Source organism: Nevskia sp. (genome assembly GCF_023266035.1).
In the GTDB taxonomy this organism is placed as follows: Bacteria; Pseudomonadota; Gammaproteobacteria; order Nevskiales; family Nevskiaceae; genus Nevskia.
Map to the genome: position 1 here is coordinate 1 of NZ_JAHFRY010000015.1, position 44881 is coordinate 44881.

Sequence of the window (44881 nt, forward strand, 5' to 3'; positions counted from 1 at the left end):
CCGCCTCCAGCCCGTAGTCGGCCACGCTGAAGATCGGCGCCTCCGGGTCCTTGTTGATCGCCACGATCACCTTGGAGTCCTTCATCCCCGCCAGGTGCTGGATGGCGCCCGAGATGCCGACGGCGATGTACAGCTGCGGCGCGACGATCTTGCCGGTCTGGCCCACTTGCAGGTCGTTGGGGGCGTAGCCCGCGTCCACCGCCGCCCGGCTGGCGCCAATGGCCGCGCCCAGCTTGTCGGCCAGCGGGGTCATGACTTCGTCGAACTTTTCCTTGCTCCCCAGCGCCCGGCCGCCCGAGACGATGATCTTGGCGGCGGTGAGTTCGGGGCGGTCGCTCTTGGCGATTTCGCTGCCCACGAAGCTGCTCTTGCCGGCGTCTGCTGCTGCTGCGGTGGTTTCGACGGCGGCCGAGCCTCCGGTGGCGGCGGCGGCGTCGAAGCCGGTGGTGCGCACGGTGATGACTTTGGTGGCGTCGCTGCTTTGCACGGTGGCGATGGCATTGCCGGCGTAGATGGGGCGTTCGAAGGTGTCGGCGCTCACCACCTTGGTGATGTCGCTGATCTGGGCGACGTCGAGCTTGGCGGCCACGCGGGGGGCCACGTTCTTGCCGCCGGCCGTGGCCGGGAACAGGATGTGGCTGTAGTTGCCGGCGATGGCCAGCACCTGGGCGGCCACGTTCTCGGCCAGGCCGTGGGCCAAGCCTGCGGCGTCGGCGTGGATGACCTTGGCGACACCGGCGATCTGGGCGGCGGCTTGTGCGGCAGCGCCGACATTGTGGCCGGCCACCAGCACGTGCACGTCGCCACCGCAAGCGGCTGCAGCCGTCACGGTGTTCAGGGTTGCGCCCTTGATGGATGCGTTGTCGTGTTCAGCAATAACGAGTACCGACATTTAGATCACCTTCGCTTCGTTCTTGAGTTTTTCGACCAGGGCGGCCACGTCAGCCACCTTCACGCCGGCGCCGCGCTTGGCGGGTTCGGTCACCTTCAGGGTCTTCAGGCGCGGGGCGACTTGAACGCCGAGGTCTTCGGGCTTGATGGTGTCCAGCGGCTTTTTCTTGGCCTTCATGATGTTGGGCAAGGTGACGTAGCGCGGTTCGTTCAGACGCAGGTCGGCGGTGATGACCGCGGGCAGCGTGAGGCTAAGGGTTTCCAGGCCGCCGTCCACTTCGCGGGTCACGGCTGCCTTGTCGCCGGCGAGCTCGACCTTGGAGGCGAAGGTGGCTTGCGGTAGACCGGCCAGCGCCGCCAGCATCTGGCCGGTCTGGTTGCAGTCGTCGTCGATGGCCTGCTTGCCCAGGATCACGAGGCCGGGCTGTTCCTTGTCGATCAGGGCCTTGAGCAGCTTAGCCACGGCCAGCGGCTGCAGTTCTTCATTGGTCTCGACTAGGATGCCGCGGTCGGCACCGATGGCCATGGCGGTGCGCAGCGTCTCCTGGCATTGAGACACGCCGCACGAGACGGCGACGATCTCCGTTGCCGCGCCTTTCTCCCTGAGCCGCACAGCCTCTTCGACGGCAATCTCGTCGAAGGGGTTCATGCTCATCTTGACATTGGCGATGTCCACGCCGCTGCCATCGCTCTTGACGCGGACCTTGACGTTGTAGTCAACCACCCGCTTGACGGGAACCAGGATTTTCATGGGAGGGTTTCCTTTCAGGATCATTCAGAGTTGATCGTCCGCCAGGGCCAGCGTGCTGGCGGCGCCGCCCGTGACGATGTCGCGCAGCATCGGCGCCTGCACCAGGACATGCGCCGCGTAATGGCTGGCTGTGGCGCGCTTGGTACCGAGAAAGCCCGCATCGCCCGCGCCCGCCGCGAGTTGCGCGGTAGCGGCTTCGGCCATGCGCGCCGACAGCCAGCCGCCGATCACGGTGCCCGCCAGCCGCAGGAAGGGCACGGCGCCCGCCGCGCACTGCGCGGGTTGACCGTCGTGGGCCAGCAGCCAGTCGACCGCTTCGTCCAGCGCCTGGGCAGCGGCTGCCAACGCGCGGCCGATCTGCGCCAGCACTGCATCGGGCGATTCGACCAACCGGCGCGCATCGCCGTCGATGCGGCCCAGCAGCGCCTTCAGCGTGCGCCCGCCCTCGCGTGCCAGCTTGCGGCCGATCAGGTCGTTGGCCTGGATGCCCGTGGTGCCTTCGTAGATGGTCGTGATGCGCGCGTCGCGCATGTGCTGGGAGGCGCCGGTTTCCTCGACGTAGCCCATGCCGCCATGCACCTGCACGCCGTCGGACGTGATGCCCTGCGCGCTGTCGGTACACCAGCCTTTGACCACCGGTATCAGCAGGCCGACCAGGGCCTGCGCCTGCGCGCGCTCCTGCGCATCGGCGTGGCCCGCGGCGCGGTCCATCTGACCGGCGCAGAAGTAGGCCAGCGCGCGCATGGCCTCGGTGCGGGCCTTCATGTCCATCAGCATGCGCCGCACGTCCGGGTGGCCTGCGATGGCGGTGCTGCCGCTGATCAGCGGCTTGCCCTGCACCCGCTCCAGCGCATAGGCGCGTGCGCGCTGGTAGGCGCGCTCGGAAATGCCCACGCCTTCCAGGCCAACGTTCAGCCGCGCGTGGTTCATCATGGTGAACATGCAGGCCAGCCCCTGGTGCGGCTCGCCGACCAGGTAGCCGATAGCGCCGCCGCTGTCGCCAAAACTCATCGACGCCGTGGGGCTGCCGTGGATGCCCATCTTGTGCTCAATCGACGTGCAGGCCAAGTCGTTGCGTTCGCCCAGGGTGCCATCGTCGTTGACCAGGTACTTCGGGCAAAGGAACAGCGAGATGCCTTTCACCCCCGGTGGCGCATCGGGTAGGCGCGCCAGCACCAGGTGCACGATGTTCTCGGCCATGTCGTGCTCGCCCCAGGTGATGAAGATCTTGTTGCCGCTGACGCGGTAGTGGTCGCCCTCGTGTACGGCACGGCTGCGCAGCGCGGCCAGGTCAGAGCCGGCCTGGGGCTCGGTGAGGTTCATGGTGCCCGTCCAGCGGCCCTCGACCATGGGTGCCAGGAAGCGGCGCTGGAGTGCGTCGCTGCCATGGTGCGCAATGGCCTCCACCGCGCCCAGCGTGAGCATCTGGCACAGGCTGAACGCGAGGTTGGACGACTTCCACATCTCCAGCACGGCGGTGGAGACCAGCGTGGGCAGGCCCTGGCCGCCCCATTCGGTGGCAGCGGGCATGCCGTTCCAGCCGTTCTCGCAGAAGCTGGCCCAGGCTTCGCGAAAGCCGTCGGCGGGCGTGACCCGACCATCGTGCCAGCGCGCGCCCTGCACGTCGCCGGGGCGGTTGAGCGGATCCAGCACGCCAGCGGCGTAATTAGCCGCCTCCTGCAGGATGGCCTCGACCAGGTCGGGCGTGGTTTCTTCATGGTCGGGCTGGGCGCAGATCGCGTCCAGGCCGCCGACCTCTTTCATGGCGAACAGCATTTCGCGCAGGGGGGCTATGTAGACAGACACAGCGAATTTCCTTGATGGCTACGATCAGGCGTTTTGCGGCGTCTGTTGCGACGGGCGCAACTCGCGTGCAGCCTCTTGCGGGCCCACCGACGCCGGGCCGCCATGCCTGATGAACGCCAGAGCGATCGAGCCGATGATTCCGAAAGCCCCGATCACCAGGAAGTTCTGCTCCAGCGGCAGCTCAAGCGCAACGATCTGGCCGATTAGCAGCGGCGCCACGATCGCGCCCAGGCGCCCCACGCCGGAGGCCATGCCGATGCCGGTCGAGCGGATGGACATCGGGTAAAACTGCCCGCAGTAGGCATAGGCCACCAATTGCGCGCCGGTGGTGCAGGCGCCGACCGCGCCGATGATCAGATAACGCAGCTCGGTCGAGGTCTGGAACGTCATCAGGTACAGCAGCACGCCGCCCAGCGCATACATCCCCACCAGCACCCACTTGATGTTGAACTTGTCGGCGAGCCACCCGCCTCCCACGGCACCGATGATGGCGCCAACGTTCAGCGCGATCACGAAGCTGAGGGCAGACCCCAGGCTGTAGCCAGCCATAGCCATCAGCTTGGTCAGCCAGCTGCTGAGCGCATAGACCATGAACAGGCCCGAGAAGAAGGCGATCCAGAACAGCACCGTGCTCGGGCCTCGCCCGTCCTGGAACAGCCGGGAGACCGGCGCACCCGCCACGCGGTCGGCGGTGGGCACGACGAACTGGGCGTCCGCCGGGTGCTTGACTCCCGGCTGGAGATTACGGGCCACTTCGGCCAGTTCGCCGTTGCGGCTGCGCGAGATCAGGTAGGTCATTGATTCCGGCACCAGCTTCAGGATGAACGGAATCAGCAGGACCGGCACACCCGCTGCGATGAAAACGACCTGCCAGCCGTACTCGCCGATCAGCTGCTTGCCGAGCACCGCGGCCAGGATGCCGCCCAGTGCGTAGCCCGAAGTCATCAGCGCCGTCATCAGGCTGCGGATCTTCTTGGGCGAGTACTCGACCATCTGTGCCACGATGACCGGCAGCACACCGCCAACCCCCAGGCCCGCGATGAAGCGCACCACGCTGAAGCTGATGGGATCCTTGGTGAATCCGGCGGCCGCGGTGAACACGCTGAACAGCATGACGCCAATGGAGAGGGCCCAGCGCCGACCAATCCGGTCGGACAGCGTGCCCAGAACCATGGCGCCGAACATCATGCCGAACAGGGCCGAACTGGCCATGAAACCGGCAGTCGATGCGTTCACGCCCATCTGCTGCATGATGGACGGCAGGGCGATGCCCATCACGGCGATGTCATAGCCGTCGATGATGAGAATCAACAGGCACCACAGAAGCACCTTGGCATGAAAGCGGTTGAAGCGAGCGTCGTCGGCGAGCTTCTGCATGTCGATTTGGCACACGTGTTTGTCTCCTTTGAGTTAGGCTCTGGATCGTGGGGCGGCGGTCATCGCCGCTCCGCTACATGTCGTCCAGCGCACACAAGGAATCCTAGGTGCCGGTGCTGCGAGCCGCGATGACGAAGCGCCCCGATCGAATGACAAACGGCCCCTTTCTGAGAGCACTGTTCAAGTGCGCCAAGAGGTCAGGCGTCAAGCTGAATATGGTCGCCGCGTGCGGCTGATATTCCAGCACGAAGGGCGCTTCTGCCTGCTGGGAACACCCCGGCAGTGTTGGGTGCCCAGGGGCTCACGCCCCATCGTCGGCGCACGCCTCAACGCCAGACCCTGTACGCCTTCGCCGCCGTCAGCACGCACGATGGCGTGATTGACTCTCTGGTGCTGCCCTGGGCCAACGCTGAGACGATGCAGGTGTTCCTGGCCGAGATGGCGCGACGCCATGCCGTCGAGTTCATCATGATGGTCATGGATCAGGCGGGTTGGCACATCGCGGGTCACTTGGATGTGCCACAGAATATGCGCCTAGAGTTTCTGCCAGCCTTGAGCTGAACCCGGTCGAGCATCTGTGGAAGGTGCCGTGCCAGGATTGGTTTGCCAACACGGTGTTCAAAGAACTGGAGGCCGTACACGACGCGCTGGTGCAAGGACTCATTGCTCTCGAAACACATCAGCAAAGAACCCAGTCAATGACAGGCTTGATTGGGTTACTTCTATATCCTTGAGGGCAAATTAGTGCATCAGGCGAGCCGATAGCGCATTGCGCCGTCTTCGTCTTCTGCAGACACGATTTCCGCACGCTGGTCGAGATAGTTTAGGTGGGCGAGCGTCTCTCCGGTCGCGAGGTTGAGGTGCATTTGCTCCGCAACAATGGACGAACGGTACAGGGCGCGAACCAGGTCGATGACCCTCAGAGGCTGCGCAAGTTGTTGCCTGACGCGGTCGGTGCCTCTGACGGTGCTCGCACGCAGTTGCTCCAACCGTAGGTGCAGGCCATGGAAAGGTTCGTTGTGGGCAGGCAGAATCAGGGCGCTCCCAGGTACGCGTTGCATCAACCGGTCGATGGAATCGAGCCAGCCCTGCAGAGGATTCGCATGCGGCTCGGTGGCGTACACGGAGGTATTGGAACTGATCCTGGGAAGAACCTGATCCCCCGATATCAGCAAATCCAGTTCGCGCGAGTAGAAGCACGCGTGCTCGGGGGAATGTCCTGTGCCGACGATGACTTCCCATTCCTGGTCCCCGATCCGCAACATCTGGCCATCCGTGAGCCGCACAAAGCTGTCAGGCAATGGATGGATCATTTTACCGAAGTCACCGAACCGGGTGCGGTACTCATCCACCTCGGTGTCGCTCCATCCGGCCCTCCGATAGAAGCGAACGCCATCGACTGGCGCTTCCCGCCCCGTATCGGCAAGCATCACCCGACAGCTCAAATACTCGTCTCGTGTCATCCAAAGCGCGCATTCGAAGCGACGTGTCAACCATCCCGCCATGCCCACATGATCCGGGTGCATGTGCGTCGCTATCACACGGGAGATGGGTCGGCCGGCTAGCGGCCCCTGCGGAGCGAGCAAGGCGAGCCACGCGTTCCTGACGTCCACGCTGCGAATGCCCGTGTCCACGACCGCCCAACCAGGACCGTCGCTCAATGCCCAGAGGTTGATGTGATCCAGGGAAAACGGCAGCGGCATGCGCAGCCACAGCACACCAGGCTTGATTTCCGTGGCTTGGCCAGGGAGTGGGAGATCCGAGAACGGATACGAGAGTGCCGGGGCTGCGTGGGTCATGATGCTTGATTACATTCTGGCAGTGCTGCTCCTAATGGCGCAGAGCCATCACTCCTATGCAGTGCGAGCTCAGTTTTAGCTGAGGAAGCTTAGAAGTCAGCCTCAACGGTGGCAATGACGAATGACCTCGATAGGCTGACGGAAAGCGTCTGCTTCCTGGCGCAGCCTGTCGCTGCGCTGCCGTCGGTGCAACTGCCAGGGCTGCAAACAGTCTCTTGAGCGCACGAAAGCCTCGCTCGATGTGGGCCAAGACCCGGCAGCTATGAAGGCGCCGATCTTCTCGGTGGTCGGCTACAGCCTCGTGGCCGTGCCGGAATTGGTCGAATGCCTCTATGTAGGGTGCTGCGGGCTACGCGAGCGGGCGCGGTAGGCTCCCGGCGCGCTGCCGGTCCAGACCTTGAAGGCGCGCTGGAAGGCGGTGCTGTCGGTGAAGCCCAGGTCGGCGGCGATGGCGATGAGCGAGGCTTCGCTGCTGGTTAGGCGCACGATCCCCATGTCGCGCCGCAGTTGGTCCTTCAGTGCCTGGAAGGAAGTGCCCTCGGTGGCCAGGTGCCGCTGCAACGCACTCACCGACATATGCAGGCGCTGCGCGGTGACGGGCAGGTCGGGCCATTCGGGGTTGGCCAGCTGCAGCACCATGCGGACCCGCGCGCTGGCGCTGCGCTCGTTCAGGTGCGGCCCCACCACGTTGCCCGGCGTGGCGCGCAGAAAGGACTGCAGCGCGTCCCGATCGCGCCGCACCGGCAGTTTGAAGGCGTCGGCGTCGAACCAGGCGGCCGTGCGCGGCTGCCCGAAGCACAGCGAACCGGAAAAGATGCGCCCGTAGCTCATCGCATGGAGCGGCAGCGCAAAATTGAAGTCGAATCGCTGCGGCACCAGCCGGCCGCCGTGCAGCCACAGCAACAAGCGCCAGAACACGCGCAGCAGATGTGCATGAAGGAATTCGGCATGTGCGCCCGGGCCGCCGCGCATCTCCAGCGCGAAGCCCCCCAGCGCGCCCTCGGTCACGGGCACCAGCGTCACGTCGTCCTGCAGCAGGGCGAAGGATTCGCTCAGGCGACGCAGGGCGCATGACAACGAATGGGCAGTGAACGCGCTGCGCACCATTAGCGCGAAGCTGCCCGGGCGCATGGGTCGCTCATGTAGGTAGCCCAGGCACTCGTCGTTCAGGCTGTCCTTGACAGCGATAAATAGCGCGTTGAACTGCTCCACGGTTACGCGCGAATCCTTGAGCTCCAGCAGCGATTCGCTGATGCCGGCGCGCCCCAGCACGCCCTTCAGCCATTCTTGCGTGGCCAGCCCCTTGCCGCGCGCGCCGTCCAGCAGGCCATGCACGGCAAAGATAGGAGCGGTGAAGACGGGTTGCAGCATTGCGTGTGATCGAAGGAGCCAACGCCGGTCGCGCGGGCCAAAAGAAGTTATTTGTCAGTTGATTGAGGCAATCCGCTATCGCCCTTGCAGGGGCCAATTATTACGATTGTCGCATCCCCAAAAACACTTCGGCAGTGGCGCTGTGCGGAACGCCCGGTGCGGGGTCAGAAGCCAACATACAAGGAGACATGCCCATGCTGCCACAGCTGTATCGCCACGCCTGGATGGACCACGAGATCGACGCTTTTCGCGAGCAGGTGCGTCGCTACGTTGCCGCCGAATTCACTCCCCGGCTCGACGAATGGCGCCGCCAGGGCTACATCCCGCGCGAGGTCTGGCGTCCGTTCGGCGGGATGAGCTTTCTGCTGCCCGAGATGCCCGAGACCTATGGTGGTGCCGGCGCCAGCCTCGCCTACCAGCTGGTGGTGCAGGACGAACTGGCCAAGGCCGAGATGCCGGTCAATATCGCGGTGCACACCATCGCTTCGCATTACATCCTGGACTTTGGCACCGAAGCGCAAAAGCAGCGCTGGCTGCCCAAGGTGACGAACGGCGAGATGCTGGCCGCAATCGCGATGACCGAGCCGGGCTGCGGCTCGGATCTGAAGGCCATCTCCACCCGGGCCCGGCGCGACGGCGACTACTACGTGATCGACGGCGCCAAGACCTTCATCACCAACGGCTTCACCGGAAACCTGCTGATCGTCGCGGCGCGCACCAGTGGCGCGGGCAGCAAAGGGGTGTCGCTGTTCGTACTGGAGACCGAGAACCTGCCAGGCTTTCGTGTGGGCCGCCTGCTTGAAAAGATCGGCATGCAGGCCTCGGACACGGCGGAGCTCTTCTTCGACAGCGTGCGCGTTCCAGCCGACCAACTGCTGGGGAGCGTTGAAGGCCAAGGCTTTGGGCAACTGATGGGCGCGCTGCCCTACGAGCGCATGGTCATTGCAGTGCCGGCGGCGGCCGTCATCGACCGGGCGTTGGAGCTCACCATCGAATACACGAAGCAGCGCAAGATATTCGGTGCGCCTCTGTTCGACATGCAGACAACGCGCCAAAAGCTGGCCGAGATGGCGACCATCGCGCATGTGGTGCGCAGCTTCGTCAACGACTGTACACAGAGACTGCTGGACGGCACACTCGACAACGAGGCCGCCTACATGGCCAAGTGGTGGTGCACCGAACAGCAGTGCCGCGTGGTGGACGAGTGTCTCCAATTGTTCGGCGGCTACGGCTACATGGCCGAGTATCCGATCGCGCGGATGTATGCCGCTTCGCGAGTGCAGAAGATCTATGGCGGCGCCAACGAGGTCCTGAAAGACCTGGTTTCGAGGAAGTTGTAACATGTTGTACGCGTTGCACACGCTGCAGATGCCGCTGCACGGCGTCCGCGTGGTGGAGTTCGAGGGCATCGGTCCAGGCCCTCTGGCCGCCAGGATGCTGGCCGACATGGGCGCCGAGGTAATCACGCTGACACGGGCCGAGCAGGCTGCTGGGGCGCAGCGTCTGGGTGGAGCAGTGGAGAACCCGCTGCATCGCGGCAAGACGGTCGAGGTCATCGACCTGAAGTCGCCCGGTGGCAAAGTGCGCGCACTGGAGCTGATTGTCCAGGCCGACGCCCTGGTCGAAGGCTTTCGCCCCGGTGTGATGGAACGGCTGGGCTTCGGCCCCACTGAATGCGCGGCGCACAATCCCCGGCTGGTTTACGGCCGGATGACGGGCTGGGGCCAGAGCGGCCCGCTCGCCCAGGCCGCAGGCCACGACCTGAACTACGTCGCGCTGACGGGCCTTCTGTCGCTGTCGGCGCATAGGGGGCAGGCACCCATCGTGCCGCCCTCGGTACTCGGGGATGGGGCCGGGGCGCTGGGCATGGCCTTCGGCGTCGCCTGCGCGCTGGTCGATGCGCGCGCCACCGGCCGCGGCCGGGTCGTGGACGCCGCGATCATTGACATCGTTGCCATGCTGGGCACGCTGGTGCATTGGATTCGCGCCAATGGGCAGATTGACGGCGCGCAGCCGAGCCCGTTTCACGATTCGCCGTTCTATGACGTGTACGCTTGCGCTGACGGCGGCTTCATCAGCCTTGCAGCGGTGGAGCCAGCGTTCCACGCGCTTTTGCTGTCGAAGCTGGGCCTTGCTGACGTGAACCCCGCCGAGCAGTACGACGCGGCGACGTGGCCAGCGCTGAAAGAGCGGATCACAGCCTTTATCCGCAGCCAACCCAGGGCGCACTGGTGCGCGCTGCTCGAAGGCAGCGACGCCTGCTTTGCGCCTGTGCTCAGCCTCGCCGAGGCGGTGCGGCATCCGCATAACGCGGCACGGGGCATTTACCAGATCACCTCCTCCGGCGCCATCGAAGCGGCCCCGGCCCCACGGTTCCAGGCACTCGACACAACTACATAGGAGACAAGCACATGACCGACACCATCCAGCCCACCAAGCCTGTCTGCGGCTGCCCGTCCACTACGGGCAACGAGCGCCAACTGAACACCACAACGCTGATCCGGCACGCTGCGCGCACCCACGGGGACCAGGAGATCGTCTACCGCACACCCGATGGTGGTTGGGATCGCTACACCTATGCTGATTGCTATGCGCGCGTCTGCCGCAGCGCCAATGCACTGCGCGCTCTCGGCGTCGAACCGGGCGACCGGGTCGGCATCCTGGACTGGAACAGCCGACGCCACTTCGAGCTGTACTGGTCCATTCCCGGCCTGGCCGCGGTCATGCTGCAGATGAACTTGCGCCTGGGTGCCGAGGATCTGGGTTACGTGGTCAGCCATAGCGAAGTGTCCTACGTTTGCGTGGACGAAACATTGCTGCCCATTGCCGAATCCATTGCAGCGAATTCGCCCCAGATCAAGGGCTGGATCGTCATGACCGACAAGCCGCTGGACCAGATCAAGACTACGCTGAAACCGCTGCTGCACTACGAAGACCTGCTGGCCGCCGCCGACGCGAAAATTGACTGGCCCGAAATCGACGAAACCTCGGCCTACAGTGCCTGCTACACCACCGGCACCACGGGCAAACCCAAGGGCGTGTACTACTCGCACCGCGGCATCTACCTGCACTCCACGGCCATGGCCACCAATCTGGGCATGACGCTGGATGACTGCGTCATGCTCATCACACCCATGTTCCACGGGCAATGCTGGGGCCTGCCACAGGCCGCCACACTGCTCGCCGACAAGATCGTGCTGCCGGGCCGCTACGTTGCCGAAGACACCAAGCCGCTGGTCGATGCCATGATCGCCGAGGGCGTGACGATTGCCAACGGTGCACCGGCCATCTTCCAGCCCATGCTGCAGTACATCGAGACGATGCAGGTCAAGCCGGACTTCAGCCGCATGCGCATGCTGTCTGGCGCCTCCGAGCCGCCGCTGTCGATGATGATCGGTTTCTACGACCTCACGGGTGCTGAGGTGGTGCACGCCTACGGCGCCACCGAAGCCACGACGCTGGTGACGATGAACCGCCTCAAGTCCACGCTCAAGAAGCGCTTGACCGAGGAAGAGAAGTGGAACCTCAAGCGCAAGCAGGGTCTGGTGCTGACCGGGGTGGATATTCGCATCCTCGATGCCGACGACAAGGACTTGCCGCACGACGGAAAGTCAGCGGGCGAGATTTGCGTGCGCGGCCCCTGGATCACGGCCAGATACCACGACATGCCTGATTCCGCAGACCGTTTCCTGGAAGGCGGCTGGTGGCGCTCGGGCGATGTCGGAACGGTGGACGAGAACGGTTACCTCAAAGTTACCGACCGCATCAAGGACGTGATCAAGAGCGGCGGCGAATGGATTTCTTCCATCGACATGGAAAACCTGCTCATGGGCCACCCCGCCGTGCGCGACGCCGCCGTGGTCGGCGTTCCGCATTCGAAGTGGCAGGAACGGCCGCTGGCCCTGGTGGTGCTCAAGCCCGACCAGCAGGCGACCCAGGAACAACTGAAGGAGTACCTGGGCAGCGCCTTCGCCAAGTGGCAGTGGCCGGATCAGGTCCTGTTCGTCGAAGCCATCCCCAAGACCAGCGTCGGCAAGCTCGACAAGAAGCGCATCCGCGCCGAGCATGCGGGCCGCTACGCCGAGTGAGCCAACCTTTTGAACCAGGAGAACAACATGAATGACCATGAACCCGTCATCGTCGGTGCGCTGCGCACCCCCGTGGGCAAGCGCGGCGGGCGCCTGCAGAAATGGCATCCCGTCGATTTGTTGGGCGAGACGCTGCGCCAACTGGTCGAGCACTCCGGCATCAACCCGGCCGATCTGGACGATGTGATCGTCGGCTGCGTGCTGCAGTGGGACCAGCAGCACGGCAACCTGGGCCGTCATGCCGTATTGGCGGCGGGGCTGCCCGAATCCGTGCCGGCGGTGACGGTCGATCGGCAATGCGGGTCGGGCCAGCAGGCGGTGAGCTTTGCCGTGCATGGCATCCGGGCGGGCGCTTACCAACTGGTCATCGGTGCCGGGGTCGAGTCGATGTCGCAGGCCCCCATGCCGCCGTCGTTCAAGCCCGGCGCGCCGCTGGGCTCGCAATACAGCCCGAGCGAACTGGCGCGCTACCAGGACAACCCGCTGATACCGCAGGGCGCTTCCTCGGAGTTGATGAACAAGCGCTTCGGTCTCACGCGCGAGGCCTTGGATGCCTTCGCCGTGCGTAGCCATCGGCGGGCCACCGAGGCCTCGCAGGCTGGCCGCGTCAGGGATCAACTGGTGCGGCTGACCGAGGATCCGGCTGATCCGGACAGCCCGATCGTCGCCGCCGACGAGGGCGTGCGCGCGGACCCCAACCCCGAGAAGATGGCCACGCTGAAAGCCGTGTTTGCCGCCGACGGCGCCACCACGGCCGCCAACTCATCGCAGATCAGCGACGGTGCCGCCGCGCTGCTGATCGCCAGCCGTGCCTACGCCAAGCAATACGGCCTGAAGCCGCGTGCGCGCTTCGTCAGCACCGCCGTGGCAGCCGCCGACCCGGTGATCCAGTTCACCGCCGTGCTCGACGCCACCCGCAAGGCACTGAAGGAATCGGGTCTGACCCTCGACGATATCGATCTGTTCGAAGTCAACGAGGCCTTCGGCGGCGTGCCGCTGATGTTTCAGCAGGAGTTCGGCATCCTGGACGACCGCCTCAACGTCAACGGCGGCTCGATAGCCATCGGCCATCCGCTGGGCTCTACCGGCGCGCGCATGCTCACTGACCTGCTGTGCGAGCTGGAGCGCCGGGGCGGCCGCTATGGCCTGCAGACGATTTGCGAGGCCTCGGGCACGGCCAACGCCACCATCATCGAGCGGCTTGGATGAGCGGGGCCACCATGAGCGAAGCCAGCGAAGTGCTCGTCAGCCGCGATGGCGCCATCGCCACCTTGACCATCAACCGCCCGCGCGCGAAGAACAGCTTGAACCGCGCGGTATTCGATGGCCTGCGTGCGCAGCTTGTGCAACTGCGCGACGACGATACCGTGCGCGCGGTCATCATCACCGGCGCCGAGGGCGTGTTCTGCGCCGGGGCCGACATCACGGCCTTCGATGCGCTGCGCGCCGAGCCACTGCTGGGCGATCGTGCGGCAGCAGGCGGCCACTTTTGGTCGGAACTGGAGCGCTTCCCCAAGCCCGTCATCGCAGCGGTGGAAAAGCTCGCGCTGGGCGGCGGCACAGAATTAGCGCTGGCCTGCGACATCGCGATCGCTGGCGAGTCTGCCAATTTTGGTGTGCCGGAAGTCAAGCTGGGCGCCATTCCGGGTGCCGGGGGCACGCAGCGCCTGATCCACGCTATCGGTAAGTCCAAGGCCATGGCCCTGTTGCTGACCGGCGATTTCATCGACGCCCGCAAGGCTTGCGATGCAGGCATGGTCGCCGAAGTGACGGCTGATGGCCAGGCCCTGCCGACGGCGTTGGCGATGGCCAACCGGATTGCAGCCAATTCGCCGCTGGCCGTGGCGCTGGCGAAAGATGCGGCACTGGCCAGCTTTGAGACTCCGCTCGCGCAAGGCCTGGAGCATGAGAAGCGCAATTTCCTCGTCGCTTTGCGTTCGGCCGACAACCTGGAAGGGCAAGCGGCATTCCTAGGCAAGCGCACACCCAACTTTACCGGCCAATAACGCCTGTTTCTCACCCATCGAGGAAAAACCATGCAACTGAACTCCGACATCTCTGCCGTCATCACCGGGGGCGCTTCCGGCCTGGGAGCCGCCACGGCCCGGCGTTTGGCCAGCCATGGCGTCAAAGTCGCCATCTTCGACATGAACGAAACCGTCGGCCAGGCGTTGGCTAGCGAACTCGGCGGCGTTTACTGCAATGTGGACGTGATGTCCGAGGAGCAGGTGGACGCCGCCTTCGCCAAGGCCCGCGCGGCCATTGGGCAGGAACGCATTCTGGTCAACTGCGCCGGCACTGCCGATGCCGTCAAGACTGTCAGCCGCGACAAGAAAACCGGCGAAATCCGCCCATGCGCGGCAGATCGTTTCAATCGCATCATTCAGATCAACCTGGTGGGCACCTTCCGCTGCATCGCCAAGTCAGCTGCGGGCATGTTGACGCTCGCGCCGCTGGCCGATGGCGACCGCGGCGCCATCGTCAACACTGCTTCGGCCGCCGCGCAGGACGGCCAGGTCGGCCAGGCCAGCTATGCGGCCAGCAAGGCAGCCATCGTGGGCATGACCCTGCCAATCGCGCGCGACATGATGGACGAAGGGATCCGGATCAACACCATCATGCCGGGGATCTTCGGTACACCGTTGCTGCTGGGTCTGCCGGACAACGTCAAACAGGCGCTGGCGGCCAGCGTGCCCTTCCCCAAGCGTTTAGGCGACCCCGATGAATTCGCGCAGGCCGTCGAGTTTCTCGTTACTTGCGGCTACATGAATGCCGAGTCCATTCGTGTGGATGGTGCCATTCGCATGGCGCCGCGCTGACGCTGACGCTGACGCTGAAATTTTGATCAATCAGGGAACGTCAGCATGCCTGGAAATCCGGTAATTCTCGAAAAGAATGGTGCCGTCGCGACCATAACACTCAACTCGCCAAAAAAATGAATGCGTTGAGCACGTCGGTCGTAAACGTGCTCGCTGGTGTCATTGCAGATGTCGAACGCGATGGCTCGATCCGAGCTTTGCTGCTGCGCGGCGAGGGCCGGATGTTCAGTTGCGGAGGCGACATCGAAGAAATGGTGGCCGCAGGCGATGCGTTGTCTACCTTGGTCGATGACGAACTGAGAGTGGCCGAAAGCATGATTCCTCAATTCGCCAGCCTGCCGTTCCCGGTAGTCTGCGCCGTACAAGGCGCGGTAGCCGGAGGCGGTCTCGGGCTTGCCTTGGCCTTCTGACTACCTGATTGCCGCAAGTGGGACGAAGTTTGTGGCGGCCCATACCGGCCTCGGATACGCGGGGGATTTCGGCATCAGCTGGCTACTTCCACGCGCAGTGGGTGGACGACGCGCACGAGACATGATCTTGACCAATCGCGTAGTCAGTTCGGACGAGGCCTTGGCCTGGGGATTGGTCGAGAAAGTGGTTCCTGGCGAGAGCCTGCTGGGCGAAGCGCGGCGTATGGCGGTGCAATTTTCGGTCGGACCAACGCAAGGTTATGCGGGCGCCAAGCGCCTGCAACTCGCTGCCTTCGAGAGTGATCTGGCGACCTCATTGAGGCTGGAGGCGGCCGAAATGAATCGAGCCTCGAAAACCACAGATTCGCTGGAAGCGGTTCACGCGTTCGTCGCAAAGCGAGTCCCGCAGTTTGCCGGACGCTGAACGGCTGTAGACGCATCCGGTCGGTAGGTGCTCAATCGCTGCTGGCGTCAGGTAACGGATAAACCCTGCTGCCGTCGGATTTGCCAGGATAGGGTGCCACCATGTACCTGCCCAGAAATCAGCATGCCGAGTCGTTGTTCGATGACCGGCGTCCATGGCACCAAGCTGAACCCCATACCATCATCGAGCATGGCAAAGCGGCCACTGGCGAGCATGAGGCTGCGCCGGTAGATGCCGGTCACGCGCTGGCCATCGGCCGCCAGACGGTGTTCCAGCCCGGTTTCGGTGGCAATATCCTTGGCAGCCCGAATCACATCCCGATCGCGTAGTGTCGCCAATAGATTGCGCGCGAGGATTACGCGCTGCCCGCGCCGCTCTGCCAGCCCCTGTTCGGCCAGGAATTCGGCGCGCTGCTGCATCGCCTGGTTGACCTCGCTGCCAAAGCCCAGGTTGCCCAGGCCCGAGCCGCCGCCGATCAACTGCTGGTCGAGCCAGGTGGCTCCGATCACGCGGGCCTGCCGCTCGATGGGCAGGTGCGATTTCAGCTCCACCGCCACGCCGCCCAGGCGCTGCGCATCGTAGCGACGGCCCTGCTCGGGCAGGTCGTCCGGCACCTTCCATAGCCCCTCGGCCACCCGTTCCACGATACCGGCACGGCGCAAGGCTTCCAGCCGGCGGACGTGGGACGCGACCACTTCCTGCGGATCGCGGCCGGGCACGGCCTGACCCTGCGCGATGGCAAGGTGGTGGTCGGTGCGGTACAGGCCATCGCTCGCCAGCGCGGCGATGTTCTTGTCGGCCGCGCGCACGGCGGCCGATCCCTTCACCTCCACCACGGCGCCGGCGGGATAGTTCGCCAGCTCGTCGCGGGCGTTGAGCGCGACGTAGTGGGCCTTGCCGTCCACCCCGTCGATGACCAGATAGCCCCGGTCGCGCAGTTCGTCGGCCAGCCCCTTTGCGGCGACGCGGCCGAGGATGGTTCGGCCGTCGTCGCCCGGCTCGAATACCGCCAGCTCGCGCGGCTCGCCGCGCATGGCCCGCTGCATGGTGCGGATGATGTCGCCGCGCTCGCCCAGGGCGCGCAGCGTTTTTTCCGCGTCGGCATGGACGGCCCAGGTGCCGGGCCGCATCTCGTCGGCCAGGCCCAGGCGCTGCAAGCGTTGCAGCCGGCCGATCAGCAGCAGGCGCTGGCGTTGCAGCCGCGGTTCGTTGAAGCGTTCGATCTGCACCCGGCCGTCGTCACCCAGCTCGCGCTCCAGCATACGATCCAGGCTCGTCCACCGTTCCTGCTCCACTTCGCGGGCCAGGGTGCGCCGGATCTCCTGTTCGGTGCGCGGCCCCAGCCATTCGGTCGCCAGCTCGGCGGCGCGATGCCGAAAGCCATCGGCGATGTAATCGCCCGCGATGATGAGGTCTTTGCCGGTGTCATCGCGCCCGCGCACGATCAGGTGGGTATGCGGGTTGTCGGTGTTCCAGTGATCGACGGCCACCCACTCCAGCCGCGTGCCCAGGTCGGCCTCCATGCGGCCCATCAGGTGCCGCGTGTAGGTGCGCAGGTCTTCCAGCTCGCCCCCTTCCTCGGGCGAGACGATGAAGCGAAAGTGGTGCCGATCATCGGCGCAGCGCTCCTTGAAAGCGTCCAGATCAGCTTTGTCGGTCTGCGGCCCATAGGCCCGACCCGGTTCGCCGTCGCGGCCCACGCCGTCGCGCTCGATGTAGCGCAGGTGCTTGGCGAGCGACTGCGGACTGGCCCGCTGCTGGTTGACCAGCAGTGTCTTGATGGTCACGCGCCGCGACATGGGCGTCAGCTTGGCCCCGGCGAAGCGGGCCGCTGTGTGGCCCCGACCCAGGCGCGAGCCAGGCCGCGGGCCGGTGGTCTTGCCGCCGCCAGCCGATGCCGGGCGGCGCACCGAGGACTTGCCGCTGCTGGCCTTGCCGGTCTGTTGGAGCACCTTGGCGATGAAGCTCTGGCCCCGGTTTTTCGGAGTCTTTGGAGGGTTCGGGCGGATGCGGAAATCGTCGTCGCGGCGGTTGGTCATGACTTCTCTCCCTGAAAGCTGGGGCGTAGTCCGTCGTGCGAAGCACGCGGACAAGCCCGCATTGGCGCGGGCCACGCACCCCCAGCGGCACGGCGGCGAAGCCGTTGCGTGCCGCGCCACCCCCACGTGCAGACTGGCTTTGCGGGCAGGCAGGTGCCGCACCCTTTTGTCTTGCCTTCCGCATTTGCCTCCCGCATCCGCTCCCGGCAATCGCGGCCCGGTGGCGCTGCTGCACCAGCAGCCAGCGCGCCGGCGAACGCGGATACGGCCGCAGGCCGGGCGCGTTCGAGGCAAGACGCCTGCACGTTGGACGGCTGCGCCGGAGACAGCGCGAAGTGCGGTGCGAATGCACCCGCACTGCACGCGCGACGACACGGCGACGACCAGCAGGACGACACGCCCGATGGCACGATGAGATGCATGGCAACGTGCAGCGAATCGACGGCCATCATGGGCGGGATTCCAGCCAGATCGGATGCGCGACGCCGATCACGGCGGATGCGCTGACCGGCCCGAAATACCGGCTGTCGAACGACGCCGGGTTGGTCACGCTCAAGAGGAACAGTTCGCCAGGCCGAAGCTGGCGGCACTGCCGCCAGGAAGGCAGCGGACGGCCCAGCCGGTCGGCGGGCAGCACGGCGGCCACCGGCACGCCGTCGATCCAGACCAGCGCATCAAACACGCACACCGTTTGCGGCGCGACGGCGCCCACGCGCTTGAGCAGCGGCACGCGCGCCGGCAGGTAGCGGCGCTGCGCGGCCAGCGCGGCGGTGTCTGCCGGCAACGTGGTCAAGACGATGCTGCCAACGGACAAAGGCTGGTGCAGCGAGTCGGTACGCTGGTGGAGCGGTTCCACGCGATACCAGCCGACCGCCACGCTGTCGGACGGGTTGTAGATGATGCGCGGCAGCGGATGCACGAAGGACGCCCAGGCCAGCGCAGCGAGGCCGCAGGCAGACAGGCACGCGAGCACGATGCGAGCGCGCAGGCGTGAGCGAGGACGCGGCGCGGTGCCGACAGTCGAAACGGCGGTCATGGCAGCGCCCTCCCGATGAGCCATCCGGCGTGCCGCTCGGCGGTGTATTCGGGCAGCGGCAGGCGCGCAGCGAGCCGGTTGGCGAGCGTGCGCCAGTACGCGGGTGAAGCGGCGGATGGCGCGATCCCCAGCGCCTCGATGGCGTCGATGCGCTCCAGCACGGCGCGCACCTGGTTCTCGCCCTCGGTGTGCAGCAGCAGGCGTGCGCCCGGCTGCACACCGGGGATGCGCTGCGCCGCGTCCAGCGGCGTGCAAGCCTGCATCACCATGAGCTGCCAGCGAACAGTGCCGTAGTCGGTGGACTGCCAGCGAATGCGGCAGAACATGGCATTCGGCATGAATACGGCGAGACTGCGCCAGCGGTCGAGCCGCAGCGTGCGCGCCGGTTCGCCGAAGCGCAGGTAGAGCTTGAAACGGTGCTCCAGGAAGGCCAGCGAAACGCGCGTTAGCGGCGTTGATGTTGGCCCCGTCGCGTGTGCTAGGAGTGGCGGCGACGGTGCAGCCGTGGCCGCGAAGGCAACAGGCGCGGGGGCAGACGAAGCGGATGCGGTCATGGTGTGTTCTCCCTGCGTTGTTCTGGAAACTCGCGCTCCAGCAGGCCGCGCAGCAGTTCGGCCACCGTCACGCCTTGCGTGAACGCCGACACCTTGATGCGCGCCCGCATTGCGGGCGTGATGTCGAGCGTCAGGCGTGCGGTGTAGAGGTCGCCCTTGCCCAGCGCATCGGCGTCGCCCTGGCGAATCCACGCCTCGGCGTGCGGATTCGCGGGCGGACGCGCGCCGATGCCGACGCGCTTTGTCGTGCGCTTGCTGGCGGGGCTGCTCATGTCGGCCACCGCAGCAGTTCGTCCACCAGTGCGGTGATTTCGCGCGCGGCGACGCTGTCCGGCGCCGTCTCGCGTGCCAGCCGGCCAGCAGCCACGCTGTCGGCGAACACGATGCGTTGATGCACTTCCGCGCGCAGCGCAGGAAGCGGCTGCTCGGCCAGCGCGCCGCGTGCTTCGCGTCCGATCACCGTGGTGCTCACGCGCCGGTTGATGACGAAGGCCGCGCGCAGCGCAGGCCGAAACACCTGCGCCTCGCGGATCAGCGCCACCATCTCGGCGCTGGCCCACAGGTCGTAGGGGCTGGGCTGCACCGGGATCAGCACGCGCTCGGCCGCCAGCAGCGAGGAGCGCGCCAAGGCGGCGATGCGCGGCGGCCCGTCGATGACGACGTGATCGGCCCGCCTGGCGAGTTCTGGCGCTTCCTGGTGCAGCGTTTCGCGTGCGAGGCCCACGGCGCTGAACAGCCTTGGCAAACCTTGCTGGCTGCGGCGCTGCGTCCAGTCCAGCGCGGAGCCTTGCGGGTCGGCGTCCAGCAACACGACGTGTTGGCCGCGCATCGCCAGCTCGCCAGCGATGTGGGTAGCCAGCGTGGTTTTGCCGACGCCGCCTTTCTGGTTGAGCAGCGCGACGATCATGGCCTGGCCCTCCCTGTTGGAAAGCCCGGTTGTTGCCGCTGTGCTTCGCGCCGCGTGGCGGTTTTCCACCGAGGTGCGGCGCTTCTACTACCAGTTAGATGTTTTAAGTTAGGGAAGTTAGGGGAGGCCGAAACCCGCGCCGTTATTGGCTTTGCGGCCGATCCGTACTCCTGATAGCACGAGAGTCGTACTCCCGATAGCACGATACCTCGTACTCCTGATAGCACGAGCCCGTCCACAAGCTGCGCACCGTTTATCCCCGTGCCGCGAACGGCACGGGCCGGAAGGTCAGCAGCTCGGCGCTGTTGTCCGGCATCCGCTCGATGCCTAGGACGTAGCCGGGCAGCGACTGCCGCGCGACCAGTGCGCGCAGGTCGTAGGCGAAGTCTGAGAAGCGCGTGGCACTGCCCGATTTCCGATACAGGTGTCGGAAATCGAATTGCCAACCACCCGGCTGTCGCCCGCCGTGTTTGCGCACCAGCCGGTACAGCCATCGCTCGATGCCGCCCGTGAGCCGGAAATACGCTGGGTCGATGGTCAGCACCAGCGCGGCATCCATGACGCCCGCGTAAAACCAGTCCGGCAGGATCAGCTCCAGCCCTAAGGGCGTGCCCTTGGTATCGGCCAGTTCCTTCCATTCGTTGATCCACGAGAAGCGGTGCAGCCGTCTTCCCGTGGTCTCCCGAATGGACGTGGCCACCGTCGTGGATTGCAGGCGATCCAAGGCCGCCTTGAGGCGCTGGTAGTCGCGCAGCGACGTACCGCGCCCAATGAATCGCTGGATCTCGTAGGGCGTGGCCTGCATGAGCCGCGATGGACGCAAGCCCGCGTCGCGCGCCTCCACAATCTGCGAAGCCGCCCAAATGAGCACATCTGCATCCCAAATCGTGGCGATGCCATGCTCCTGCGTTCCCTCCACGCGGATCGTGATGCCGCTGGCGCGGAAGTCGATCGGCGCCACGCGCCGCGACTTCGCCAGCGAGAAGAACGGAAAGGCCATCAAATCCTGGCTGTCGCGCGGCGCCATGTCGCCCGGCAGGGCACGGAACAGGTCGAGCTGTTCGCGCTCTGGCACGAGCCGCTGCCGGGACGGCAGCGCAGGGCTGGACATGGCGAAAGCCACCCGCGCGCCAGCGGTCAGCGCGCACGGCTGTCCGCCGAATGCTGCTCGGCGTACTCGGGATCGGATGTGCTCTCGAAGCTGCGCTCGGAAGCCCAGGCATCGAGATCGGCCACGGCGTACATGACGCGGCGGCCGAATTTGCGGAACTTGGGGCCGCCGCCCAGCACGCGCTGCTTTTCCAGCGTGCGCGGTGACAGTCGCAGGTAGTCGGCGGCTTCGTCGTTGGTGAGATAACGCTGCGGTTGCGCGACAGCGGCCGAGGTGGTTGCGGGAGCGGCGGCAGGCCGCAAGGGAGCAGGACGCATGGTGAGAACCTCCATCGGTTGCAGGGCTCCGGCCACACAGCGCAACCGGATGGAGGCAGTCTCAGAAAATGAAGCTCTCTTGCTCAGGGTCGTTTTGCGTGGCCTTCAAAACGACCCTTCTCAAGCGGCGCAAGCTGTGCTAGGCGGCGATAGCCGCCGCGCATCAGCGCATCGCCGCGCCGCGTCAGGCGGCGCACCTTGGAGCGCAGGCCGCCGTCGCTGTACCAACCGGCTGCGGCATCCACGCCGAACAAGCCTTCGGCCACATCGCGCAAGGACGCACCCGCCAGGGTTGCGTCGAGCGCCTGCAAGGTGTGCAGTTCCAGCAAGGCCGAATGCGATGGCCGGGGCCGAGCATTGGCCAGCGCCGCACCGGGCGCATGGCCGCGTGCAGGTGCGGCAGCACCGCCGTGATGGGCATAGGCGACAGCCATGCCGTCCTCCAGGCCGGGTGCCAGCGCGAAGCGCAGGCAATGGCCAGGGCTGCGCGCGATCAGCACCAGCCGCTTGCCATCGTGGATCAATTGCTTGTGACCAGGGATGCGCCAGAACGCGAAGGCGGTGGCATTCTGCGGTGGGTCGGCATCGGGGTAGAGCTGCACCACGCCGGCATGGCCGGGGAGCCAGGCCGGATGCGCGTCGCGCGCATCCAAGGCTGGGTCTTCCAGCAGGCGTAAGCCCCAGCGATGCGCCGCGTGCTGTGCCGCCTGCGGCCGGCGATGACGGTGCAGCCAGTCGAGCCGGTAGTCGGGATGGCGCCGCAGGTACTCCCAGGCCAGTGCGAGTGCATCGAGCCGCAGAACGTAGAGGTAGGCGGCGGTGGGATACCAGTGCGGGAAATGGTGAGGGCTGACCATGACGAAAGCTCCTGTCGAACAGCAGGAACGTCGCCACGGGCCGATCAAAACGAAGCTATCGCATCCAGATCAAAACCATCATCTGCATCAATTCAAGCATGTAACATGCGGTGTCAAGACTGATTGGCTCCGGTGTATTGCGAATCCCGTCCGAATGCGACGACCGCCCGACCCGACAACGTCATGCGGCACAAAACACCGTGCCCGTACCCGCATAAAAGATCGTGACTGATTGGGTCACACCAGCACGGGTTGAATGCAAGAGTGCGGATTCAGACCGGACAGGTCTGGAATAAGACTGAAATAGTCCCAATACGCCCCGCTTGGCCGCAGTGCGAACGGTTCAATCGAGGATGGAACCATTCTCCTGGGCCAGCCGCAGATATTCCGACAGCGGGCGTGCCGCCTGAAAATACCGATCCCGCATCACGGGCTGCTTGCGTGGCCCGACGATGGATTCCAGATCGGACAGCTTCACGGTGCCCAGCTCGGGCATTCCCAGCCCCAGGTCGATCAGGCCAAAGGCCGTATCGCCATCGGCCGGATCGAGCGCGGCCAGCAGCCAAGTGAGATGCGCGTCCGGCGTGAACAACCGCACCACGGGCAACGGGTCGATGGAGCCGCCAGCGGCGCGATTCTGGCCGTGGGCCAGCAACTGCCTGCGCTCGTCCTCGGTGATGAGTCGGTTCATGGGCAGCCCTTTCTTGGAACAAATCCACCGAAGCGTGAAAGCGTAAAGCCGTATCGGCGGATTTGAGGAAATGCACGGATTCGGTTTTGTGCTTCCGTGAAAAACCGCAAATGCGTATTTCTGTAAAGACGTAGAAGCACGAAAAAGGATTGATTCGGAATGAATGAGTTAAAGATAACGTGGTTTTAATTGTGCTGCGAATTGACGCTTCTGTCTATGCAGAAGCGAACCGTCCAGCGCGGCCGACCGGCCGGCTCCACCACCCATGACGCCGAGCTGGCCCACGCCTTCGGCGCGGCGGTGCGTGCTCTGCGGATGGAGCGCGGCATCGCGCAGGAATCGCTGGCACACCAGGCCGGCATCGAGCGTTCCCACATGGGGAAGATCGAGCGCGGCGAGCACATGCCCACGCTGGCGATCATTTTCAAGATCGCTGGCGCGCTCGAATGCAGCACGGCAGTGCTAATGAGCGAGGCTGAAAGCCAGCTCGCAGCGGCGGCCCCGCCGTAGGCGCTGGCCCGGCCGATCCGGCGCAAGCCGGTTCGGCGGTGTTCAAGGGGCGCCAAGTGCAGCGCGGCGGGGATGGGCCTTGCGCCGATCCCCTGGAGCAAGCGACGCGCGCAGCGCCGCAGGCGCGAAGGCGTGAGGGATTGGCGCCGAATGGCCGTGACGACAAAGACGGCACGGGGCGCAGCCAGCTAAGCCCGGCGGTGCAAGGCACCGACACGCCCGGCCGTTCTTGCAGCCGCAGACTCGCCCCATGCCTCAACAGAAGCGGCCCAACATGGGCCACGCTCCTGCAATGACCAGGCTTCCATGCAGCTCTGCGAAAGCGGCACGGCGCCCCGCCGCGTGGGCGGGGCGCTGGCGGCCATCAGGCCGCCTGGGGCTTGCTGCGCGACCAGATCAGCGTGTGCGTGCCGTCCTCTTCCTCGATCAGCCGGGCATAGACCGTTGCTGGGAACGAAGGATCGTCGAGGGTCACGGACACGTAGGGCCGTTCGGCCTTGCTGACTTTCTTCCACGCCGCGCCGATGTCGAAGCCCGCCGCCTGCACGCGGAAGTCGGGGGCGTGTTCGTTGTCCCCCTTGTCGTTGGGAACCAGCTTGGCCTTGACGTTGAGGGTCAGGGTGCGCAGCGTGCCGGTGAAGCCGTCTTTGTCCGCGGTGAAGGTGCCGATGGTTGCCATGATGAATCTCCTTACGATTGAACAAGGTTCGCGCCCATCGCGTCCTTGTTGTGATCCGACCGGCGGGAGACGGGCTGGCTGCACCGCTTGCGGTCGCAACGCAGTGGAGAACCGGGAGGCGAAAAGAATTTGTCCCGCGAGGAATGCGCGCAGCGCAGGGGGAAATTGTTTTCGCCGGACGGTTGCAGCCATAAAGCCCGAGGCGCAGCCGTGCCACCGCCAGGATTCACAACAAGACAAGGACGCCTTGGGCCGAACCGCTTCGAAAGGAGACAGGGCTGACTCGGCATCCCCGCACGAACGCTGCACTGGCTCGCTCCCAGACGCGGGCCAGGTCAACACCCCAATGACGGGCGAGAACGCCCCGGTCACACCTTGCGGCGCCAGTCTTGAGGCGTGGCATGGAAGCTCCATAGCGATGCCGGGCGGGATGCCCGTGAACCGTCCTTCGTAACGTGATGGGCAGGAACCGTCAGCGTCGGGGACGGCACGCATCCGTACAACCTGCCGCAGCAAGCTCCAGCGTATTCGCCAGTTCCCCGCCCATCGCGGCGGGGGCGCCGGCTTGGCCGATCCGGCGTTGCCGGTTCGGCGGTATTCGACGGGCGTCAAGCACCGCGCGGCAGGGATGAGCCTTGCGCCGATCCTCAGGAGGCAAGCGCAGGCGCGAAGGCGTGAGCAACTGTCTTGAAAGTCAAGCCTCCCAAGCGCGCCCGAAGAGGCGCGCCTCTTCGGGGCATCTGCGTGCCGTGATAATATCGACTTTCGTTATCGTTATTCGATATGAAAGAGCAACCAACACCCCGCGCCATGGAGCACCACGACCTGCTGTCAGGGCTGATCCGCCTGCATGTGCTGCACCACGCGGCCGAGCAGGAGATCTATGGGCAATGGATGATCGACGAGTTAGCCCACCACGGCTACCGCCTGTCTCCTGGAACGCTGTACCCAATGCTGCACAAGATGGAGCGCGACGGATACCTCGTCTCCCGCCAAGAGCGTGAGGGGCGCACCGTGCGCAAGCTCTACACGATTACACCCAAGGGCAATGAAGGCTTGGCGCTGGCCAAGGAACGCATCCGAGAATTCACCGGGGAGGCGATGCACAGATGACAGATTCCACCAACACCTTGCAGCATGAGGCCGCAGCCGCACGTGGCTCACCCGTCGAAGTCTTCGGCGCCTTCCTCAAACTGGGACTGACCTCCTTCGGTGGACCGATCGCGCATCTGGGCTATTTCCGCTCGGAGTTTGTCGAGCGCCGCCGCTGGCTGGACGACCGCAGCTATTCCGATCTGGTCGCCCTGTGCCAGTTCCTGCCAGGGCCGGCCAGCAGCCAGGTGGGCATGGCGCTGGGGCTGGGCCGCGCGGGCTGGTTGGGGCTGCTGGCGGCCTGGGCGGGGTTTACCTTGCCGTCGGCGATTGCGCTGATCCTGTTCGCCTTTGGCATCGCCGAGTACCACGGGCTGGCCCAGTCCGGCTGGATCCATGGGCTCAAGGTGGTAGCCGTGGCCATCGTGGCGCAGGCCGTATGGGGCATGGCCAAGTCGTTGTGTCCTGACCGGCCCCGTGCCGCCCTGGCCATTCTGGCGGCACTGCTGACCATGATCATGCCCTCAGCCGCGGGACAGCTTGCCGCCATCGCGGCGGCGGGATTCCTGGGCTGGTGGAGATTGAAGATCGCGCAACCTGGCGGCGGCCAGGCCCACAGCTACCCGGTTTCGCGCAAGCTGGGCATCGTGGCGCTGCTGCTGTTCGCAGTGCCACTCGTCGGGCTGCCCCTGTGGGCCGCTGCCACGGGCTCGTCCACGGTCGCGCTGCTGGAAGGGGTGTACCGCTCTGGTGCGCTGGTCTTTGGCGGTGGGCACGTCGTGCTGCCGCTGCTGCAGGCCACCGTGGTGCCCAGTGGCATGGTCAGCAACGCTGACTTCCTCGCCGGCTACGGCGCGGCGCAGGCAGTGCCGGGACCGCTGTTCACGTTCTCGGCCTATCTCGGCGCGGTCGCCCACGGGCCGCTGCATGGCTGGATCGGCGGGCTGGCCCTGCTGGGCATCATTTCCTCCCGGCCTTCTTCATGCTGGTCGGCGCGCTGCCGTTCTGGGAAGGGCTACGCCACCGCGCGGGTATCCAGACGGCCATGGCAGGCATCAATGCTGGCGTGGTCGGCATTCTGGTGTCGGCCCTGTACGACCCTATGTGGACCAGCGCCATCCACGGCAAGGCGGATTTTGGGCTGGCGCTGCTTGCGTTCGGGCTACTGACGGTGGGTCGCGTGCCTCCAGCGCTCGTGGTGCTGCTGGCCGGGCTGGCGGGCTGGGTCATGGCGATCGGTATCTGAAGCCAGTCGGCGCAGTGCGCAGGCCGGGCATGGTGACTACCGCCCACCATATAGAAAGTCACGCCGGAGCAGGCTGGTCATTCCATGGCCGCCCGGTTTTGACCATGGCATTCATGATGATCAGCAGCTTGCGCATGCAGGCCACGATGGCAACCTTCTTCGGCTTGCCAGCCGCCAGCAGGCGCTCATAGCAACGCCGTATCACGGCGTTGTGCCGCATGGCAACGATGGCGGCCATGTATAACGCGCTCCTGACCGTAGCCCTCCCGCCGCAAATGATGCGTTTACCGCGAGCCTGGCCTGAGTCCCGGTTCATCGGTGCGACACCTACCAGCGCGCAGATCTGCTTGGCCTTGAGCTGGCCAAGCTCCGGCAGCTCGGAAATCAGCGTCGCAGCCGTCGCCGGGCCAACTCCCTTGACACTCTTGAGCAATGTGGCCAGATCGGACTGGTATTGAGCCAGATGCTCCGCAATCCTTCGATCCAGCGCCTCAAGCTGCGTCGCGAGCATATCCATCAGTTCCGCAATATCTTGCACGACCTCCGGATGCGCCATGTGTTTGCGTTGGCGCTCGCTGACCAGCAAGCGTACCAACTGCCGCCGTCGAAGCACCAGTGCATGCAGGTGTTGTTGTACCTGGTCTGGCATCGGTTTGATGAAGCGATCTCGATCAGGACGCTGGTTCAGCACCTGCGCCAGTTCAGCCAGCATCCTGGCATCCACGCTGTCGGTCTTGACCAATCGCCCCATGGCCTTGGCGAAGTCCCGGGCCTGCCGAGGGTTGATGACAATGACAGCGAATCCCGCAGCTTGTAGAGCGCAAGCACAGGCCAGTTGGTACTGTCCAGTCGCCTCCATCACGATCAGCGAGACCGGATGGTTCTTCAACGCTGCGATCAGCGCTTGGTGCCCAGCACCATCGTTACTGAATATGGCCGTGGACTGCTCGTGCCCGATGGCTACATCCATGGTCTTCTTGGAGATGTCGATACCGACTGCAACTTGATTGGCCATGATCTCCGCGTCCCTTCCTTGCAAATGCGAACGGCGTTCACGCAACTGTTCGGGCTTTCAGAGATCGGGCGCGAGCATGCGCCCAGGACTCACGCACGGGCTCAAGTGGCACCGAGGGATGACGGGCTACATGCTGCGGCCAACCCCGAACCCTGGCAGGTCCGGGCGTGACGGCATTGCCGAACACGCACTTCAAAGATACAAGGGATTGAAGCCGAATGGCCGTAATTCGGCACGAAGCACGGGACGCAGCTCGAAAGCCCGGCGGCGCTTCGCGCCGACACGCCCATGCCATTCAATATGCCCTCAGGAAAAACTAAAGATGCGGCATGAGCCAGAACCACAATGCCACCCCCATCACCAGCCACAGCGCCACGATCATCACTGCCCCGAACCGGCTCCGCGGCTTGGCGCCTTCCGCCAGCATCCATTCATCGGCCTGAATACGGCATTGCGCCAGCACATCGGATGGCAGCAGCTTCACAGTCAACCAGATCAGCACGGGCAACAAGATCACATCGTCCACATAACCCAGCACCGGAATGAAGTCTGGAATCAGGTCAATGGGACTGAGCGCATAGGCCACCACGAACAGCCCCAGCGCCTTGGCATACCAAGGCGTGCCGGGATGCTTGCCGGCAAACCACAGCGTCACGCCATCACGCTTGATCCGCCTGGCCCAAGCCTTCAAGGTGACGCCGATGCTCATGCGGCCCCGCGCTGCACTTCGATCGTGACATGCGACAGTTCGTGAATATGCGCGAGCAGTGCCTTGTAGTGCGCGGGCTCCTGGGGCTCCCGAGCCACCAGTGAGACGATGGCCGCGAAATGCCCTGGCCCCACCTGCCAGACATGCAGATCTGTAACCTCGCTTCCCGTCGGCTCCACGGCCTCCCGAATCTCCTGCCGCACTTCCTCGCCCTCGACTGCCGCATCGAGCAACACGCTGCCGGAGTCCCGGATCAGCCCCCATGACCAGCGGGCAATCACCAGCGCGCCCACCACACCCATGACCGGATCAGCCCACAGCCAGCCGTAGCTGCGGCCGAGCAGCAGCGCGACGATGGCGAATACGGATGTCAGCGCATCGGCCAACACATGGATGTACGCGGCGCGCAGATTGTTGTCGCGGCTCTTGCCTGGCACATGATGGTCGTGATCGTGGTGGTGATGTCCATGATTGTGACCGTGATGCGCATGGTCGTCCTTCAGCAGCCAAGCGCAGACCAGGTTGACGCCCAGGCCCACGACAGCCACGGCGATCGCCTGGTTAAAGTCGATATGGATGGGTTGGGTGAGCCGTACCAGACTTTCCCAAGCGATCAGCAGGGCAATCAAGGCCAGGACGATCGCGCTGGCGAAGCCGGCCAGATCGCCGAGCTTGCCCGTGCCGAAGGTAAAGCGCGGATTGCCCACATGCTGGCGCGCAAAGCGGTAGGCCAGCGCGGTAATCAGCATCGCGCCCGCATGGGTGGACATATGCCATCCATCGGCCACCAGCGCCATGGAGCCGTAGATCGAACCGGCCACGATTTCCACCAGCATCATGCTGGCCGTGAGAGCGATCACCAGCCACACCTTGCGCTCATTGCGCTGGTGGTCGCTGCCGAGAAAGAAATGGTCGTGGCCTGAGGCCGAGGGGGTATAGGTCATTGTCATCGGGGAGTCCCTGTCATCTGGAAAAGGTCGCCGGCGGGCGGCGGGTTTATTTCATGTAGGCTCGGATGACCTCGACCATTTCCTCGCCGCCCTGGCGGCGCTCCTTGTCCGTTTCAACTTCCAGGACGTGCTCGCGCAAATGGTCTTCCATCACCTCGGCGGTCAGGCCATTGACCGCGCCGCGCACTGACGCGATCTGGCGTAGCACTTCCACGCACGCCGCGTCTGATTCCAAAGCGCGCTCGATGCCTTCCAACTGCCCTTTGATGCGGCGAACACGGGCGACCAGCTTGTCTTTCTGGCGAGAGGTATGGGACATGACAGCCGACAATTAATATAGTCTAGGGGGCTATATTATAACAACAGCAAAGACGGCATGAGGCGCAGCCGGAAAACCCGACAGCGCGTTGCCGGGCGTGACGCCCGGCAATTTCAACGCCGCCGCCTGAGTGCCAGCGAAGGCGGCGGCGTTCTGATGGAGCTGTTGGGCCTTCAACACCGGGCGCGGCCACCGCCGCGCCCGGATTGGGCTTTTACCGCGCCCAGGACGGAACGGCCTGGGCGCGGTGCTGATCGCGGTTATTCCTTCGTTTTGATGAGCCACCACACGGCGCGCGGCAAGGCGCGTCCCGTGATGGGGTGAATGTCGGCGAGGTCGGCGCGCGTCGTCCAGCCCGAGGGCGGGAGGTAGCCGCACACGTCGCCATCGCCGCGCCAGCGGCGGGCGCGCACCGTGCCGGGCGCGTAGATCGCCGCCATGCGCGGGCGGCTGGTCGTGGTGCGGGTCATGGGGCGGTTCTCCTTCCAGCGAAGCGCCCCGGTCAAGGCCGGGGCGATTGCCATTGGCGCGGGTCAAGCAGCCAGCGCCTCGGCGGGTTCATCCGCCATTACCTCGGCATCCTCCGGGGCGTCCTGTTCCGGGCCTTCCTCCTGCGCAGCTCCCTGCGAGCCTATGGCCTTGAAGATGGCGGGCATCCAGCCCGTACCATCGGCCAGTCGTTCGGCTTCGCTGGCAATGTCGGCTTTCTTCAGCTTTGCCAACCGGGTGACGTGCTCGGGCGCGTACTCGCCCACGGCTCGCAGAATCACGGCCTTTGGAACATGCCGGAAATACCCCTCGGCAGTCGGCTGCCACCACGCGGCCATGTCCAGCCCCACGGCCTGCGCTAGTTCCGCGCCCGGCTGCTGCACCGTGGCACGCGGCGTCACCACGTCCACCGTCGAAGCCACGCACACGGCCAGCAGCTTGACCAGTTCGCCTTGCTCCATCGCCAGCAGCGCAGCGAACAGTTCGGCGCTGTCCTCGGGCAGCTTCTCGCCCCATGCCTGCTGCGCCTCGTGCAGAGCCACAGCAGCAGGCGATTCCGGCCAGTCCGGGGCCATGCCTTCCAGCCTGTCCTGCACCGTGAGGCGAACCCCCAGCGGCAGATCGTGGCCGTAGTGACTGCCCTGCAAGATGGTTTGCACCATGCCATGCACCAGCGCCGCCAGCGCCACCTGCGGATGCCGGGCGACTTCGGTTTGCAGCGCGGCGGTGCGGTGGGCGCTCAAGCGTTGGGCCAGCCGGTCGGACATGGCTGCGGCCTTGGGTGCTTCGTCGGCATCTTCGCCGTCGTCGTCGCCTTCGATTTCCGCGCCGCTAAAACCTTGGCGCAGCTTCTCCAGCGTGCGCAGCGCCTTGGCCTCGGCTTCGCGCAGCAACCCGCGATGAATGACGGCTTCGCCGTTGCGGTCGATGGTGACGATGGCACCGGCTGCGGCCTTCACGCTCGCGGCATAGTCCAGCAAGCCATCCTCCAATGCCTGCAACTGCTCGCCCAGGCGCTCGCCTTCTTCCTGCAAGGCTTCGGCCTTGTCCTCGTCGTCGGCGTCCATCGCGGCATCAATGGCTTCGGCCACTTCCTGCATCTTGGCCTGCAACTTCTCGATGCGCTGTGCGTCGCGCTTGCCCGGTGCGCGGCGCTCCCTCGGCGCACGCTGAAAGGCGTGCAGGTCGGCATGGGTCACGCCCGGCGTGGCATCCACCCATGCCCAGCCCTCGGTGCGGATTGTGTCGGCAATGCTCGCCAGCTTCTGGCGCACCAGCGTTTCCAGCAGAGCGGCATCGTTGAGGTACACGCCCGCATCGCCTTCCGCGAACAGGTCGCGGCGGATGCCTCCGCCTGCCTGCTCGTAGGTGTCCAACCCGACAAAGCGCACCAGCGGATGCGATGCCCCAATCTCGCGCTCGGTCAGCCGCTCGCGCAAGTTGGACGGGTTGCGCTGCCACTGTGGCGCATCATAGAACGCGGCCTCCTGCGCGGCGTGGTCGTCGGTGATGGACAGCGCCATCAACTGATCCAGCGTCACGGCATCGGCGCGATAGTCGGCCATCAGGCGGGGCGAGACATTCGCCAGCTTCAAGCGGCGCTGCACCACCAGCGGCGTGACGGAGAAATCCGCCGCAATGTCCTCGATGGGCCGGCCCTCGGCCACCAATGCCGCAAACGCTTCAAACTGATCTGCGGGGTGCATGGCTTCGCGCTGCACGTTTTCGGTGAGGCTGGCCGTGCGGGCCGTGCCATCGGCCACCTGCAGGCAAGGCACCTCCCAATCCTTGGCGATGCGGTGTTTCTTCGCCAGCAGCTTGAGGGCTGCAAGGCGTCGGCCACCGGCCACCACCTCGTAATGCTCGCCATCAGCGGCGGGAATCACGATCAGGTTTTGCAGCAGGCCAACGCGCTGGATGCTCGCGGCCAGTTCGGGGATGGACATGCGCGGGGTCTTGCGCACATTGCGGCCCGTGGGGCGCAGCACCAGCCGCGACAGCGGAACCAGAATCATGTGCTTGCTCGGGTCGGCGGCTTGCAGCACGTTCGCTGCGCTGCTGGCTGCGGTGTGGACGGCGCGGGCTTCGGTAGTGGTAACGGCGTTCATGGTGAATCTCCAATAAGTGAAACAAGGAAATGGAGGGGAACCGCCCCTCCGGCGGGGGAACGGTTCAAGCCTTAAGCTGGCGCATACCATCGGCCAGCAGCCACAGGGCACGGTTCAGCCGAATGTCGGAATCAATGCCCTGCACGGGGCGGGTCTGCTGCCTGCGTCCGTTGGTGCTGCGCCCGGACAGGCCGCCTTTGGTGAGGTTTTCTTGAGTGCGGTTGAACACGCTCCACAAGTCCGGGCGGCGGTCGTCGAAGCGGCGCGGCATCAGAATTTGCGATTCGGTGACAGGCGCTGGCTTGTCCGGGTCGTCGTACTTCAACGCCAGCGCAGCACGGGCGAACACCTCCGATTCGCCATCGTCCAAGGTGATGCCGCGCATCAGGTCGCGCGATTCCTTCACCCGCTCGAAGCCGCTCAACACCTCATAAGCGCCTTCGATGACGTGCCCGGCCACGTTGCCTTTGTGGGGTACGCGCACATCGGCCACGGTGTCACCGCACACCAGCCCATTGCTGCACACGAAGCGGAACATTCCGGCCAGCATCTGGTAGCTGCTCGTGCCGTCATGGGAGTTCAGCAGCACGATTTCGTTAGCTTCCGCGCCGTTGATCTGGCTGGCATGGCGCAGGCGCAGCATGTGTTTCGTGTGCTCGCGCTTGCCTTCATCGCGCACGCGGGTCTGCGTCACCATGAAGGGTTGAAACCCCTCTTTGCGCAGTTCGGTCAGCACGGCGGCGGTGGGGATATAGGCGTACCGCTCGGAACGGCTCTCATGCGGTGCATCCGCGAAGATGGACGGGGCCACCCTGCGAATCTGGTCATCGGACAGCGGGTAGCCGCTGCGCAGCGCCGGGGAGTGGGAAGCGAAACGGGTTGCAAGCATGTCGTTCTCCTGAACAAAAAGGCTGTTGAAGAAAACCGCACACCGGATTCCTAGATTCGGAGCCCAGCCTTTCGGCTGTTCGGTGCGGTCGGCACGAGGAACCCGGTTGGCCCTGTTGCCACCGTCCTTCCTGAGTTCATCGCCCGCGACGGTCAGGAGCGCGCGGACGGGGGCCGTCAAGGAGACAAGCGCAGGGTTGGTGCGGCCCGCAGGCGCAGCCGAGGACACGGCCCTGCGCGCCTTGACGGCACACAGCCGCGGGCTACAGTCGCGGTGAAGGTGATGAAGTCAGGGAAGACGGCTGGACATGGCAACGGCCGTCCCTACACACCGACCGCACGGCAAGCGAAGCGCGCAGGCCCGAAGCTGGAAGCCGGGCCGGAGGCGTCAGCCGAGCGGAGCGAGGGAACGATGGAAGCCCGAAGGGGCGAGACGCCGCAGGCGGCTCGATGCGCCACGCGCACGACAGCGCGACCGGCTATCTCCCAGGTGGCCGGGGACGCCCAGCCTTCAAAGTGGAATGAACAACTGGATCAGGATGAGCAAACGCGAGGCATCGTCGATCTGCGGCTGATGTTGTCTGGCCGATCCGGCGCAGCCGGTTCGGCGGTCTTTGAGGGGTGCCAAGCATCGCGCGGCGGGGATAGCCCGCAGGGCTTTCCCCTGGAGGCAAGCGAAGCGCGCAGCGCCCCGTCAGGGGCGCGTAGGCATCATGCCGAGTCGTCAGGACGCAGGCTGGATTCCGCAACCGGCATCCACGGCGATGACGAGTCCAGCAGGTATCGCGCACCGCGCGCGTACAGACCCGACAGCCCGGTGGGCTGGTAGAACCCGGTGACGCGGCGCCGGAACTGTGCGCCGTACTCGTTGGTGTAGATCACCGCGTCGCCGATCTTGAAGCGCAAGGGCTGGCCGTTCTCCGGCGCGAACGGCTTGAGCGCATCGTGCTGCGCCGTGATTTCGATGATGTAGTCGTGATGGCTGCTCATGGCATTGATCTCCTTCGATGGTCGAGAAAGCACAAGGAGCGCCTTGCGGCGCTCCCAAGGCCAGGTCAGACAGCGATCCGCCCGGCCAAGCGCGCATCGCGCGCATAGGCGCTCAACCGCTTCTCGGCGCGGAAAGACAGGTCACGCTCGATCGGCAACCCCAGCCGCCCGCGCACCGCTGCCAGCTCGCCCAGGCTGACCCAGCCGATTTCCGGCATCCCCAGGCCCAGGTCGCAAAGACCAAAGACGTGGTCGTGGTCGTCGGGATCAATCTCGGTCAGCAGCCAGGTCGCGCCCGCATCGGGCGTGAACAGCTTGACTACGGGCGCCGGATCGAAGTCCGGGTTCTCCAAGGATGCGCGGCCGTTGGCCAGCAGCAGCGCACGCTGCTCGTCGGTGATGAATGCGTAGTTCATGCTGAACTCCTGAAAGGATGCCGGGCGGAATTGCCCAGCCCCTGCGGGTCACGGCGCAGCGCAAGCCGTCAAGGGGCACGACGGCCGCAGGCCGCAAGCGCCCATGGCGCGCCGCCCTTTACGGCGCGAACGCCGTGGCACCATGGGGAGACAGCAAGCCGCCACACCCCACCATCCAGCTACACCCGGTCTTGGCAAGCGCAGCGCGCAGGCCCTGGTCAGCAAGTTGGGCCGGAGGTGTCAGCGATGAGAGCCCGCATGGGGCGAAACCCGCAGGGGTTCAATGCGCAGCACGACAGCGTGGCCGGCCATGCTCCAGTGGCCGGGATCGCCCTGCATCTGCGGTGAAACAGAAAAACGCCTTGGGTGACGATGCTGATCACCTTGATCAATTTGCAGGAAGGATGCGACTACGAAACGCGTGCGCGTTCACCGTAGTCGCAGGCTCACATCGTCTGCGGCGCGTTATTTGACCGAGGTCACGACGTAGCCGTCACCCTCTTTCTTGAACCCGACGTGGACTTTCGCGCCCACGGCGAGTTTGTCGTACAGGGCCTTGTCCTTGACGCCAAACGCCATGGTCATCGCGGGCCACCCCAGGCTCTTGACGGGGCCATGCGCAAGGGTGACCTTGCCCTGGACCGCGTCAAATTCCTTCACCACGGCATCGGCCTCATGGGCCGCGGACTTGGCGGTGCCTTTGGCGTCCATGCCTTTCATCATGTCCTGGCACTTCTTGGCATCCATGTCCTTCATGTCCATGCCCTTCATCCCCTTCATGTCCATGCACTCCTGCATGCCCTTACCCTCCATCTTCATGCTGCCCATGTCGCCGGATTGGGCGAAGGTGGCAGCAGAAAACGCCAAGGCGGCGATCAGCGTTGCGGTTGAGACGAGTTTCATGATGGATTTCCTTTTCTGAGCTTTAAAAATGGGGCCGGCCTTCTGGCAGGCCCCGGATGGAACGCGGCCACTGGGAATGGCCAGCGTTGGAGAGTCATGGGCTGGTGCTCACGACCCGGGGTTCGTGCATGCCTTGACCTGGGCCTCGTAACGCGCCTTGCGCATCCGGTTTTCTCCAGGCGTCGTTTGGGCACGCGGGCCGTGATCCAGCGGCAGCACCAGCGGGTCGGTCGGGCAGTTCACCCGCTGACCTGTGGTGCCGTCGACTCGGGTGGTACTGGCCGTTTGCGATGCTGCTGCCGCCTGTTTGGCTGCGCGTGCCTTCTCGATGGCCTGGAAGTCGGGGCCGGCCAGTGCAGGCAGAGAAGCGCCCAGCGCCAGGGCGGCGATGAGGGGGAGCAGTGATTTTTTCATGATGGTTTTCCAAGGTTGGTTGATCCAAAAAGTCCGAGAGGAGCCTCATCGGATCAATCCAGCCACCGGCAGAACGCTAGGCGTACAGGCCATCGCAGTCGACCGCCTCCCGCATCAAAGAACCAGGTCGGCGCCGGCGCCACCGTCGCAAGCGCGAGCCAGGCCACCGGAGCCTGCTCTCGCGCTTCGCCTTCGCCGGTGAATGCGTGAGCCGCTGGTGCCGGTGCGATGGCACAAGCCGGGCATACCTGGCAATCGTCGGCGCTGCTGGGCAACGGGCGCGAGGCCACCATTGCCGTCATCACCGGGCCGGCGTGCTGAATCTCCTGGGCGGAAACGGCAGCGCGTGTCGCTGTGCCCAGCAGCAGCGACAGGCAAAGCACCGCCGCACCCCATGCGCGGCCGCCACCGGAGCGTTCAAGTGGCCGCATGACGACGCCTCCAGAACATCCGCCGCGATGCCTTGCGCTCGCGCGGCCGCCGCATCAACAGGTAGGCCGCGGGAATGACGAACATCGACAGCAACGGGGCCGTGACCATCCCTCCCACCATCGGCGCGGCGATGCGCTGCATCACCTCGGAGCCGGTGCCCGTGCCCCACATGATCGGCAGCAGGCCGGCCAGGATGACGGCCACCGTCATCGCTTTGGGCCGCACGCGCAGCACGGCGCCCTCGCGAATGGCATTCAGCAGATCGGCCTCGCTGGTCGTGCCGCGGCCGACTCGCTCCTGCCAGGCGTTCTTGAGGTACAGCAGCATGATCACGCCGAATTCGGCGGACACGCCAGCCAGTGCGATGAAGCCCACCGCACCCGCGATCGACAGGTTGTAGCCCAGCAGGTACAGCAGCCAGATGCCGCCCACCAGCGCGAATGGGAGCGCAGCCATGATCAGAAGCGCTTCACCGAACGCGCCGAAGGTCAGGTACAGCAACACGAAGATGATGAGCAGCGTGAAGGGCACCACTACCTTGAGCTTGGCGGTGGCCCGCTCCAGGAACTCGAACTGTCCCGACCAGGAGATTGAGTAGCCCGGCGGCAGCTTTACCTGCTTGGCCACGGCCTGCTGCATGTCCTGCACCGCGGAGCGCAGGTCGCGGTCCCGGATGTCGACGTACACCCAGCCCGACAGGCGCGCGTTCTCGCTGCGCAGCATCGGCGGCCCGTCGGCAATGCGGATGTCGGCCACGTCGGACAGCACCAGGCGCTGGCCGCGCTCGGTCACGACGGGCAGGGAGCGCAGTTTTTCCAGCGAATCGCGCATCTCGCGCGGGTAGCGCAGGTTGATCGGGAAGCGCTGCAGGCCTTCCACCGTCTCGCCGATGTTCTCGCCGCCCACGGCGGACGAGACCACCGACTGCACGTCGGCGATGTTCAGGCCGTAGCGGGCCGCATCGTCGCGCCGGATGTTCACATCCACATAGCGCCCACCCGTGAGCCGCTCGGCCAAAGCGCTGCTGACGCCGGGCACGTCCTTGAGCGTGCGTTCGATCTCTGCGGTGATGCGATCGATGGTTGCTAGGTCGGTGCCCGCGACCTTAACCCCCACAGGGCTCTTGATGCCCGTGGCCAGCATGTCGATGCGGTTGCGGATCGGCGGCACCCAGATGTTGGACAGGCCCGGCACCTTGACGATGCGGTCAAGTTCCTCGACCAGCTTGTCGGTCGTCATGCCGGCGCGCCACTGGTCGCGCGGCTTGAACTGGATCGTCGTCTCGAACATCTCCAGCGGAGCGGGGTCGGTGGCGCTCTCCGCGCGGCCGGCCTTGCCGTAGACGCTCGCGACCTCCGGCACCGTCTTGATCAGGCGGTCGGTCTGCTGCAGCAGCTCTCCCGCCTTTCCTGCCGACAGTCCCGGCAGCGCCGAAGGCATGTACAGCAGGTCACCTTCGTCCAGCCGCGGCATGAACTCGCCGCCGATGTGCTGCAGCGGCCACAGGCTGGTGGCCAGCACCACGACCGCCACCACGAGCGTGAGCTTTGGGGCGCGCAGCACCCTGTCGAGCAGCGGCCGGTAGACCGCGATCAACAGGCGATTGAGTGGATTGTTTTTCTCATCGGGGATGCGGCCACGGATCAGGTAGCCCATGAGCACCGGAATCAAGGTCACCGACAGGCCGGCCGCAGCCGCCATGGCGTAGGTCTTGGTGAACGCCAGCGGCGAGAACAGGCGTCCCTCCTGCGCTTCCAGCGTGAACACAGGCACGAAGGACAGCGTGATGATCAGCAGCGAGAAAAACAACGCCGGCCCCACCTCCGCCGCCGAGTCACCGATGACCCGCCACCGGGCCGGCCCTTCGAGCACCTCGCCGGGGTGCTCATGGCTCCAGTGCTCCAGATGCTTGTGGGCGTTCTCGATCATCACCACCGCCGCGTCGACCATCGCACCGATGGCGATCGCGATACCCCCCAGCGACATGATGTTGGCGTTGACGCCCTGGTAGTGCATCACGATGAACGCCGCCAGGATGCCCAGGGGCAGAGAGATGATCGCGACCAGCGCCGAGCGCAGGTGGAACAGGAAGATGAAGCAGACCACCGCGACGACGATGAACTCCTCGATCAGCTTGTGCGTGAGGTTGTCGACCGCGCGTTCGATCAGCCCGGAGCGGTCGTACACCGGCACGATCTCCACGCCCCGCGGCAAGCTGGACGCCAGGCCCTTGAGCTTGTCCTTGACCGCGGCAATGGTCTGCAGCGCGTTCTTGCCTGAGCGCATGACGATCACGCCGCCGACGGCTTCGCCCTCGCCATTGAGTTCGCCGATACCGCGGCGCATCTCCGGACCGATCTGCACCCGGGCCACGTCGCCCAGGCGCACTGATACGCCGGCGGCTGTCGTCATCAGCGGCACCTTCCTAAAATCCTCAAGACTCCCCAGGTAGCCCGAGGCGCGCACCATGTATTCGGCCTCGCCGAGTTCGAGCACCGAGCCGCCGGTCTCCTGGTTCGCGCGCTGGATCGCCTCCACGACCTTGGTGTGCGGGATGCCGTAGGCCGCGAGCTTGTCCGGATCAAGCACGATCTGGTACTGGCGCACCATGCCGCCTACCGAGGCAACCTCGGCCACGTCGGGCACGGTCTTGAGCTCGTACTTGAGGAACCAGTCCTGCAGGGCGCGCAGTTGCGAGATGTCCATCTTGCCGCTGCGGTCGACCAGTGCGTACTCGTAGATCCAGCCCACGCCGGAAGCGTCCGGACCGAGCGAGGCCTTAGCCTGGGCCGGCAACCTCGACTGCACCTGGTTGAGGTATTCGAGGACGCGGGAGCGCGCCCAATATTGGTCGGTCCCGTCCTCGAACAGCACGTAGACGAAGGAGTCGCCAAAGAACGAGTAGCCGCGCACCGCCTTTGCGCCCGGCACCGAGAGCATCGTCGTCGTCAACGGGTACGTGACCTGGTTCTCGACGATGCGCGGCGCCTGGCCCGGATAGGTGGTGCGGATGATGACCTGCACGTCCGACAGGTCGGGCAGCGCGTCCAGCGGCGTTCGCTGTACCGCATAGATGCCCCAGGCGCTGAGTGCCAAGGTGGCCAGCAGCACGAGGAAGCGGTTGGCGATGGACCAGCGGATCAGCTTGGCGATCATGGCTTGCCTCCGGCCGCCATCGGCGTGACGTGCGTGAGCTGCGGCAGGTCGTCCGCGCCCATGAAGAACTCGAAGCGCACGCGATCACCGACCTGCACGTTGCGCGCCGCGCCGTCGGGCGGCAGTTTGAAGTCCATCGTCATCGGGCCCCACTTCATTGTGGGAATGGCGCCGTGCGACAGGGTCAACGCGTCCTTGCCGACGCTGACGACCTTGGCCTCACCGACATGCCGTGGCGCGCTGGCGGCCACCGGGGCCGAAGGCGAAGCTGGGGCAACCACGGCCGGCTCGCTGTTCAAGCGGGCCTCGACACCCTTGAGGCTGGCCTCCGAGTCGATCAGGAACTGCGAGGACACGACGACGCGCTGCCCCGCCGACAGGCCGCGCTTGATCTCGGTCTGGCCACTGTTCTCCAGGCCCGCCTCGACATCGACCGGACGGAAGCGCCCGTTGTCTTCGGCCACGATCACCACCGTGCGTTTGCCGGTCTGGATCACCGCCTCGGTGGGCACGAGCAGCGTCTTGTCGGGCCGCATGTCCACGAAGTTCATCGTGACGAACATCCCCGGTACCAGCCGGCTGCCAGGATTGGCGAGCTCCAGGCGAGCCTTCAGTGTGCGCGTGCTCGGATTCACCTCGGGCAGGATCGCCTGCACCTTGCCATCGAAGCTGCTGCCGGGCGCGGCCGGGCTACGGGCCTGCACCTTGGCGCCCGGGCGCAGCAGCGCGGCCTGGCTCTCGGGCACCTCGGCGTTGGCCCACACGGTGGACAAGCCGTTGATGCGGAACAGCGTCGCGCCCGGCATCACCGTCATGCCTTCACGCGCCAGCAATTCGACCACCACGCCGCCGATGGGCGCGCTCAGCGTGATGCGTGGCTGGGTCTTGCCGCTGCGCTCGACCAGCGCGATCTGGGCATCGTCCATGCCGACCTGGCGCATGCGCTGGCGCGCACCGTCGACCAGCCCACCCAGGTCCGTGCCTTTCATGCGCCGTACTGACAGGAACTCTTCCTGCGCAGCAACCCAGTCCGGGACATAGAGGCTGACCAGCGGTTGCCCCTTGGCGACCGGGTCCAGCGTGGCACGCACGTACAGGTGCTCGACGTACCCGGTGGCACGCGCTTGCACGATCGCCTGGTCACGCTCGTTGAAGGCGATGCTGCCCACCGCCGACACCTGCGGCGACAGCGTGCCTTCGGTCACTTCGGCGGTGCGAACGCCGAGGTTCTGCTGGATGCGCGAGCTGACAGTGACGTTTCCCTTATCTGCATCCCCGTCGGCATAGACCGGCGACATCATCATGTCCATGAAGGGTGACTTGCCCGGCTTGTCGAACTTGTTCGCCGGTACCATGGGATCGTTGTAGTACAGGATCTTCTTGCCATTGGCGGGATCGACGTCGCCGGCCTTGAGGCCGGCCGCGATATGCCGCCGCGTGGCGTCCTCGCCCGACTCATTGGCAGGCGCAGCAACAGCGGGAGTCGCCGCTTGCGGCGATGCCATGCCACTGGGATTCGAAGGCGTGGCCGGCATGTCGGCTCCGTGGCGCATGCCGAGGGTGTAGAGGCCGTAGCCGGCGGCGCCCAGCACGCCGGCGGCGACGAGGGCCATCACGAGGTTTTTGGTTTTCATGGGAGGTCTCTCGGTTGTGCTCAGGGGCGGGGTGCGGCCGTGTCGTGACCAGCCGGCACCAGGTAGTTCAGTTGTGCCCACAGGCGCGCCGCGCCCATTTCCAGGCGCAAGCGTTCGACGCGCGTGTCAATCTCGGCGCGGCGTGCCTCTAGCACCGCGGTCAAGGTGCCCGCGTTGCCGCGGTAGGCGGCGATCGAGGCGCGCGTGCGCTCGGTGGCCAGTGGCAGCAGCGAGCTGTCGTAGCGCGCCAGGCGCTCTCGGTCGCTGCGCCATTCCTGCAGCATCGCCAGTGCCTCGGCCACATGGGCGCGCGTGGCTTCCTCGCGCTCGGCGCGCTTTTGCTCGACACTGGCGAGCTTGGCGGCCAGCTCGCGGTCCTGGCGGTTTTTCTGGTCCCACTGCAGCGGGATCGAAACATTGAGCGAGACCATGTTCGAGTAGGCCGGGCCGCGCTGGCTGTACATCAGCTCGACGCTCACATCGGTCTTCTTGTTGGCTTGCGCGATGTCGGCTTCGGCCTGCGCGACCTCTTCCTGCTTTTGCATCACGGCGATTTCAGGGTGGTGGGCCAACTGGGCTTCCAAATCCTGCGGGCTCAGGCGAACCGTATCCAATGCCGGAACCGAGCCCAGGGGATCGCTTGCGACGGAGCCAATCCAGCGCGCCAGTTGCGTGCGGGCCGTGGCGACCTGGCGCTCGGCCTGCTCGATGCGGTCGTCGATCTGGGCGACCGCCGAACGGGCGGCGAACACATCGGCTTGCGTGCCGCGCCCGCCCCGGTAGGCGGCATCAGCGGCGTCGATCTGCAGGCGCGCTTCGTCGCGCTGGGTCACCAGCATGTCGCGCACACGCTCCTGGAAGAGACGGTCCAGCCAGGCCAAGGCGGTGTCGCGCTGCAGGTTGGCGAGCGCCAGGCTGCGCCCGGCCTCGGCGACTTCGGCCTCGCGCTCGTAGCGCCCGGCACGGGCCTTGAGTTTGTCTTCGCGTGTGAACTCCTGCATCACGCCGATGGAGCGCATGGTCATGAAGTCGCGCGTCGGGCTGAACCGATCCGCGCCGTTGACGGGCAGGTTGTTGATGCCGAGCTTGAGGGTGGGGTCTGGCCGCTGTCCGGCGGCGACCGCCATGTCCCGTGCGGCCGATGCCGTCGCATCCTGGGCCACGAGCGCGCGAGAACGGGTTTGTGCCAGGCGCAGCGCCTGATCCAGCGTCAGGCCGTCGGCGGCATGGGCTGCACCGGCGCCCATGGCGAATGCCGCAACGATGCCGGCAGCAAGCCTGCGCCATGGCACAGCGCCGCCCGGCGTGCGGAAAGAAAAAGAGTCGATGAACATGGGATCTCCAGTTGACGAATGCCATCAGGTCGAATGGAGCTTGGCGGGGGCGAGCGGAAACTCGCGGACACGCGCAAGCGCGACCGATCGGTCTGGTTCAGCCGGCTCAGGCCGGCCGCACCAGCGTCAGGAGATCAAATGCGAAAACAGCAGTGCAGGATGGCGTGCGGCGGAGACGCCGCGACGCGCCGGAATATCACGTCGGCCGAAGGCCAGCCATGCCCGAGAGGCTCGGGTTGCACCGGAAGGGTGTAGAGGGTCGTCAGCAGCGCCGCGGGTACGGTCGGGGCCGACGCATGGTCGGCGCTTTGCTGGCCGAAACGGCAGTGCTCTACGCACAAGTTGGCGGCGTTGTCGTCGATTTGGTCGCAGCTCGCCATGGCGGCCATGTCTGACGTTGCGACCATGTCGGGCGACACGGCCATCGCAGCACCGGCCTCATCACCGGGCATCGCCGCGGCCGACGCATTCAGGGCCATCGTCGGAAGCGACTGCGGCATGCCCGACAGTGCGGGGCAGGCGTAGGCAGCGATGGCCAACTGGCCGAAGACCAGCACACCGAGCATCAGCCGGCAGACGAATCGCCTGAACATGCGCGTCATCGTCATGCGGCCACCCCATCAGTGCGGTGATAGGCTTCAGCGCCCGGCCGCACGGATCTGCGTCGGCCGGCAACGCTTGCCTGCGCAACGAGGCTCGGATCGGCGATGGCCGGATCTAAGTCCTGCTCCCCGGTCAGCGCGGCGATGATCGAACAGGCCGAACCTTCTGGCGCTTTGGCGCAGCAATCGGCCAGATTTTCCAGCGCCGAGGCCATCGACTGCAGGTCGGCCACGCGCTCCCGGATCTCCGCGATGCGTTCGCGGGTGATTTCCCGCACGCGCAGCCGATCACGCTTGGTACTCAAGGACATCAGTTCGGCGATGTCCTCCAGCGAGTACCCCAATGCCTGAGCCCGCTTGATGAAGCGCAGACGACGGACATCGTCCTCCGAATACTGCCGGAAGCCGCCGTCCACGCGATCCGGCGCAGCCAGCAATCCACCGCGCTGGTAATAGCGCACCGCCTCCACGCCAACGCCTGCCGCGTCGGCGAGTTTGCGTATGGTGAATGCATGGGTCGGCATGGGGAAAAGAATGGCTCAGGCGATCGAACGACGAAAAGACTCTATGTCTGTTGTTTGGTACGTAGTTTAGGCGGTCTTGCCGGCGCATGTCAACACAGCCTTCGCCTGCTGCCAGTGCTTGCGCACAGGCGTCTTGCCCTGCGCCATCGATAGATCTGTTTGACTACGCTTCCCGCTGCGCTGCAGAGACCAGCTCGCCAAGGATGCCGCACTCTTTCGCTTGATGTCCTGCGGAGCAGCGGGCGCGCAGCGTCGTCAGTTGCCTTTCCAGTGCTTTCAAGCTGGTCAGGCGGGCACGCACCCTCGCAATCTGCTCGTCGACCAGCCGGTTGATGTCCGCGCAATCCTCATCCGGACGGGATGTGAAGTTCAGGAGCCGCCTGACATCGGCCAGAGGAATGTCCAAGGCCCGGCAGTGGCGGACAAAGGACAGTCCATCGATGTGTTCCGTCCCGTATACCCGGTATCCATTGGTCTGCCGAGCTGGCGGCGGCAACACCCCCGTCCTCTCGTAGAACCGGATCGTGTCGGTGTCCACGCCGGTGGCGTGGCTCAACTCGCCAATTTTCATCGCAGAACACTCACATGTTGTCAGGACATGCATCGTAGCCGCTTGACCTTGGAGCTACTCCAAGGTGTGAAATAGCCCTTGTAAATGAAAGCACAAGGGGAACGGCACCTGTCGCAACGCTGTCGGCGTCTGCGCTTTGGCTCTCCTGCGCGGAGACTGGCAAAGCTGGCCCGTCTCACCACCTGACTCTTGAAGAAGAACGGATCGATCCATGAAAGCAGACACCGAAACCTCCTGCACCACGGCGTGCTGTTCAGCGAGCGCCATGAGCGCAGCGGCGACCGTTGAGCCACTCGTGACCCACTTCGGGATAGCCAACATGGATTGCCCCAGCGAGGAGGCTCAGATTCGCAAGCGCTTGGCGCAGGTCGATGGCGTCCGGGATATGGCTTTCGACTTGACCCGTCGCCGCCTTGAGGTCACACACGAACCAGCTGGACAGAACGCCATCCTGCGCGCGCTGCACGACATCGGCATGCGGGCGGTCGTGGAACCCGCGCCGCAGCAGGTCATCTACTTCATCAAGGAGATGGACTGTCCCAGCGAAGAGCGCCAGTTGCGCTCGATGCTGGAGCCACTGGCGGGCGTGCAGGCGGTGGACTTCGATCTGAAGGCCCACACGCTGACGGTGACCCATTCGCTGACCGATACA

General features: G+C 65.4%; 45 protein-coding genes and 1 pseudogene. 13 read left to right on the plus strand and 33 right to left on the minus strand.

The annotated features are described in order from the left end of the window. From Q0D45_RS03425 to Q0D45_RS03440, 4 genes are all read right to left on the minus strand, one after another. A partial coding sequence (locus tag Q0D45_RS03425) for an FAD-binding protein (protein ID WP_366946331.1) occupies window positions 1–892 on the minus strand: 892 nt, incomplete at its 3' end. Next, a complete protein-coding gene (locus Q0D45_RS03430) occupies window positions 893–1642 on the minus strand; it encodes an electron transfer flavoprotein subunit beta/FixA family protein (RefSeq protein ID WP_015014594.1) in 750 nt (249 codons plus the stop codon). Window positions 1643–1666: 24 nt separating this feature from the next. After that, a complete protein-coding gene (locus Q0D45_RS03435) occupies window positions 1667–3448 on the minus strand; it encodes an acyl-CoA dehydrogenase (protein WP_043373373.1) in 1782 nt (593 codons plus the stop codon). 24 nt (window positions 3449–3472) lie between these two features. Then, window positions 3473–4840, minus strand: coding sequence for an MFS transporter (locus Q0D45_RS03440; RefSeq protein WP_293388558.1), 1368 nt, complete (start codon window positions 4838–4840; stop codon window positions 3473–3475). Between the two features lie 267 nt (window positions 4841–5107). On the opposite strand from Q0D45_RS03440, the gene Q0D45_RS03445 reads away from it, so the two are divergent. Then, complete coding sequence (locus tag Q0D45_RS03445; RefSeq protein ID WP_012436224.1) at window positions 5108–5386, plus strand: transposase; 279 nt, start codon at window positions 5108–5110, stop codon at window positions 5384–5386. Between the two features lie 188 nt (window positions 5387–5574). Here the strand turns inward: Q0D45_RS03445 and Q0D45_RS03450 are convergent, their stop codons facing one another. Both Q0D45_RS03450 and Q0D45_RS03455 read right to left on the minus strand, forming a co-directional pair. Continuing rightward, window positions 5575–6624, minus strand: coding sequence for an MBL fold metallo-hydrolase (locus tag Q0D45_RS03450; RefSeq protein ID WP_027015140.1), 1050 nt, complete (start codon window positions 6622–6624; stop codon window positions 5575–5577). Window positions 6625–6954: 330 nt separating this feature from the next. Then, window positions 6955–7995, minus strand: coding sequence for an AraC family transcriptional regulator (locus Q0D45_RS03455; RefSeq protein WP_293388572.1), 1041 nt, complete (start codon window positions 7993–7995; stop codon window positions 6955–6957). A 194-nt stretch (window positions 7996–8189) separates the two neighbouring features. On the opposite strand from Q0D45_RS03455, the gene Q0D45_RS03460 reads away from it, so the two are divergent. The 8 genes from Q0D45_RS03460 (at window position 8190) to Q0D45_RS03495 (ending at window position 15736) form a co-directional block, all read left to right on the plus strand. Continuing rightward, window positions 8190–9335, plus strand: coding sequence for an acyl-CoA dehydrogenase family protein (locus Q0D45_RS03460; protein WP_012436220.1), 1146 nt, complete (start codon window positions 8190–8192; stop codon window positions 9333–9335). 1 nt (window position 9336) lies between these two features. Further along, window positions 9337–10395: a CaiB/BaiF CoA-transferase family protein gene (locus Q0D45_RS03465; protein WP_293388580.1), complete on the plus strand. Its 1059-nt coding sequence runs from the start codon at window positions 9337–9339 to the stop codon at window positions 10393–10395. A gap of 11 nt (window positions 10396–10406) precedes the next feature. Beyond that, window positions 10407–12083: a long-chain fatty acid--CoA ligase gene (locus tag Q0D45_RS03470; RefSeq protein ID WP_293388583.1), complete on the plus strand. Its 1677-nt coding sequence runs from the start codon at window positions 10407–10409 to the stop codon at window positions 12081–12083. A gap of 27 nt (window positions 12084–12110) precedes the next feature. Further along, complete coding sequence (locus tag Q0D45_RS03475; protein ID WP_293388586.1) at window positions 12111–13292, plus strand: thiolase family protein; 1182 nt, start codon at window positions 12111–12113, stop codon at window positions 13290–13292. A gap of 11 nt (window positions 13293–13303) precedes the next feature. Beyond that, complete coding sequence (locus Q0D45_RS03480; protein WP_027015145.1) at window positions 13304–14089, plus strand: enoyl-CoA hydratase-related protein; 786 nt, start codon at window positions 13304–13306, stop codon at window positions 14087–14089. 30 nt (window positions 14090–14119) lie between these two features. Beyond that, window positions 14120–14902: an SDR family NAD(P)-dependent oxidoreductase gene (locus Q0D45_RS03485; protein ID WP_015014604.1), complete on the plus strand. Its 783-nt coding sequence runs from the start codon at window positions 14120–14122 to the stop codon at window positions 14900–14902. 116 nt (window positions 14903–15018) lie between these two features. Next, entirely contained in the window at window positions 15019–15312 is a 294-nt protein-coding gene (locus tag Q0D45_RS03490; protein WP_255446752.1) for an enoyl-CoA hydratase-related protein, read from the plus strand. Window positions 15313–15343: 31 nt separating this feature from the next. Next, complete coding sequence (locus tag Q0D45_RS03495; protein ID WP_253279287.1) at window positions 15344–15736, plus strand: enoyl-CoA hydratase-related protein; 393 nt, start codon at window positions 15344–15346, stop codon at window positions 15734–15736. 47 nt (window positions 15737–15783) lie between these two features. On the opposite strand, the gene Q0D45_RS03500 is transcribed toward Q0D45_RS03495, so the two are convergent. The 9 genes from Q0D45_RS03500 to Q0D45_RS03540 all read right to left on the minus strand — a co-directional run bounded on the left by Q0D45_RS03500 (window position 15784) and on the right by Q0D45_RS03540 (window position 23248). Continuing rightward, complete coding sequence (locus Q0D45_RS03500; protein ID WP_154163147.1) at window positions 15784–17775, minus strand: relaxase/mobilization nuclease and DUF3363 domain-containing protein; 1992 nt, start codon at window positions 17773–17775, stop codon at window positions 15784–15786. A 448-nt stretch (window positions 17776–18223) separates the two neighbouring features. Then, entirely contained in the window at window positions 18224–18811 is a 588-nt protein-coding gene (locus Q0D45_RS03505) for a S26 family signal peptidase (protein WP_012202386.1), read from the minus strand. Further along, a complete protein-coding gene (locus Q0D45_RS03510) occupies window positions 18808–19365 on the minus strand; it encodes a DUF2840 domain-containing protein (RefSeq protein WP_012202387.1) in 558 nt (185 codons plus the stop codon). Before Q0D45_RS03510 ends, Q0D45_RS03505 begins: the two co-directional genes overlap by 4 nt. Then, window positions 19362–19637: a hypothetical protein gene (locus Q0D45_RS03515; protein ID WP_012202388.1), complete on the minus strand. Its 276-nt coding sequence runs from the start codon at window positions 19635–19637 to the stop codon at window positions 19362–19364. The genes Q0D45_RS03510 and Q0D45_RS03515 overlap by 4 nt, the downstream gene beginning before the upstream one ends. Next, window positions 19634–20272, minus strand: coding sequence for a ParA family partition ATPase (gene parA / locus Q0D45_RS03520; RefSeq protein WP_012202389.1), 639 nt, complete (start codon window positions 20270–20272; stop codon window positions 19634–19636). Before parA ends, Q0D45_RS03515 begins: the two co-directional genes overlap by 4 nt. Window positions 20273–20525: 253 nt before the next feature. Next, window positions 20526–21383, minus strand: a complete 858-nt coding sequence (locus tag Q0D45_RS03525; RefSeq protein WP_012202390.1) for a replication initiator protein A — start codon at window positions 21381–21383, stop codon at window positions 20526–20528. A gap of 26 nt (window positions 21384–21409) precedes the next feature. Further along, complete coding sequence (locus Q0D45_RS03530) at window positions 21410–21700, minus strand: helix-turn-helix domain-containing protein (protein ID WP_016451569.1); 291 nt, start codon at window positions 21698–21700, stop codon at window positions 21410–21412. Window positions 21701–21783: 83 nt separating this feature from the next. Then, on the minus strand, window positions 21784–22557 hold the full coding sequence (locus Q0D45_RS03535) for a DUF2285 domain-containing protein (RefSeq protein ID WP_016451570.1): 774 nt from the start codon (window positions 22555–22557) through the stop codon (window positions 21784–21786). Between the two features lie 343 nt (window positions 22558–22900). Next, the gene (locus Q0D45_RS03540; protein ID WP_012202392.1) at window positions 22901–23248 is read right to left on the minus strand and encodes a DUF2958 domain-containing protein; all 348 of its coding nucleotides are present in this window, start codon (window positions 23246–23248) and stop codon (window positions 22901–22903) included. A gap of 216 nt (window positions 23249–23464) precedes the next feature. Between Q0D45_RS03540 and Q0D45_RS03545 the strand changes: the two genes are divergently transcribed. Continuing rightward, window positions 23465–23758: a helix-turn-helix transcriptional regulator gene (locus tag Q0D45_RS03545; RefSeq protein WP_012202393.1), complete on the plus strand. Its 294-nt coding sequence runs from the start codon at window positions 23465–23467 to the stop codon at window positions 23756–23758. A gap of 364 nt (window positions 23759–24122) precedes the next feature. Here the strand turns inward: Q0D45_RS03545 and Q0D45_RS03550 are convergent, their stop codons facing one another. Continuing rightward, window positions 24123–24437 carry a DUF736 domain-containing protein gene (locus tag Q0D45_RS03550; RefSeq protein WP_016451571.1) on the minus strand — a complete coding sequence of 105 codons (315 nt, stop codon included), beginning with the start codon at window positions 24435–24437 and terminating at the stop codon, window positions 24123–24125. Window positions 24438–25247: 810 nt separating this feature from the next. On the opposite strand from Q0D45_RS03550, the gene Q0D45_RS03555 reads away from it, so the two are divergent. Further along, window positions 25248–25550: a PadR family transcriptional regulator gene (locus Q0D45_RS03555; RefSeq protein WP_019043445.1), complete on the plus strand. Its 303-nt coding sequence runs from the start codon at window positions 25248–25250 to the stop codon at window positions 25548–25550. After that, window positions 25547–26775, plus strand: a pseudogene (chrA, locus tag Q0D45_RS03560) (chromate efflux transporter). The gene Q0D45_RS03555 and the pseudogene chrA overlap by 4 nt, the downstream one beginning before the upstream one ends. A gap of 58 nt (window positions 26776–26833) precedes the next feature. Here the strand turns inward: chrA and Q0D45_RS03565 are convergent. The 17 genes from Q0D45_RS03565 to cadR all read right to left on the minus strand — a co-directional run bounded on the left by Q0D45_RS03565 (window position 26834) and on the right by cadR (window position 44229). Further along, the gene (locus Q0D45_RS03565) at window positions 26834–27790 is read right to left on the minus strand and encodes an IS110 family transposase (RefSeq protein WP_024570162.1); all 957 of its coding nucleotides are present in this window, start codon (window positions 27788–27790) and stop codon (window positions 26834–26836) included. Window positions 27791–28106: 316 nt separating this feature from the next. Next, complete coding sequence (locus tag Q0D45_RS03570; protein WP_012202395.1) at window positions 28107–28499, minus strand: YkvA family protein; 393 nt, start codon at window positions 28497–28499, stop codon at window positions 28107–28109. Beyond that, entirely contained in the window at window positions 28496–29449 is a 954-nt protein-coding gene (dmeF, locus tag Q0D45_RS03575) for a CDF family Co(II)/Ni(II) efflux transporter DmeF (protein WP_012202396.1), read from the minus strand. The genes Q0D45_RS03570 and dmeF overlap by 4 nt, the downstream gene beginning before the upstream one ends. 46 nt (window positions 29450–29495) lie before the next feature. After that, a complete protein-coding gene (locus tag Q0D45_RS03580) occupies window positions 29496–29768 on the minus strand; it encodes a metal/formaldehyde-sensitive transcriptional repressor (RefSeq protein ID WP_012202397.1) in 273 nt (90 codons plus the stop codon). Window positions 29769–30028: 260 nt separating this feature from the next. Further along, a complete protein-coding gene (locus Q0D45_RS03585) occupies window positions 30029–30238 on the minus strand; it encodes a hypothetical protein (RefSeq protein ID WP_012202398.1) in 210 nt (69 codons plus the stop codon). 63 nt (window positions 30239–30301) lie between these two features. After that, a complete protein-coding gene (locus Q0D45_RS03590) occupies window positions 30302–32365 on the minus strand; it encodes a ParB/RepB/Spo0J family partition protein (RefSeq protein WP_016451573.1) in 2064 nt (687 codons plus the stop codon). Window positions 32366–32429: 64 nt separating this feature from the next. After that, on the minus strand, window positions 32430–33254 hold the full coding sequence (locus tag Q0D45_RS03595; protein WP_012202400.1) for a DUF932 domain-containing protein: 825 nt from the start codon (window positions 33252–33254) through the stop codon (window positions 32430–32432). 710 nt (window positions 33255–33964) lie between these two features. Beyond that, entirely contained in the window at window positions 33965–34243 is a 279-nt protein-coding gene (locus Q0D45_RS03600; protein ID WP_012202401.1) for a hypothetical protein, read from the minus strand. A gap of 65 nt (window positions 34244–34308) precedes the next feature. Next, window positions 34309–34659: a DUF2958 domain-containing protein gene (locus Q0D45_RS03605; protein ID WP_012202402.1), complete on the minus strand. Its 351-nt coding sequence runs from the start codon at window positions 34657–34659 to the stop codon at window positions 34309–34311. A 465-nt stretch (window positions 34660–35124) separates the two neighbouring features. After that, window positions 35125–35562 carry a copper-binding protein gene (locus Q0D45_RS03610; RefSeq protein ID WP_016451574.1) on the minus strand — a complete coding sequence of 146 codons (438 nt, stop codon included), beginning with the start codon at window positions 35560–35562 and terminating at the stop codon, window positions 35125–35127. A 108-nt stretch (window positions 35563–35670) separates the two neighbouring features. Further along, window positions 35671–35976, minus strand: a complete 306-nt coding sequence (locus Q0D45_RS03615; RefSeq protein WP_016451575.1) for a hypothetical protein — start codon at window positions 35974–35976, stop codon at window positions 35671–35673. A 417-nt stretch (window positions 35977–36393) separates the two neighbouring features. Then, window positions 36394–39564 carry an efflux RND transporter permease subunit gene (locus Q0D45_RS03620; protein WP_016451576.1) on the minus strand — a complete coding sequence of 1057 codons (3171 nt, stop codon included), beginning with the start codon at window positions 39562–39564 and terminating at the stop codon, window positions 36394–36396. Next, a complete protein-coding gene (locus tag Q0D45_RS03625; protein ID WP_016451577.1) occupies window positions 39561–41198 on the minus strand; it encodes an efflux RND transporter periplasmic adaptor subunit in 1638 nt (545 codons plus the stop codon). The genes Q0D45_RS03620 and Q0D45_RS03625 overlap by 4 nt, the downstream gene beginning before the upstream one ends. A gap of 20 nt (window positions 41199–41218) precedes the next feature. Continuing rightward, entirely contained in the window at window positions 41219–42532 is a 1314-nt protein-coding gene (locus Q0D45_RS03630; protein WP_016451578.1) for a TolC family protein, read from the minus strand. A gap of 134 nt (window positions 42533–42666) precedes the next feature. Continuing rightward, window positions 42667–43140 (minus strand): hypothetical protein, encoded by a 474-nt coding sequence (locus Q0D45_RS03635; RefSeq protein WP_012202408.1) that lies wholly within the window; start codon window positions 43138–43140, stop codon window positions 42667–42669. Then, on the minus strand, window positions 43137–43658 hold the full coding sequence (locus Q0D45_RS03640) for a MerR family transcriptional regulator (RefSeq protein WP_012202409.1): 522 nt from the start codon (window positions 43656–43658) through the stop codon (window positions 43137–43139). The genes Q0D45_RS03635 and Q0D45_RS03640 overlap by 4 nt, the downstream gene beginning before the upstream one ends. A 163-nt stretch (window positions 43659–43821) precedes the next feature. Then, window positions 43822–44229 carry a Cd(II)/Pb(II)-responsive transcriptional regulator gene (gene cadR, locus Q0D45_RS03645; protein WP_016451579.1) on the minus strand — a complete coding sequence of 136 codons (408 nt, stop codon included), beginning with the start codon at window positions 44227–44229 and terminating at the stop codon, window positions 43822–43824. Between the two features lie 319 nt (window positions 44230–44548). On the opposite strand from cadR, the gene Q0D45_RS03650 reads away from it, so the two are divergent. Further along, on the plus strand, window positions 44549–44881 hold a 333-nt coding region (locus Q0D45_RS03650; RefSeq protein ID WP_366946333.1), incomplete at its 3' end, for a cation transporter.

Excerpts from the sequence above, each read along its gene's own strand:
- Q0D45_RS03485 (WP_015014604.1), top strand. The coding sequence starts at position 14,120 with ATGCAACTGAACTCCGACATCTCTGCCGTCATCACCGGGGGCGCTTCC.
- Q0D45_RS03490 (WP_255446752.1), top strand. The coding sequence starts at position 15,019 with ATGAATGCGTTGAGCACGTCGGTCGTAAACGTGCTCGCTGGTGTCATT.
- Q0D45_RS03530 (WP_016451569.1), bottom strand. The coding sequence starts at position 21,700 with ATGCGTCCTGCTCCCTTGCGGCCTGCCGCCGCTCCCGCAACCACCTCG.
- dmeF (WP_012202396.1), bottom strand. The coding sequence starts at position 29,449 with ATGACAATGACCTATACCCCCTCGGCCTCAGGCCACGACCATTTCTTT.
- Q0D45_RS03595 (WP_012202400.1), bottom strand. The coding sequence starts at position 33,254 with ATGCTTGCAACCCGTTTCGCTTCCCACTCCCCGGCGCTGCGCAGCGGC.
- Q0D45_RS03540 (WP_012202392.1), bottom strand. The coding sequence starts at position 23,248 with ATGAACCGACTCATCACCGAGGACGAGCGCAGGCAGTTGCTGGCCCAC.
- Q0D45_RS03620 (WP_016451576.1), bottom strand. The coding sequence starts at position 39,564 with ATGATCGCCAAGCTGATCCGCTGGTCCATCGCCAACCGCTTCCTCGTG.
- cadR (WP_016451579.1), bottom strand. The coding sequence starts at position 44,229 with ATGAAAATTGGCGAGTTGAGCCACGCCACCGGCGTGGACACCGACACG.
- Q0D45_RS03580 (WP_012202397.1), bottom strand. The coding sequence starts at position 29,768 with ATGTCCCATACCTCTCGCCAGAAAGACAAGCTGGTCGCCCGTGTTCGC.
- Q0D45_RS03470 (WP_293388583.1), top strand. The coding sequence starts at position 10,407 with ATGACCGACACCATCCAGCCCACCAAGCCTGTCTGCGGCTGCCCGTCC.
- Q0D45_RS03430 (WP_015014594.1), bottom strand. The coding sequence starts at position 1,642 with ATGAAAATCCTGGTTCCCGTCAAGCGGGTGGTTGACTACAACGTCAAG.
- Q0D45_RS03510 (WP_012202387.1), bottom strand. The coding sequence starts at position 19,365 with ATGACCGCATCCGCTTCGTCTGCCCCCGCGCCTGTTGCCTTCGCGGCC.
- Q0D45_RS03555 (WP_019043445.1), top strand. The coding sequence starts at position 25,248 with ATGGAGCACCACGACCTGCTGTCAGGGCTGATCCGCCTGCATGTGCTG.
- Q0D45_RS03600 (WP_012202401.1), bottom strand. The coding sequence starts at position 34,243 with ATGAGCAGCCATCACGACTACATCATCGAAATCACGGCGCAGCACGAT.
- Q0D45_RS03570 (WP_012202395.1), bottom strand. The coding sequence starts at position 28,499 with ATGAGCATCGGCGTCACCTTGAAGGCTTGGGCCAGGCGGATCAAGCGT.
- Q0D45_RS03550 (WP_016451571.1), bottom strand. The coding sequence starts at position 24,437 with ATGGCAACCATCGGCACCTTCACCGCGGACAAAGACGGCTTCACCGGC.
- Q0D45_RS03615 (WP_016451575.1), bottom strand. The coding sequence starts at position 35,976 with ATGAAAAAATCACTGCTCCCCCTCATCGCCGCCCTGGCGCTGGGCGCT.
- Q0D45_RS03590 (WP_016451573.1), bottom strand. The coding sequence starts at position 32,365 with ATGAACGCCGTTACCACTACCGAAGCCCGCGCCGTCCACACCGCAGCC.
- Q0D45_RS03545 (WP_012202393.1), top strand. The coding sequence starts at position 23,465 with ATGCAGAAGCGAACCGTCCAGCGCGGCCGACCGGCCGGCTCCACCACC.
- Q0D45_RS03610 (WP_016451574.1), bottom strand. The coding sequence starts at position 35,562 with ATGAAACTCGTCTCAACCGCAACGCTGATCGCCGCCTTGGCGTTTTCT.
- Q0D45_RS03505 (WP_012202386.1), bottom strand. The coding sequence starts at position 18,811 with ATGACCGCCGTTTCGACTGTCGGCACCGCGCCGCGTCCTCGCTCACGC.
- Q0D45_RS03500 (WP_154163147.1), bottom strand. The coding sequence starts at position 17,775 with ATGACCAACCGCCGCGACGACGATTTCCGCATCCGCCCGAACCCTCCA.
- Q0D45_RS03630 (WP_016451578.1), bottom strand. The coding sequence starts at position 42,532 with ATGTTCATCGACTCTTTTTCTTTCCGCACGCCGGGCGGCGCTGTGCCA.
- Q0D45_RS03640 (WP_012202409.1), bottom strand. The coding sequence starts at position 43,658 with ATGCCGACCCATGCATTCACCATACGCAAACTCGCCGACGCGGCAGGC.
- Q0D45_RS03635 (WP_012202408.1), bottom strand. The coding sequence starts at position 43,140 with ATGACGATGACGCGCATGTTCAGGCGATTCGTCTGCCGGCTGATGCTC.
- Q0D45_RS03480 (WP_027015145.1), top strand. The coding sequence starts at position 13,304 with ATGAGCGAAGCCAGCGAAGTGCTCGTCAGCCGCGATGGCGCCATCGCC.
- Q0D45_RS03460 (WP_012436220.1), top strand. The coding sequence starts at position 8,190 with ATGCTGCCACAGCTGTATCGCCACGCCTGGATGGACCACGAGATCGAC.
- Q0D45_RS03565 (WP_024570162.1), bottom strand. The coding sequence starts at position 27,790 with ATGGCCAATCAAGTTGCAGTCGGTATCGACATCTCCAAGAAGACCATG.
- Q0D45_RS03605 (WP_012202402.1), bottom strand. The coding sequence starts at position 34,659 with ATGAACTACGCATTCATCACCGACGAGCAGCGTGCGCTGCTGCTGGCC.
- Q0D45_RS03515 (WP_012202388.1), bottom strand. The coding sequence starts at position 19,637 with ATGAGCAGCCCCGCCAGCAAGCGCACGACAAAGCGCGTCGGCATCGGC.
- Q0D45_RS03525 (WP_012202390.1), bottom strand. The coding sequence starts at position 21,383 with ATGTCCAGCCCTGCGCTGCCGTCCCGGCAGCGGCTCGTGCCAGAGCGC.
- Q0D45_RS03455 (WP_293388572.1), bottom strand. The coding sequence starts at position 7,995 with ATGCTGCAACCCGTCTTCACCGCTCCTATCTTTGCCGTGCATGGCCTG.
- Q0D45_RS03535 (WP_016451570.1), bottom strand. The coding sequence starts at position 22,557 with ATGGTCAGCCCTCACCATTTCCCGCACTGGTATCCCACCGCCGCCTAC.
- Q0D45_RS03585 (WP_012202398.1), bottom strand. The coding sequence starts at position 30,238 with ATGACCCGCACCACGACCAGCCGCCCGCGCATGGCGGCGATCTACGCG.
- Q0D45_RS03625 (WP_016451577.1), bottom strand. The coding sequence starts at position 41,198 with ATGAAAACCAAAAACCTCGTGATGGCCCTCGTCGCCGCCGGCGTGCTG.
- parA (WP_012202389.1), bottom strand. The coding sequence starts at position 20,272 with ATGATCGTCGCGCTGCTCAACCAGAAAGGCGGCGTCGGCAAAACCACG.
- Q0D45_RS03465 (WP_293388580.1), top strand. The coding sequence starts at position 9,337 with ATGTTGTACGCGTTGCACACGCTGCAGATGCCGCTGCACGGCGTCCGC.
- Q0D45_RS03475 (WP_293388586.1), top strand. The coding sequence starts at position 12,111 with ATGAATGACCATGAACCCGTCATCGTCGGTGCGCTGCGCACCCCCGTG.
- Q0D45_RS03450 (WP_027015140.1), bottom strand. The coding sequence starts at position 6,624 with ATGACCCACGCAGCCCCGGCACTCTCGTATCCGTTCTCGGATCTCCCA.